Source organism: Pseudomonas sp. A-RE-22 (assembly GCF_019956035.1).
Lineage (GTDB): Bacteria > Pseudomonadota > Gammaproteobacteria > Pseudomonadales > Pseudomonadaceae > Aquipseudomonas > Aquipseudomonas brassicacearum.
Genome location: NZ_JAHBCZ010000040.1, coordinates 1 through 50,388 on the forward strand (window position 1 = coordinate 1; position 50,388 = coordinate 50,388).

General features: G+C 57.2%; 49 protein-coding genes and 5 pseudogenes. 25 read left to right on the forward strand and 29 right to left on the reverse strand.

The window, feature by feature from the left end; translation table 11 throughout:
* On the reverse strand, window positions 1–1,598 hold a 1,598-nt coding region (locus tag KGA89_RS19545; RefSeq protein ID WP_223472321.1), incomplete at its 3' end, for a retention module-containing protein.
* A gap of 455 nt (window positions 1,599–2,053) precedes the next feature.
* On the opposite strand from KGA89_RS19545, the gene KGA89_RS19550 reads away from it, so the two are divergent.
* The 3 genes from KGA89_RS19550 to KGA89_RS19560 all read left to right on the forward strand — a co-directional run bounded on the left by KGA89_RS19550 (window position 2,054) and on the right by KGA89_RS19560 (window position 7,216).
* Window positions 2,054–3,412 carry a TolC family outer membrane protein gene (locus KGA89_RS19550; RefSeq protein ID WP_223472322.1) on the forward strand — a complete coding sequence of 453 codons (1,359 nt, stop codon included), beginning with the start codon at window positions 2,054–2,056 and terminating at the stop codon, window positions 3,410–3,412.
* 29 nt (window positions 3,413–3,441) lie between these two features.
* Window positions 3,442–5,601: a type I secretion system permease/ATPase gene (locus tag KGA89_RS19555; RefSeq protein WP_028237341.1), complete on the forward strand. Its 2,160-nt coding sequence runs from the start codon at window positions 3,442–3,444 to the stop codon at window positions 5,599–5,601.
* Between the two features lie 250 nt (window positions 5,602–5,851).
* Window positions 5,852–7,216 carry an HlyD family type I secretion periplasmic adaptor subunit gene (locus KGA89_RS19560; protein ID WP_003198985.1) on the forward strand — a complete coding sequence of 455 codons (1,365 nt, stop codon included), beginning with the start codon at window positions 5,852–5,854 and terminating at the stop codon, window positions 7,214–7,216.
* A gap of 149 nt (window positions 7,217–7,365) precedes the next feature.
* Here KGA89_RS19560 and KGA89_RS19565 read toward each other — a convergent pair whose 3' ends face one another.
* The gene (locus KGA89_RS19565; protein ID WP_003198983.1) at window positions 7,366–7,962 is read right to left on the reverse strand and encodes a tRNA-uridine aminocarboxypropyltransferase; all 597 of its coding nucleotides are present in this window, start codon (window positions 7,960–7,962) and stop codon (window positions 7,366–7,368) included.
* 2 nt (window positions 7,963–7,964) lie between these two features.
* Complete coding sequence (locus KGA89_RS19570) at window positions 7,965–8,858, reverse strand: LysR family transcriptional regulator (RefSeq protein WP_003184133.1); 894 nt, start codon at window positions 8,856–8,858, stop codon at window positions 7,965–7,967.
* A 298-nt stretch (window positions 8,859–9,156) separates the two neighbouring features.
* Here KGA89_RS19570 and speB point away from each other — a divergent pair, with 298 nt between their 5' ends.
* The 4 genes from speB to KGA89_RS19590 all read left to right on the forward strand — a co-directional run bounded on the left by speB (window position 9,157) and on the right by KGA89_RS19590 (window position 13,663).
* On the forward strand, window positions 9,157–10,107 hold the full coding sequence (speB, locus tag KGA89_RS19575) for an agmatinase (RefSeq protein WP_003198979.1): 951 nt from the start codon (window positions 9,157–9,159) through the stop codon (window positions 10,105–10,107).
* 9 nt (window positions 10,108–10,116) lie between these two features.
* Entirely contained in the window at window positions 10,117–10,524 is a 408-nt protein-coding gene (locus KGA89_RS19580) for a YybH family protein (RefSeq protein WP_013692515.1), read from the forward strand.
* A gap of 49 nt (window positions 10,525–10,573) precedes the next feature.
* Window positions 10,574–12,088 (forward strand): purine-cytosine permease family protein, encoded by a 1,515-nt coding sequence (locus KGA89_RS19585; protein WP_223472349.1) that lies wholly within the window; start codon window positions 10,574–10,576, stop codon window positions 12,086–12,088.
* 186 nt (window positions 12,089–12,274) lie between these two features.
* The gene (locus KGA89_RS19590; RefSeq protein WP_027911617.1) at window positions 12,275–13,663 is read left to right on the forward strand and encodes a sodium:solute symporter; all 1,389 of its coding nucleotides are present in this window, start codon (window positions 12,275–12,277) and stop codon (window positions 13,661–13,663) included.
* Between the two features lie 207 nt (window positions 13,664–13,870).
* On the opposite strand, the gene KGA89_RS30525 is transcribed toward KGA89_RS19590, so the two are convergent.
* On the reverse strand, window positions 13,871–13,999 hold the full coding sequence (locus tag KGA89_RS30525) for a PA1414 family protein (RefSeq protein ID WP_003198971.1): 129 nt from the start codon (window positions 13,997–13,999) through the stop codon (window positions 13,871–13,873).
* Between the two features lie 139 nt (window positions 14,000–14,138).
* Entirely contained in the window at window positions 14,139–15,032 is an 894-nt protein-coding gene (gene ptrR, locus KGA89_RS19595; RefSeq protein ID WP_003198970.1) for a putrescine utilization regulator PtrR, read from the reverse strand.
* 103 nt (window positions 15,033–15,135) lie between these two features.
* Between ptrR and KGA89_RS19600 the strand changes: the two genes are divergently transcribed.
* Complete coding sequence (locus KGA89_RS19600; protein WP_223472323.1) at window positions 15,136–16,308, forward strand: MFS transporter; 1,173 nt, start codon at window positions 15,136–15,138, stop codon at window positions 16,306–16,308.
* Here the strand turns inward: KGA89_RS19600 and KGA89_RS19605 are convergent, their stop codons facing one another.
* Together KGA89_RS19605 and KGA89_RS19610 are read right to left on the reverse strand one after the other, a co-directional pair.
* Window positions 16,309–17,763 (reverse strand): NCS1 family nucleobase:cation symporter-1, encoded by a 1,455-nt coding sequence (locus KGA89_RS19605; RefSeq protein ID WP_013692513.1) that lies wholly within the window; start codon window positions 17,761–17,763, stop codon window positions 16,309–16,311. It abuts the gene before it with no gap.
* 397 nt (window positions 17,764–18,160) lie between these two features.
* Window positions 18,161–18,997, reverse strand: coding sequence for a S1 RNA-binding domain-containing protein (locus KGA89_RS19610; RefSeq protein ID WP_013692512.1), 837 nt, complete (start codon window positions 18,995–18,997; stop codon window positions 18,161–18,163).
* A 339-nt stretch (window positions 18,998–19,336) separates the two neighbouring features.
* On the opposite strand from KGA89_RS19610, the gene KGA89_RS19615 reads away from it, so the two are divergent.
* From KGA89_RS19615 to KGA89_RS19625, 3 genes are all read left to right on the forward strand, one after another.
* Window positions 19,337–19,525 (forward strand): hypothetical protein, encoded by a 189-nt coding sequence (locus KGA89_RS19615; RefSeq protein WP_172436054.1) that lies wholly within the window; start codon window positions 19,337–19,339, stop codon window positions 19,523–19,525.
* 195 nt (window positions 19,526–19,720) lie between these two features.
* Entirely contained in the window at window positions 19,721–20,437 is a 717-nt protein-coding gene (locus KGA89_RS19620; protein ID WP_223472324.1) for a TorF family putative porin, read from the forward strand.
* An 81-nt stretch (window positions 20,438–20,518) separates the two neighbouring features.
* Window positions 20,519–21,385 carry a DUF6279 family lipoprotein gene (locus KGA89_RS19625; protein ID WP_223472325.1) on the forward strand — a complete coding sequence of 289 codons (867 nt, stop codon included), beginning with the start codon at window positions 20,519–20,521 and terminating at the stop codon, window positions 21,383–21,385.
* A 140-nt stretch (window positions 21,386–21,525) separates the two neighbouring features.
* Here the strand turns inward: KGA89_RS19625 and KGA89_RS19630 are convergent, their stop codons facing one another.
* On the reverse strand, window positions 21,526–21,918 hold the full coding sequence (locus KGA89_RS19630) for a transcriptional regulator (protein WP_223472326.1): 393 nt from the start codon (window positions 21,916–21,918) through the stop codon (window positions 21,526–21,528).
* 312 nt (window positions 21,919–22,230) lie between these two features.
* Here KGA89_RS19630 and KGA89_RS19635 point away from each other — a divergent pair, with 312 nt between their 5' ends.
* Window positions 22,231–22,962 (forward strand): DUF899 domain-containing protein, encoded by a 732-nt coding sequence (locus KGA89_RS19635; protein WP_223472327.1) that lies wholly within the window; start codon window positions 22,231–22,233, stop codon window positions 22,960–22,962.
* A gap of 192 nt (window positions 22,963–23,154) precedes the next feature.
* Here KGA89_RS19635 and KGA89_RS19640 read toward each other — a convergent pair whose 3' ends face one another.
* Both KGA89_RS19640 and KGA89_RS19645 read right to left on the reverse strand, forming a co-directional pair.
* Window positions 23,155–23,412 (reverse strand): BrnA antitoxin family protein, encoded by a 258-nt coding sequence (locus tag KGA89_RS19640; RefSeq protein WP_053186480.1) that lies wholly within the window; start codon window positions 23,410–23,412, stop codon window positions 23,155–23,157.
* Window positions 23,390–23,667: pseudogene (locus tag KGA89_RS19645) on the reverse strand (BrnT family toxin). The gene KGA89_RS19640 and the pseudogene KGA89_RS19645 overlap by 23 nt, the downstream one beginning before the upstream one ends.
* A 589-nt stretch (window positions 23,668–24,256) precedes the next feature.
* Between KGA89_RS19645 and KGA89_RS19650 the strand changes: the two are divergent.
* Both KGA89_RS19650 and KGA89_RS19655 read left to right on the forward strand, forming a co-directional pair.
* Complete coding sequence (locus tag KGA89_RS19650) at window positions 24,257–24,529, forward strand: hypothetical protein (protein WP_223472328.1); 273 nt, start codon at window positions 24,257–24,259, stop codon at window positions 24,527–24,529.
* Between the two features lie 52 nt (window positions 24,530–24,581).
* Window positions 24,582–24,773 (forward strand): annotated as a pseudogene (locus tag KGA89_RS19655) (addiction module antidote protein); the annotation flags it as partial.
* A 21-nt stretch (window positions 24,774–24,794) separates the two neighbouring features.
* Here the strand turns inward: KGA89_RS19655 and KGA89_RS19660 are convergent.
* Window positions 24,795–25,202 carry a hypothetical protein gene (locus KGA89_RS19660; protein ID WP_223472329.1) on the reverse strand — a complete coding sequence of 136 codons (408 nt, stop codon included), beginning with the start codon at window positions 25,200–25,202 and terminating at the stop codon, window positions 24,795–24,797.
* Between the two features lie 258 nt (window positions 25,203–25,460).
* Here KGA89_RS19660 and KGA89_RS30855 point away from each other — a divergent pair.
* The 6 genes and pseudogenes from KGA89_RS30855 to KGA89_RS19680 all read left to right on the forward strand — a co-directional run.
* A pseudogene (locus KGA89_RS30855) lies at window positions 25,461–25,631 on the forward strand (DUF6862 domain-containing protein); the annotation flags it as partial.
* A gap of 12 nt (window positions 25,632–25,643) precedes the next feature.
* Window positions 25,644–25,769, forward strand: coding sequence for a hypothetical protein (locus KGA89_RS30530; protein WP_263292854.1), 126 nt, complete (start codon window positions 25,644–25,646; stop codon window positions 25,767–25,769).
* 445 nt (window positions 25,770–26,214) lie between these two features.
* Window positions 26,215–26,583 (forward strand): hypothetical protein, encoded by a 369-nt coding sequence (locus KGA89_RS19665; RefSeq protein WP_223472330.1) that lies wholly within the window; start codon window positions 26,215–26,217, stop codon window positions 26,581–26,583.
* Entirely contained in the window at window positions 26,529–26,882 is a 354-nt protein-coding gene (locus KGA89_RS30860; RefSeq protein WP_411740649.1) for a ribonuclease domain-containing protein, read from the forward strand. The genes KGA89_RS19665 and KGA89_RS30860 overlap by 55 nt, the downstream gene beginning before the upstream one ends.
* Before the next feature lie 2 nt (window positions 26,883–26,884).
* Entirely contained in the window at window positions 26,885–27,274 is a 390-nt protein-coding gene (locus KGA89_RS19675) for a barstar family protein (protein ID WP_223472331.1), read from the forward strand.
* A 249-nt stretch (window positions 27,275–27,523) separates the two neighbouring features.
* Entirely contained in the window at window positions 27,524–28,909 is a 1,386-nt protein-coding gene (locus KGA89_RS19680) for an IS4 family transposase (RefSeq protein ID WP_223472332.1), read from the forward strand.
* 93 nt (window positions 28,910–29,002) lie between these two features.
* Here KGA89_RS19680 and KGA89_RS19685 read toward each other — a convergent pair whose 3' ends face one another.
* The 7 genes and pseudogenes from KGA89_RS19685 to KGA89_RS19715 all read right to left on the reverse strand — a co-directional run bounded on the left by KGA89_RS19685 (window position 29,003) and on the right by KGA89_RS19715 (window position 33,071).
* Entirely contained in the window at window positions 29,003–29,557 is a 555-nt protein-coding gene (locus KGA89_RS19685; protein WP_223472333.1) for a hypothetical protein, read from the reverse strand.
* A gap of 106 nt (window positions 29,558–29,663) precedes the next feature.
* Window positions 29,664–30,113 (reverse strand): hypothetical protein, encoded by a 450-nt coding sequence (locus tag KGA89_RS19690; RefSeq protein WP_223472334.1) that lies wholly within the window; start codon window positions 30,111–30,113, stop codon window positions 29,664–29,666.
* 43 nt (window positions 30,114–30,156) lie between these two features.
* Window positions 30,157–30,406: pseudogene (locus KGA89_RS19695) on the reverse strand (transposase); the annotation flags it as partial.
* 105 nt (window positions 30,407–30,511) lie between these two features.
* The gene (locus KGA89_RS19700) at window positions 30,512–31,108 is read right to left on the reverse strand and encodes an imm11 family protein (RefSeq protein WP_223472335.1); all 597 of its coding nucleotides are present in this window, start codon (window positions 31,106–31,108) and stop codon (window positions 30,512–30,514) included.
* Window position 31,109: 1 nt separating this feature from the next.
* Window positions 31,110–31,595 (reverse strand): AHH domain-containing protein, encoded by a 486-nt coding sequence (locus KGA89_RS19705; RefSeq protein ID WP_317851100.1) that lies wholly within the window; start codon window positions 31,593–31,595, stop codon window positions 31,110–31,112.
* A 103-nt stretch (window positions 31,596–31,698) separates the two neighbouring features.
* Entirely contained in the window at window positions 31,699–32,373 is a 675-nt protein-coding gene (locus KGA89_RS19710; RefSeq protein ID WP_317846394.1) for a hypothetical protein, read from the reverse strand.
* 308 nt (window positions 32,374–32,681) lie between these two features.
* A complete protein-coding gene (locus KGA89_RS19715) occupies window positions 32,682–33,071 on the reverse strand; it encodes a hypothetical protein (protein ID WP_223472337.1) in 390 nt (129 codons plus the stop codon).
* 330 nt (window positions 33,072–33,401) lie between these two features.
* Between KGA89_RS19715 and KGA89_RS19720 the strand changes: the two genes are divergently transcribed.
* Entirely contained in the window at window positions 33,402–33,725 is a 324-nt protein-coding gene (locus tag KGA89_RS19720) for an addiction module antidote protein (protein ID WP_223472338.1), read from the forward strand.
* Window positions 33,726–33,947: 222 nt separating this feature from the next.
* Here KGA89_RS19720 and xerC (KGA89_RS19725) read toward each other — a convergent pair whose 3' ends face one another.
* From xerC (KGA89_RS19725) to KGA89_RS19735, 3 genes are all read right to left on the reverse strand, one after another.
* Window positions 33,948–35,045 carry a site-specific tyrosine recombinase XerC gene (xerC, locus tag KGA89_RS19725; RefSeq protein ID WP_223472339.1) on the reverse strand — a complete coding sequence of 366 codons (1,098 nt, stop codon included), beginning with the start codon at window positions 35,043–35,045 and terminating at the stop codon, window positions 33,948–33,950.
* A gap of 12 nt (window positions 35,046–35,057) precedes the next feature.
* Window positions 35,058–35,714 carry a hypothetical protein gene (locus KGA89_RS19730; protein WP_223472340.1) on the reverse strand — a complete coding sequence of 219 codons (657 nt, stop codon included), beginning with the start codon at window positions 35,712–35,714 and terminating at the stop codon, window positions 35,058–35,060.
* An 80-nt stretch (window positions 35,715–35,794) separates the two neighbouring features.
* The gene (locus KGA89_RS19735; protein ID WP_223472341.1) at window positions 35,795–38,086 is read right to left on the reverse strand and encodes a CHC2 zinc finger domain-containing protein; all 2,292 of its coding nucleotides are present in this window, start codon (window positions 38,084–38,086) and stop codon (window positions 35,795–35,797) included.
* A gap of 99 nt (window positions 38,087–38,185) precedes the next feature.
* Between KGA89_RS19735 and KGA89_RS19740 the strand changes: the two genes are divergently transcribed.
* A complete protein-coding gene (locus KGA89_RS19740; RefSeq protein WP_223472342.1) occupies window positions 38,186–38,578 on the forward strand; it encodes a helix-turn-helix domain-containing protein in 393 nt (130 codons plus the stop codon).
* 457 nt (window positions 38,579–39,035) lie between these two features.
* Here KGA89_RS19740 and KGA89_RS19745 read toward each other — a convergent pair whose 3' ends face one another.
* From KGA89_RS19745 to KGA89_RS19755, 3 genes are all read right to left on the reverse strand, one after another.
* Window positions 39,036–39,296, reverse strand: coding sequence for a hypothetical protein (locus tag KGA89_RS19745; protein ID WP_078731018.1), 261 nt, complete (start codon window positions 39,294–39,296; stop codon window positions 39,036–39,038).
* Window positions 39,277–39,633 (reverse strand): hypothetical protein, encoded by a 357-nt coding sequence (locus KGA89_RS19750; RefSeq protein ID WP_150761662.1) that lies wholly within the window; start codon window positions 39,631–39,633, stop codon window positions 39,277–39,279. Before KGA89_RS19750 ends, KGA89_RS19745 begins: the two co-directional genes overlap by 20 nt.
* An 83-nt stretch (window positions 39,634–39,716) precedes the next feature.
* Window positions 39,717–40,001, reverse strand: coding sequence for a hypothetical protein (locus KGA89_RS19755; protein WP_223472343.1), 285 nt, complete (start codon window positions 39,999–40,001; stop codon window positions 39,717–39,719).
* 602 nt (window positions 40,002–40,603) lie between these two features.
* On the opposite strand from KGA89_RS19755, the gene KGA89_RS19760 reads away from it, so the two are divergent.
* A complete protein-coding gene (locus KGA89_RS19760; RefSeq protein ID WP_223472338.1) occupies window positions 40,604–40,927 on the forward strand; it encodes an addiction module antidote protein in 324 nt (107 codons plus the stop codon).
* 222 nt (window positions 40,928–41,149) lie between these two features.
* Here the strand turns inward: KGA89_RS19760 and xerC (KGA89_RS19765) are convergent, their stop codons facing one another.
* The 3 genes from xerC (KGA89_RS19765) to KGA89_RS19775 all read right to left on the reverse strand — a co-directional run bounded on the left by xerC (KGA89_RS19765) (window position 41,150) and on the right by KGA89_RS19775 (window position 45,288).
* Entirely contained in the window at window positions 41,150–42,247 is a 1,098-nt protein-coding gene (gene xerC, locus KGA89_RS19765) for a site-specific tyrosine recombinase XerC (RefSeq protein WP_223472344.1), read from the reverse strand.
* Window positions 42,248–42,259: 12 nt separating this feature from the next.
* Window positions 42,260–42,916 (reverse strand): hypothetical protein, encoded by a 657-nt coding sequence (locus tag KGA89_RS19770; protein ID WP_223472340.1) that lies wholly within the window; start codon window positions 42,914–42,916, stop codon window positions 42,260–42,262.
* 80 nt (window positions 42,917–42,996) lie between these two features.
* Complete coding sequence (locus tag KGA89_RS19775; RefSeq protein WP_223472345.1) at window positions 42,997–45,288, reverse strand: CHC2 zinc finger domain-containing protein; 2,292 nt, start codon at window positions 45,286–45,288, stop codon at window positions 42,997–42,999.
* Window positions 45,289–45,387: 99 nt separating this feature from the next.
* On the opposite strand from KGA89_RS19775, the gene KGA89_RS19780 reads away from it, so the two are divergent.
* Window positions 45,388–45,777: a helix-turn-helix domain-containing protein gene (locus KGA89_RS19780; protein ID WP_223472346.1), complete on the forward strand. Its 390-nt coding sequence runs from the start codon at window positions 45,388–45,390 to the stop codon at window positions 45,775–45,777.
* Window positions 45,778–46,354: 577 nt separating this feature from the next.
* Here the strand turns inward: KGA89_RS19780 and KGA89_RS19785 are convergent.
* Both KGA89_RS19785 and KGA89_RS19790 read right to left on the reverse strand, forming a co-directional pair.
* Entirely contained in the window at window positions 46,355–46,786 is a 432-nt protein-coding gene (locus tag KGA89_RS19785; RefSeq protein ID WP_223472347.1) for a hypothetical protein, read from the reverse strand.
* Window positions 46,786–50,238 (reverse strand): DUF637 domain-containing protein, encoded by a 3,453-nt coding sequence (locus tag KGA89_RS19790; RefSeq protein ID WP_223472348.1) that lies wholly within the window; start codon window positions 50,236–50,238, stop codon window positions 46,786–46,788. Before KGA89_RS19790 ends, KGA89_RS19785 begins: the two co-directional genes overlap by 1 nt.
* Between KGA89_RS19790 and KGA89_RS19795 the strand changes: the two are divergent.
* Window positions 50,237–50,388: pseudogene (locus KGA89_RS19795) on the forward strand (IS4 family transposase); the annotation flags it as partial. The gene KGA89_RS19790 and the pseudogene KGA89_RS19795 overlap by 2 nt on opposite strands.

Sequence of the window (50,388 nt, forward strand, 5' to 3'; positions counted from 1 at the left end):
TTGTCCAGCAAGGAGTAGCTGTAGCTGACCACGCCCGTGGTGGCGTTGTAGCCAGTGATGGTCAGCGTATTGCCGAGTGCGGTGGTAATCGATTGTGGGAAACCGGCTGCCACGCCACCCGTCACCACATTGATGCCGCCAACACTCAAGGTTTGCACACCGTCCAACGCAGTCACGGTGAACGTGCCGCTTTGAGTCAGCGCCGGTGCATCCGGACTGCTGCCGTCGCTGAGGTTTTTCTCCTGCAATGACAGCTCGCCACCCTCAGCATTCAGGCCCACCAACACCACTGGATCGTCGTTGTTGTGCACCTGCAGCACCAAATTCGCGGTGCTGGTATCGCCGTCGGCATCGGTCAGCGTGTAGGTGAACGTCTCGGTGCCACTGCCCCCGCCATGCAACGCGACGAATTGCGGGTCGCTGGTGTTCAGGGTGTAGGTGTACGTGCCGTTGGGGTTGAGCACCAGGGTGCCGTAGGTGCCGGTGAACGTGCCGCCAATGATCGGCCCGCTATCGGGACCGATGGGAATCCGGTCGGCGCCCTGATGGTCGTTGGGCAATACGTTGCCGGTGAGGCTAACCAGGGTTTCCGACGCCGTGTTGGCGTGGCTGTCGTCGATCGCCTGGGGCACGTCATCGGTAATGTTGACGTCCAGGGTGCCAGTGGCCGTGTCACCATCGGTGTCGACGGCCACCACCGGGAACTGCTCGGTGATGCTGTTGGCACCGCCACCGGCAGGATGGGTTTCATTGTCCGTCAGGGTGTAGCTGTAGCTGACCACCCCCGTGGCCGGGTCATAGCCGGTGATGGTCAACGTGTTGCCCAGCGCCGAAGTGATGGTTTGGGGGAAGCCCGCGGGCACACCGCCGGTGATCACGTTGATGCCGCCGATGCTCAGGCTGCTCAGCCCGTCAGGCGCGGAAACCGTGAAGGTGCCATTTTGCACCAGCGCCCCCGGATTGCTGGCCGAACCATCGGCCAGATTGGCTTCGTTGATGGTCAGTTCGCCGCCCTCGACATCGACCCCGTCGAGGGTCACCGGGTTATCCGGTGTCACCGGCGGCACGGTTGCATTGTCGCCCGTGTTATCCGGATCACCGGCCAGGCGCAGCTGTGGAAACTCGGGAATCCCATTGAACCCGGCCGTCGGAAAACCGATCTGCGGATCGACCTCCCCACCGACTTCTTCCAGCAGCACAAAACTGTGCCCGCCGCCCACGCCCCCCGGGTTGCCACCCTCGGGGCCGGCGGCCGTGGCTTCACCGGTCTGGGTCGGGTCGGCACCGGCAGCGATGGCTTGCTGCAGCTTTTGCACATCGGTCAGTTGCGCATTACTCGGTGTCGCCGCGTCAGGCGTATCGACATGAGGCGCATGGTTGGCGAGCAACTGCGGGGTCAGGGTCAGGTCGCTTCCGCGGCCCAGGGTCAATGACTGGCCGTTCTGCAGATGAACCGCCACGGCCCCTTCGGCACCGGTGACCAGGTGTTCGCCGGCATAAAGCCGATCGCCTTCGACCAGAGGCCGCCGCAGGCCACCGGCCGCTTCTGCGAAAACTTGCCCGACCACTTTGCTGACGATACCGATGAGCGCTGCCATGTGCATTTCCTCCGTTGCCGACCGCAATCGGCACCTGTCTGAGTGAAGAATCCGTCCTCAGGTTTGGCGATCCCAAAAGCTGGAAAATCTGCCAGCTTTCGTGAAAGAAGAAGGTGCTAGCAATTTGCCAAAACGACAAAAAACCGTCACCAAAAACCACCTCACAGATCGCCCTTTCGACATTTCTTCACATTGCTTAAAAATCTGCATGGAACTTTTATTGACGCCTAAAAGCCGTCAGAACCCGCAGATTCAAAGGCTTTCGCTTTGAACAATGTGCCGGTTTTTTTCAAGTACATAAGTTTTTTTCGGCATAAGTCTTATGAGAAATTCTTCTTAGGTTTTGCTCAGGATGTTCTTAGCTGTGTTGTTACAAGGTTGAAACGGTTTTGATCTTAAACACGTCAATATTTTGGCGACAAGCGAAGCACTACGGACCTCAGGAGATGCACCCCATGCGCGTTCTAACCCCCCTCTGCAGCGCGGTTTTGCTGGCCATGGCCTGCTCCTCTCAGGCGCAGGCCATGTCCTTGACCGAAGCGATCCAGAGCACCATTGCCACTCACCCTGAGCTGGCACAACGGGTGGACAGCCGTCTGTCGGCCAATGAAGACGTCAAGGTCGCCCGAGGGGGCTTTTTCCCGTCGGTGGATTTGAATGCCGGTTACGGTCGTGGCTATAGCGACAACACCAACACCCGGGCCTTGGGCAATCACCACACCAATATCCTGACCTACACCCAGTCGGAGCTGCGCCTGCGACAGATGATCTTCGACGGGTTCAACACCGCCAATGAAGTGGAACGCACCCAGGGCGTGGTCAACTCCCGGGCCTATTACGCCCAGGGCACCGCCCAGGATCTGGCGCTGCGCACCATCGAGGTCTACCTGGAAGTGCTCAAGCGTCGCGAACTGGTGACCCTGGCCAAGAACAACCTGCAAGCGCACCTGCGGGTCAACGACCAGATCGGCCTGCGCACCCAGCGCGGGGTGGGCAGTACGGCCGACTCCGACCAGTCCAACGCCCGTCGGGCCCTGGCGGAAAACAACTACGACACCGCCCAGGTCGACCTGGCCGACGCCGAGACGAACTTCTACAGCGTGGTCGGGCGCATGCCCGATGAACTGGAAACGCCGCCCTCGACCAAAGGCGAACTGCCTGCCGACCTGCGCGACGCCCAGCAAAGCATGGTGGATAACAACCCGTACCTGAAATCGGCCCAGGCCGACATACAGTCCGCCGAGAGCCAGTACGAAGTGGCGAAGTCGCCGTTCTACCCGCGCTTCGACGCCGAGGCGGCGGTGGGCGCCAATAACAATATCGGTGGTGAAGAAGGCCACGACAACAACTGGCGGGTCGGCGTGGTGATGAACTACAACCTGTTCCGCGGTGGCAGCGACAAGGCGCGGCTGGCGTCCAATGCTCACCAGATCAACCAGGCCATGGACATCCGCAACAATGCCCTGCGCCAGCTCAACGAAGACACGCGCCTGGCTTGGAACGCGATGCTCAACGCCCGTAAACAGACCCCCACCGCCCGCGAATACGCCGAAACCACTTCCCGCGTGCGCGCCGCCTACCAGGATCAGTTCGGTCTCGGCCAGCGGACCTTGCTCGACGTGCTCGACAGCGAAAACGAGCTGTACAACGCCAACCGTCGCTACACCGAGGTGCGCTACACCGAGGAGTACTCGATGTACCGGGTACTGGCGAACATGGGCCTGCTGCTGCACAAACAACGGATCGTGCTGCCGGCCGATGCGGTCGCGCAGACCGAAGTCAAGAACCAGGCTCGGCTGCCGGAACTGAAGTAGCCCCCTCCAAAAAAATGGGAGCGAACAATGTGACCAGCATGGAACCCGCAACCCTTGGCGCCGATCCGCGCCTGAATTTCGATGATCCCTTGCTGGACGGTCTGTTGATCCTCTGCAAACTCCATGGTGCGACGGTCAGCCGCGCCAGCCTCAGCGCCGGGCTTCCTATGGCGCACCAACGCTTGAGCCTGGACCTGCTGCCACGCGCAGCGGCCCGGGCAAGCTTGCAGGCGCGACTGTTGCGTCGTGAGCTGGCGGATATCTCGCCCCTGAACCTGCCAGTGATGCTGATCCTGGCGGGGGGCCGCTGTGCGGTACTCAGGCGCTGGGGCGAGGATGGCAAGGCGCTGATCCTGCCCAGCGAAGCCGACGGCGGCGAGCAGTGGGTCAGCCGCGAGGAACTGAACCTCGACTACAGTGGCCAGGCCTTGTTCGCCCGGCCGCGCCATGAACTTGAAGACCTGCGCGCGCCCCTGGTGCCGCGGGTCGAGGCGTGGTTTCGCGACACCTTGAAACTGTCGCGCTGGCTGTACAGCGACGCGATCCTGGCGAGTTTCCTGATTAACCTGCTGGGCCTGATGGTGCCGCTGTTCGTCATGCAGACCTACGACCGCGTGGTGCCGAACCAGGCCACGTCGACCTTGTGGGTGCTGGCCGTGGGGTTGTTGATCGGCACCGGCTTCGAACTGGTGTTACGGGTAGTGCGCGCCCATCTGCTGGACACCGCCGGCAAGAAAACCGACGTGATTCTCTCCGCCACCCTGTTCGAGCGCATCACCGGCATGGCGATGAAGGCCAAGCCAGTGACCATCGGCGGCTTCGCCCAGAGCATCCACGACTTCCAGGGCCTGCGCGAATTCCTCACGGCAGTGACCCTCACCAGCCTGATCGACCTGCCCTTCGCCCTGCTGATGCTGGTGGTGATCGGCCTGCTGGGTGGCTGGCTGGTGGTGATTCCGGTGGTGGCGTTTCCAATCACCATTGTCTTCGCAATGATCATCCAGGCGCGCCTGCGCGACACCGTGGAAAAAAGCCTGGCGCTGGGCGCCCAGCGCCAGGCACTGCTGATCGAAACCCTCGGCGGCCTGGAAACCCTCAAGGCCTGCAGCGCCGAGAGCGAGCGCCAGCATCAGTGGGAAAGCACCCACGGCGCCCTCACCCGCCTGGACAGCCATGCGCGCAATCTGTCGGCACTGGCGACCAACGGCACGTTGTTCCTGCAACAACTGGCGGGCATGGCGACCATCGTCGCCGGGGTCTACAGCATCATCGCCGGCAACCTCAGCGTCGGCGCGCTGGTGGCGACCTACATGCTCGGCAGCCGAGTACTGGCGCCGCTGGGGCAGATCGCCGGGCTGATCACCCGTTACCAGCAAGCCCAGCTCACCATGCGCAGCACCGATGCCTTGATGGCGCTGCCCCAGGAACGCGATGCCAAACAACGGCCGTTGGATCGCACCCAGTTGCAGGGCGCGCTGGACGTCAGTGGCGTGACCTTCCACTACAACGGCCAGAGCACTCCGGCGCTGGCCAATATCAGCTTCAGCCTCAAGCCCGGCGAACGGGTCGGGATCATCGGCCGCAGTGGCTCGGGCAAGAGCACCCTGGCGCGCCTGGTGATGGGTTTCTACGCGCCGGAGGAAGGCCAGTTGCTGCTCGACGGCCTGGACCTGCGGCAACTGGACGTCGCCGACCTGCGCCAACAGATCGGCTACGTCGCCCATGACCTGCCGCTGCTGGCCGGTAGCCTGCGGGACAATCTCACCTTGGGCGCCCGCTACATCAGCGACGCGCGCATGCTGGAAGTGGCGGAACTGACCGGTGTCACCGAACTGGCGCGCCAACATCCCCAAGGTTTCGACCGCCCGGTGGGCGAGCGCGGGCAACTGCTCTCCGGCGGCCAACGCCAGGCCGTGCTACTGGCCCGGGCCTTGCTGCTCGACCCGCCGATCCTGCTGCTGGACGAACCCACCAGCGCCATGGACAACAGCAGCGAAGACGTCTTGCGGCAAAAGCTGCATACCCATGTGCAGGGCAAGACCGTGCTGCTGGTCACCCACCGCACCTCGATGCTGAGCCTGGTGGACCGCCTGGTGGTGCTGGATAACGGCCGGATCGTGGCCGATGGCCCGAAAGAGGCGGTGATCGATGCGCTGCGCAAGGGCCGGGTGGGCTCCGCGGCGGTATAGAAACAACACCGCAACCTGTGGGAGCAAGGTTTGTGTGGGAACAGGTTTGTGTGGGAACAGGTTTGTGTGGGAACAGGTTTGTGTGGGAGCAAGGCTTGCCCGCGATGAAGCCGATGCGGTCTCACTGGAACCGAGGCGCCTGTATCGCGGGCAAGCCTTGCTCCCACAAAAGCCTTGCTCCCACAGATAACCCTCTCAAGCCACAGGTATGTGTTTGGCTTTATTTTCTCTCACTGACGGGTACCGCCCCATGTCTGCTCAAACACCGGATTCAGCCGCCCGAAGCTACTTCGGCAGTTTCAGCAAAAGCGCCGAAAGCGAGTTCATGCCGGAAACCGCCGGCGCCACGCTGCAGGATTCGCCGCGCCGCTCGCGCGTTACCGTGTGGCTGGCCGCCGGGTTGATCATCACTGGGCTGGTGTGGGCGAAGTTCGCGGTGTTGCAGGAAGTCACCACCGGCGAAGGCAAGGCGATTCCGTCGAGCAAGATCCAGGTGATCCAGAACCTGGAGGGCGGCATCGTCACTGAGATTTTCGTCCGTGAAGGCCAGATGGTGAACAAGGGCGACACCCTGCTGCGCCTGGACGACACGCGTTTCCTGTCGAACAAGGGCGAGAGCGAGGCCGACCGCTATGCCTTGACCGCCCAGGTCGAGCGCCTGTCGGCCGAGGCCGAGGGCCGGCCGTTCAAGCTTTCAACCGAGGTGATCGCCAAGGCCCCGCAAGTGGCCGAGGACGAGCGTTCACTGTACGAACAACGGCAACGGCGCCTGGCCAGCGAACAACGCACCCTGACCGAACAGCTGCGGCAGAAGACTCAGGAACTGGCAGAGTTTCGCTCCAAGCAAGGCCAGTTCAGCTCCGCCCTGGCCTTGCTGCAAGAAGAAATGAACATGTCTGCCCCGCTGGTGCGCACCGGGGCGGTATCACCGGTGGAGATCCTGCGGCTCAAACGCAGCGCGGTGGAAATCCGCGGTTCGCTCAACGCCACCACCCTGGCCATTCCCCGGGCGGAATCGGCGATCAACGAGATCAAAAGCAAGATCGACGAATCGGAGCAGACCTTTCGCTCCGAGGCAGCCAAGGACCTCAACGAGAAGCGCACCGAACTGTCGAAAATCACCGCCTCGAGCATCGCCATCGACGACCGCGTGACCCGCACCACCGTAGTCTCGCCGGTGCATGGGGTGATCAAGCAACTGAAGGTCAACACCATCGGCGGTGTGGTGCAGCCAGGTAACGACATGGTGGAAATCGTGCCCCTGGAAGACAACCTGCTGATCGAAGCCAAGGTCCGCCCTCAGGACGTGGCGTTCCTGCACCCGGGCCAGAAAGCCATGGTCAAATTCAGCGCCTACGACTACACGATCTATGGCGGGCTGAGCGCCAAACTCGAACTGATCGGCGCCGACACCATTACCGACGACAAGGGCAACAGCTTCTACCTGATCCAGGTGCGCACCGACAAAAACCACTTGGGCGGGGATACCAAACCGTTGCTGATCATTCCGGGGATGGTGGCGACGGTGGACATCATTACCGGGGAGAAAAGTGTCCTGGATTACTTGCTAAAACCGGTGTTGAAGGCGCGGACCGAGGCAATGCGCGAGCGGTAGGTTCCAGCTGGGCTCTTCTCTGGTCATGAGGCCGCCATCGCGAGCAAGCTCGCTCCCACATTGGATCTGTGGCGACCACAAATCTTGTGTGCACTGAAGATCAACTGTGGGAGCGAGCTTGCTCGCGATGGCGTCAGCGAGGACAACCATTATTTCCCAGCATGGTTACGCCGAAAAACCTCCTCCCCCATCGCCGCTATCTGCCCCTCGATCAACGCCTCGAACGGCCTCAGCAACCCCTCGAAGCTCGCCGGCGCCTCAAGCACCTGCAACGCCTGGACAATCGCTTCCACCGTCGACAACGCTCCCGGCCCCGGTGCCTTGCGCAAACGATAACGAGACACCCCGCCCTCGGCCAACGTCACCCTCGGCAACGCCGCCAGCAGCGGGTTGAGGTGCAGCAGCTTGCGCGCCTTGCGCCAGGTGCCGTCGGGCACGACCAGCAGCAACGGCTCATCGCAGGGCGCATAGGCTTGCAGCGGTCGCGCATCGTCAGCCGGAAACAACAACTGCGCCTGATAACCCGGCTGATTGAGCAACCTGGGCAAATCCTCGAACACCTCGCCCACGATCAGTTCAGCGTTGTTAAGCCCCAACGCCGCCAAGCGGGCGGTGTTCAAGGCATGGTTCACTTCGCTGGGATGCTGCAACAGCAAGACGCGGGTGCGGCTGTCGAGGCTGGGGATCAACGGGCACAGACAGTGGCTTTGCGGTCGTTGACAGCGCGGGCATTGAGTTCTGGACATGATCAGGCCTGATTCAGTTGAGCTTTGAGCAAATCGCGGAAGGTCTGGATCAGCGGCTCGCGGCTGCGGCCACGGCGCACGATCATCGAAAACGGTGCCTGATAGCCGAAGGTCGCCGGCAGCAGCACGCGCAAGTCGCCCTTGTCGACCCAAGCCTGGGCGTAGTGTTCAGGCAGGTAACCGACGTAGGCCCCGGACAACACCAGGATCAACTGCGCCTCCATGCTCTCCACCGTCGCCGCGCTGTGCTTGAAGCCATGGCGAGCCAGTTCGGCCTGGCTCCAGTAACCGCGCCCGACCATGCGCTGCTGGGTGATGACCTGCTCGGGGATGCGCCGCTCGTTGAACAACGGGTGACGGTTGCTGCAATACAACCAGTGCTGCTCACGGTACAGCGGCATGTAGACCAGCCCGCTCATGCGCGTGGAAAACGCACCGATGGCCAGGTCCAGGCGGTTGTCCTGTACACCGAGTTGCAACTCGTAAGGGCTCATGACCGACAGGTGCAAATGCACCGCCGGATGCTCCTGGCTGTAGGCACCGATGGCTTCGGCGAATGGCAAGGCCTTATCGCTGACGGTGGAGTCGATCACCCCCAGGTTCAAGGTGCCGCGCAGCTCCCCCTTGAGCGCGGCGGCGTACTGCTCGAACCCTTCGAGCTCGCCCAACAGGCGCAAGGTTTCCTGATGGAACAACTCGCCCTTGCTGGTCAGGCTGAACCCGCCCCGGCCGCGATGACACAACACCAGGCCCAGGGCCGACTCAAGCTGGCTCATGTAGGTGCTGATGGCCGACGTGGACAGGTTGAGCTCGTGTTGAGCGTTGGCGAAACCCTGGTGCCGGACCACGCTGACGAAAATGCGCAGCAGTTTCAGGTCGGGTAGAGCGTTGGCCATTGGGGGTGTCTCCATACAGACGGGTCACTGCAAACTTTGTGGCGAGGGGATTTATCTGTGGGAGCAAAGCTTGCTCGCGATACAGGCGCCTCGGTTCTAGAGGAAACCGCATGAACTTCATCGCGGGCAAGCCTTGCTCCCACAGTGTTGCTTCAACAGATCAATCGCGAGTCTATCGCCCCACCCCGCATTAGTTTAGAAAAATCTGAACTAAGTATTTGCCCCCAGCGATTCTTCCCATCCCAGGCTTTTCGCAGAATCGGCCCCTGATAAATAAAACAACGATGAGGCCCTACCCGTGGACAAGATTCTTCACCAACCACTGGGCGGCAACGAAATGCCGCGCTTCGGCGGCATCGCCACCATGATGCGACTCCCCCATTTGCAAACCGCTGCCGGCCTGGACGCTGCGTTCGTTGGCGTGCCGCTGGACATCGGCACCTCCCTGCGCGCCGGCACCCGTTTCGGGCCGCGGGAGATCCGCGCCGAATCCGTGATGATCCGCCCCTACAACATGGCCACTGGCGCCGCGCCGTTCGACTCGCTGTCGGTGGCCGACATCGGCGACGTGCCGATCAACACCTTCAACCTGCTGGACGCGGTGCGGATCATCGAGGAGTCGTACCACAAGATCCTCGAACACAACGTCATCCCCCTGACCCTGGGTGGCGACCACACCATCACCCTGCCAATCCTGCGGGCCATCCACAAGAAACACGGCAAGGTCGGCCTGGTGCACATCGACGCCCACGCCGATGTGAACGACCACATGTTCGGCGAGAAGATCGCCCACGGCACCACCTTCCGCCGCGCCGTGGAAGAAGGCCTGCTCGATTGCGACCGCGTGGTGCAGATCGGCCTGCGGGCCCAGGGTTACACCGCCGATGATTTCAACTGGAGCCGCAACCAGGGTTTCCGCGTGGTCCAGGCCGAAGAGTGCTGGCACAAATCCCTCGCCCCGCTGATGGCCGAAGTGCGTGAAAAAGTCGGCGGCGGCCCGGTGTACTTGAGCTTTGATATCGACGGCATCGACCCGGCCTGGGCCCCTGGCACCGGCACCCCGGAAATCGGCGGCCTGACCACCATCCAGGCGATCGAAATCGTCCGTGGCTGCCAGGGCCTCGACCTGGTCGGTTGCGATCTGGTAGAAGTCTCGCCGCCGTACGACACCACCGGCAACACCTCGCTGCTGGGCGCCAACCTGCTGTACGAGATGCTCTGCGTACTGCCTGGCGTGGTTCATCGCTGAGGTGCGCCCATGAACGAACAGGACCAGGTGCTCCAGGCCGCCGCAAATTTGGTGTCGGCCTTCGCCCGCAATGACCGCGACGCCTACTTCGGCGCGTTCACCACCGATGCGAGTTTCGTGTTCTACACCCTCGAACAGCCCCTGCTATCGCGCGATGCCTACCAGGCGTTGTGGGATCGCTGGCGGTCCGAGGATGGCTTCGAGGTACTCAATTGCACCTCGAGCAACGCCTTTGTCAGCCTGCAAGGGGACGTGGCGATTTTCATCCATGACGTGGCCACCGAGTTGCGCATGCAAGGGGAGCTTCACTTTAGCCAGGAGCGCGAAACCATTGTGTTTCGCCAAGAACAACAAGGCCTATGGCTGGCCTGCCACGAACATTTGTCCGCAATGCCGGAAGGGCTGCCAATCCCTTAGCAACAGGTGACGCCCGCACACGACGGGCGCGCCTTTATGATCGGAGCAGATCATGCATAACAATAACGACAACAGCCTTACGCAAATTGAAACCTTCGGGGTCGAACAGATCCCGGACCACGAACGAACCGCCGGCCCAAGCGACCTGTTTCGCCTGATCTTCGGCGGCGCCAACACCTTCGCCACCGCCGTGCTCGGCAGTTTCCCAGTGCTGTTCGGCCTGTCATTCCAGGCCGGGGTCTGGGCCATTGTGCTGGGCGTCCTGGTGGGTTCGATCATCCTTGCGCCCATGGGCCTGTTCGGCCCGCTCAACGGTACCAACAACGCGGTGTCGTCCGGTGCGCACTTCGGCGTGCACGGGCGAATCGTCGGCTCGTTCCTCTCGTTGCTGACCGCCATCGCGTTCTTCTCGCTGTCGGTGTGGAGTTCGGGGGACGCGTTGATCGGCGGCGCCAAGCGGCTGATCGGCGTGCCAGAGACCGACCTGAGCCTGGGCCTGGCCTACGGCCTGTTCGCCCTGCTGGTCTTGACGGTGTGCATCTACGGCTTCCGCTTCATGCTGTGGGTCAATCGCATCGCCGTATGGGCCGCCAGCCTGCTGTTTTTGCTGGGCATCCTGGCTTTCGCACCGACCTTCGACAGCCAGTTCGCCGGCACCGTCAGCCTCGGCCAGCCGGGCTTCTGGGCGGCGTTCATCGGCGCGGCGCTGGTAGCCATGAGCAACCCGATTTCCTTCGGTGCGTTCCTGGGTGACTGGTCGCGCTACATCCCTCGCGACACGCCCAAGCGCCGCATCATGTTGGCCGTGATCGCTGCGCAGCTGGCGACGTTGATCCCGTTCCTGTTCGGCCTCGCCACCGCCACCATCGTGGCGATCAAGGCACCGGACTACATCGCGGCCAACAACTACGTGGGCGGCTTGCTGGCGGTTTCGCCGAGCTGGTTCTTCCTGCCGGTGTGCCTGATCGCGGTGATCGGCGGCATGTCCACCGGCACCACATCGCTGTATGGCACCGGCCTGGACATGTCCAGCGTGTTTCCACGGGTGCTGTCGCGGGTCAAGGCGACGCTGCTGATCGGCGTGCTGTCGATTGCGTTCATCTTCATCGGCCGCTTCGCGGCGAACCTGGTGCAGAGCGTCTCGACCTTCGCCGTGCTGATCATCACCTGCACCACGCCGTGGATGGTGATCATGATCATCGGCCTGCTGGTACGCCGCGGCTTCTACTGCCCGGATGACCTGCAAGTGTTCACTCGCGGCGAAACCGGCGGGCGCTACTGGTTCAGCCACGGCTGGAACTGGCGCGGCCTGGGGGCATGGATCCCCAGCGCGCTGGTTGGGTTGTGCTTCGTCAACCTGCCGGGGCAGTTCGTCGGGCCGCTGGGGGAACTGGCTGGCGGGATCGACATCAGCCTGCCGGTGACCCTGGGCCTGGCCTCGGTGGTGTACCTGGTACTGCTGAGCCTGTTTCCAGAGCCGGCGGCGGTGTATGGGCCAGGGGATCCGCGGAGCAAGGACGCTTCGGTGCCTATCGATAAACCCGCCCTCAGGCAAACCGCCTGATCCGAGCAAACGAAATCCCTGTGTTGCTCGTTCCCACGCACTGCGTAGGAATGCAGCCAGTGACGCTCTGCGTCATGCAGGGACGCGGAGCATCCCGGGCGGCATTTCCACGCAGAGCGTGGGAACGATCAGTGCACTGTTTCGCCCCGACTTCACTACAAAAAAGACAATCGGAGACACGCCACCATGGCTTTGGACTTAATCGTCGTTCTTCTCTACGCCACTGGCATGATCGCCCTCGGCTGGTACGGCATGCGCCGCGCCAAAACCCGTGACGACTACCTGGTCGCCGGGCGCAATCTCGGCCCGGGCTTTTACCTGGGCACCATGGCCGCCACCGTGCTGGGCGGTGCGTCCACCATTGGCACCGTGCGCCTGGGCTACGTCTACGGCATTTCCGGATTCTGGCTGTGCGGCGCCATCGGCCTGGGCATCGTCGGCCTGAGCCTGTTCCTCGCCAAGCCGTTGCTCAAGCTCAAGATCTACACCGTGACCCAGGTGCTGGAGCGCCGCTACAACCCGGCCGCGCGCCAGGCCAGTGCGTTGATCATGCTGGTTTATGCGCTGATGATCGGCGCCACCTCGACCATCGCCATCGGCACCGTGATGCAGGTGCTGTTCGGCTTGCCGTTCTGGGTGTCGATCCTGGTGGGCGGTGGCGTGGTGGTGCTGTATTCCACCATCGGCGGCATGTGGTCGCTGACCCTCACCGACATCGTGCAATTTCTGATCATGACCGTTGGCCTGGTGTTCCTGCTGATGCCGATGTCCATCGTCGATGCCGGCGGCTGGGACGCGATGGTGGCGGCATTGCCAGCCAGCTACTTCGACTTCACCGCGATTGGCTGGGACACCATCCTCACCTACTTCCTGATCTACTTCTTCGGCATCTTCATCGGCCAGGACATCTGGCAGCGGGTGTTCACCGCTCGCAGCGAAGGCGTGGCCAAAGTGGCTGGCACCGCCGCCGGCCTGTACTGCGTGCTGTACGGCCTGGCCGGTGCGTTGATCGGCATGGCGGCCAAGGTGTTGCTGCCGGACCTGGAAAACGTCAACAACGCCTTCGCCAGCATCGTCCAGACCAGCCTGCCCAACGGCATTCGTGGATTGGTGATCGCCGCGGCCCTGGCAGCCTTGATGTCCACCGCTGCGGCAGGCCTGCTCGCCGCGTCCACCACGGTGGTCCAGGACTTGCTGCCCCGTCTGCGCCAGGGCCGTGAAAGCGGCAGCGGCGACGTCCACGAAAACCGCATCGCGACCCTGCTGATGGGGGCGGTGGTCTTGGTGATCGCCCTGGTGGTCAGTGACGTCATCAGCGCCCTGACCCTGGCCTACAACCTGTTGGTGGGCGGCATGCTGATCCCGCTGATCGGTGCCATCTACTGGAAACGCGCCACCACCGCCGGCGCGATCAGCAGCATGTCGCTGGGCTTCCTGACCGCGCTGTTCTTCATGCTCAAGGACGGCCTGGACGCCAACACGCCGATCTACTACAGCCTGAGCGTGGCGCTGGTGAGTTTTGTGCTGGTGAGCTTGTTGTCGCCACGGCCGAGCGTGGTGGCCAAGGTGGTTTGACCGACAACCCTGGGCAATGAGATCCCTGTGGGAGCGAGCTTGCTCGCGATGACGGCGGTACATTCAACATGAATGCATGCCGGTCCACCGCTATCGCGAGCAAGCTCGCTCCCACATTGGTTGTCTTCAGGCATAAAAAAGATCGCAGTTGCGGGCCATCTCGACTGAAATGGTCCGCAACTGCGATCTCTCCAAATCCTGGTGGGTTTACCGGCGGCGCGGTTGGCGGCGGCGTTGCTCGTCATCGGTGCGGATCGGTACCGGTTGCATCGGTGGCTCGATCAGGCCAAGCGCGACACCCAGGTCGTGAAGCCAATTCTGGATTTTCTCTTTCATCGTGGTGCCCCCTCAGGGTGGTACGAGCGGCAAATTACTGTGGCCCCTTCGCACTGATAATAGTCCGATGTTCTACGCAATGCTCGTCTCAGTTTGCAATGATCTGTTACTGAATTGATCCAAATCTACCTCCCGGAGTTCAAGCCGATTGCGCCGTCGTCATGGACGCTCGCGGCCAAGCCTGTTGTTGCAATTCAATCCAAGCATTGAGGTTGGCCCCGACCATGCCTTTGCGCCACATTAGCCAGGTCGTGGCACTGGCAAACGGCTCGACCAACGGGTGCACCGCCACCCGCTCGCGGCCCGGCAGGCTGGCGAGCATCGACTCCGACATCAACGCCACCCCGGACCCGGCGATCACACACGCCAGCATCCCTTGGTAAGACTCGATTTCCATCGCCCGGCCCATGGTCGCGTGGTCATGGGCAAACCAGGCCTCCAACCGCATCCGGTAGGAGCAACCTCGCCGGAACGTGAACACAGCGCGGCCCTGCACATCCAGCGCGCTGCGTACCGGCGCATGATCGGCCTCGGTAATCAGCACCAACCGCTCGTCGCACAACGGCACACCATCCAGCCCCGCCAGCTCCAGCGGGCCGTCCACCAACGCCGCGTCGAGCCGATTGGTGAGCAAGCCCTCGAGCAATTCGCCACTCGGCCCGGACTGCACTTGCAGGTTCACCGCCGGATACGCCCGGTGATAAGTCGCCAGCAAGTCCGGCAGATGCGTCGCCGCCGTGCTGTACATCGTGCCCAGCAGGAAGTCCCCGGCCGGTTGCCCGCCCTGCACCGCCGCATGGGCTTCGTCGTGCAAGGCGAACAGCTTGGCCGCATAGTCCAAGAGGACTTTTCCTGCCGGTGACAACTGCAAACGCTGACGCTCACGCAGGAAAAGGTCCACGCCCAGTTGCTCTTCAAGCTGCTTGAGCCGGGTCGAAAGATTCGACGGCACCCGGTGCAGACGCTCGGCGGCCCGGGTGATGGAACCTTCCTCGGCCACGGCCTGGAAAATCCGTAGTTGGCTGAACTCCACAACCTTCTCCAAAAAAGAACAAGTTACTCACTATTATTCATTTTTAATGAAAATCAATCGGTCCTAGCCTGACGGTCATTCGCCTCGACGCTGGAGAACGACCATGTCACCTCTTATTCGCCTGCTCGGCAGTTTCATCGCGCTGATGATGGCCATGGGCATTGGCCGCTTCGCCCTTACGCCCCAGTTACCTCATTTGATCGGCGAAGGTCAGCTCGACTTGACCGCCGCCGGTCTGATTGCCGCCGCCAACTACCTGGGTTATTTCCTCGGTGCGCTGGACGCCATGTTCGCCCGCCGTCCGGAACAGGTACGGCGGCGGTTGCTCGGCGGCCTGTGGCTGTGTGTATTGCTGACCTTGGCCTCGTTCTGGGCCTGGGGTTTCTGGCCACACCTGGCATTGCGCTTTGGCACCGGCATGGCGAGTGCCTGGGTGCTGGTGATGATCACCGCCCTGAGCCAGCCCTTGGCAGCGGCAGCGGGACGGCCACGGCTCGGCGCCCTGGTATTTGCTGGACCTGGATTGGGGATTTTTCTGACAGGCTTATTGGCGCTGGGCTCAAACCTGCTGGGCCAGACCTCCGCGACCCTGTGGCTGGTGTATGCCGGCGTGGCGCTGGCGATGCTATTGGTGATTTTGCCGATCCTGCCGCAACCCGCCGCGACCGCGACCGTTGCCGCGCCGGTTCCCGCCTCGCCGAACCGTGGCATCGCTCGACTGGGCGTGGTGTACGCCCTGTATGGCGTGGGCTACATCATTCCGGCCACGTTCCTGTCGCAAATGGCCTCGGCGCAGTTCCACGGGCAATGGCTGGCGGACCTGTTCTGGCCCTGCTTCGGCCTGGCCGCCGCCACCGGTGTGTTGCTGGTCAGCCTGCGTCGCCCCAACCCGAACACCACCGGTCGCTGGCTGATCGGTACGCTCTGGCTGCAAGCCGCTGGGGTATTTGCCTGCCTGCTGGGCAGCGGCCCGGGCCTGGCGTTGGGCGTGATCCTGTGTGGCACGCCGTTCCTGGCCTGCATGCAACTGGTGATGCTGCGCTCCCGGGAACTGGCGCCCCACGCCACCCAGCGCAACGCTGGCCTGTTGACCGCCTGTTTTGCCGTGGGCCAACTCAGCGGGCCACTGCTGGCGGCGCTGAGCAGCCATTTCAGCGGCGGCCTGCAACCGGCGCTGATCATCGCCGGCAGCGGTCTGCTGCTGGCCGGCGGCCTGTTGCTGCGGCCCGCCAGCCAGGGCGCGGCGAGGCCTTGCGCCCAGACTGCCCTGCGTTGATCAGGCCTGGCCGGCCGGGCTGAGGGATTTGTTCAGCTGCGCGGCCGGCTCGCGGCGCGCCAGAGCGAAATACAACACCCCACCAAGGAAGCAACCGGTGAACCAGGCAAAGTTGGCCATCGGTTGCAGCAGCGGCGTGAAGGTGATCGCCACGCCCATCAACGTGGCCGGAATCAACGCCTTCACCGCGGTCCAGTTGATGCCGCCACTGTAGTAATAACGCCCGCTCGGCCCGTCATTGAACAACGCATCCACGTCGATCTGCTGCTTTTTGATCAGGTAGTAATCCACCAGCAAGATCCCGAACAGCGGACCGATGAACGCCGCCAGCACGTCAAGGGTGTAGTGGATCACTTCAGGGTTATTGAACAGGTTCCACGGCGTGATGAAAATCGAGGCCACCGCCGCGATCATGCCGCCAGCGCGCCAACTGATCTTGCTGGGCGCGACGTTGGCGAAGTCGAACGCCGGGGAGACGAAGTTGGCGACAATGTTGATGCCGATGGTGGCGGTCACAAAGGCAAAGGCGCCCAGCAAGACGGCCACACTGTTGTCGATGCGCGCCACAGTGGCGATCGGGTCATGAAGCATTTCGCCGAACACCGGCAAGGTCCCGGAAACAATCACCACGGTGACCAGGGAGAACGCCAGGAAATTCACCGGCAGCCCCCAGAAATTGCCCCGGCGTACGTCAGACATGCTCCGGCAGTAACGGCTGAAATCGCCGAAGTTCAGGGTCGGACCGGAAAAGTACGACACCACCAACGCCGTCGCCACGATCACCTGGCCAAACGCCTGCCAACCAGACAGGGACTTTTCCGCCAGGGTGAAGCTGATATTGCTCCAACCGGCCTTCCACACGATCCAACCGGCCAACAGGAACATCACGGCATAGACCACCGGTCCGGCCCAGTCGATGAAACGACGGATCGATTCCATACCGGTCCAGAACACCAGCGCCTGGACAAACCACAAGCTGAGGAAACCGAACCAGCCCAGGTAGGACAAACCGGCAAAATGCGGCGTCGCGTAGGCTTCCATCGAAGGAAAAAACCGTAGCACCACAATGATCAGAGCACTGGAAGCCAGGTACGTCTGAATGCCGTACCAGGCCACGGCGATCAAGCCGCGAATGACCGCCGGAATATTCGCCCCGAACACCCCGAACGCCAGCCGACAGATCACCGGATACGGCACCGCCGCCTGCTGGCTCGGCCTGGCGACCAGGTTGGCGATCAACTGCACGATGCAGATCCCGCCGAGCAAGGCAATCAACACCTGCCAGCTCGCCAACCCCAACGCAAACAGACTGGCGGCAAACACATAGCCGCCCACACTGTGCACATCGCTCATCCAGAAGGCGAAGATGTTGTACCAATTCCATTTCTGCGGCAGCGGGCCCAGGTCCTCGTTATAGAGGCGGGGGCTGTAGCCGTTGGGCAATTGCTCGGACATTGCGGGGCTCCTTTGAGTACCGCCGTGCCCCCGTATCGATCTGCTCACCATACTGCGCACGGGAGCCGGCATGGTTTGTATACGCGTTGCTACGCAGAATGCGTGCCATAGGCGCGAAATATGAGACAAACCGGGGTGTGCAGCGGGGGTTTAAGCCGGGCAAGCGCAGGCATGCGCCCACGAACAGGGCGCGGGTGCATGCTAAAGGTGCAGGGTTTTGTATACAGAGGAAAGTCGCAGCGCACCGCTATGTGGGAGCAAAGCTTGCTCGCGAAACAGGCGCCTCGGTTTCAGAAAGACCGCATCGCCTTCATCGCGGGCAAGCCTTGCTCCCACAGCTGGCCTCGCTGGCCACATAAAACCCTTACTTGCCACAGATGAGTGGCTCGACTGAAGATCAGCTCAGCTCGATGCGATCGGCATGAATGACAATCTGCCCATTCTTGTACAGCGCACCAATGGCTTTCTTGAAGTTGCCCTTGCTCACGCCAAACAGGCTGCTGATCAGCACCGGGTCGCTCTTGTCACTGACCGGCAGGGTGCCGTTGTTTTCACGCAACTTGGCGAGGATCTTCGCGTTAAGGCTGGTGGCGGCTTCCTGGCCCACGGGCTGCAGGCTCAGGCTGATCTTGCCGTCCGGGCGGATTTCCTTGATGAAGCCTTTTTCCTGCTTGCCGGCGCGCATGAACTTGAAGATTTCGTTCTTGTGGATCAGGCCCCAGTGCTTGTTATTGATGATCGCCTTGAACCCCATGTCGGTGGCTTCGGCGACCAGCAAATCCACTTCCTGGCCAGGCGTGTAGTTGGCCGGCGTCTTGTCCAGGTAACGATCCAGGCGCGCTGTGGCGGTGATGCGGCGAGTGTGCTTGTCGAGGTAGACGTGTACCACGCAGTACTCGCCAGCGGTCATCTGGCGCTTTTCTTCGGAGTACGGCAGCAGCAGATCCTTGGGCAGGCCCCAGTCCAGGAACACGCCGATGCTGTTGACTTCAGCCACTTTCAGGCTGGCGAACTCACCGACCTGAACTTTGGGTTTTTCCGTGGTAGCGATCAGTTTGTCGTCGCTGTCCAGATAAATGAAAACATTGAGCCAGTCTTCATCTTCGCTGGGAATATCCTTGGGAATATAACGGTTGGGCAGCAGGATTTCGCCGTCCGCACCGCCGTCCAGATATAAACCGAAGTTAGTGTGTTTAACCACTTGCAAACTGTTGTAGCGCCCGACTAAAGCCATTTCCAATACCCTCATTGCGTGGGCGGCATTCTACCCGGTTTTGCAGCGCGATTCGTGGCTGCAGGCAAGGTTTGCCAGCAAGGCCCTGCACAACCATTGATTTTCCTGGGCTTTCGCCCCAGCCACGGCCATTCGTCAGGCGAGCGGCGCTGCGTATCGCTCGCCATCGGCGCCCTATTTCTCCCCCGGTTGTTATTTAAAACAGAGGCTTAGGGCAATAATTGCAGGAGAGTCGTCTATTATTCCCGTCACGACAGCGATAATTCAGAAGGATATTTACCAAGCAATTGTCAAGTATTTCCTGTACGATGCCTGGCCCAATTAATTATCTACAGGTTAATGGTCGTCATGCGCGTAAAAGCATCCAACAGCAAATCAAAGCCAGCTCCAGCCGTTGAAACCAGCGAGTCGATCAACGACCAGATCGCTGCGTTCCTCAAGTCCGGCGGCGAGATCCAGCAAATTGCCAAAGGCGTCAGCGGCCAGACATTCGGCCCGTCCAAGCAGATCAGCCTGGGCAAGAAGTAACCTGCGCGTCACCTGGTCCCAAAGCGCTTTGAGCTTCGAAGCGCTTGGACTGGAACCCTCCCCCGCCCCACCCATTTCCCATCAATCGACGAACGGCCTTCACAGCCGAGCATTCGCCGGTATGCTTTCACCTCTCTAGCTCAAGCGTTTCAGCTTTTTGACCGATCCTGCTTCTCGCTATTCATGGAGTGAAGCATGCGTATCCCTATTGTTCTGCTGATGATCAGCCTAATGACCTGTTCCCTCGCTCAGGGGCAGGTGTTCCAGCGCGAGCTCGGCGACTTCGACCTCAAGCTTGGTACCACGCCCAGCCGTAGCATGGCCGAGGGCCTGGTCACGCCGTCGAGCAGCGGTTCGTTCCACGGTGGCCTGGATCTGAGCCACGACAGCGGCTGGTACGTCGGCCAGTGGTCACCCAGCGCCGGCCTGACACCTTCCGCCGACCTTGAAGTCGATTCCTACATGGGCTTTAAACAACCCTTCGACCAGACCCTGGGCTACGAAGTCGGCCTGATCCACTACAGCTACCCCACCGTCGATACCCTCGACAGCCAAGAGTTCTACGGCGGCCTGACCGTGCTTGGCAGCCGTTTCGGCGCGGCCCTGAGCAACGACCCGGACAAACAGAACAGCACGCTGTTTGCCGACCTGGGCGGCAACATACCGTTCGGAATTGGCATCAGCGCCAAATACACCACCCACCAGCTCAACACACCGGTCTCGGTCGAGAACGGTTATGTCGGCAGTTTCAGCGACTGGTCATTGAAAATTTCCCGCCCGTGGAAGGGCCTCGACCTGGACCTGATCTACAGCGACTCAAGCCTCAGCGGCAGCAGTTGCTCGGCATACTCCGGCCACAACAGCGAATGCGACAGCCTGCTGACCCTCAAGATGGCCCACCCTTTTTACTAAGCGTTACGCATTTAATCGGCTGAACTGCCGCGCGTCTGCGATGCTCAAACAAAGCACCTCCGCCTTCGCAAGGACTCGCTCATGCCGCGCTGGTTGACCCGCTCTGCCATGTTCATCACCCTGTTGCTGACGCTCACCGCCTGCAGCCGCATAGGCCTGGCCTACCGCAACCTCGACCTGATCATTCCCTGGACCCTCAACGATTACCTGGACATCAGAGGCGCGCAAAAAGACTGGTTCAACGAACGCCTCAAGGACCATCTGACCTGGCATTGCACCACCCAATTGCCCGGTTACCTCGACTGGCTGGATCGCCTCAAGACCATGGTACAAACCGACCAGGTAACCGACGAAGCCTTGCAACAACGCACCCGGGAAGCCGAGGCCGCCATCGCCGAAACCGCCCGGGAAATCACCCCCTCGGCCATCGAACTGCTGCAAGGCCTGAACGACGACCAAGTCGATGACATGGACGCCGCCTTCGTCAAGGACCAGCGCAAACGCCAGCAGCAGTACCTCAAGCCGACGTTGCAGGAACAGATCCAGGAACGCAGCGACCGCATGGTCAAACGCCTGGACGACTGGCTCGGCCCGCTCACCGACGCCCAGCGCCAACGGGTGATGGCCTGGTCCACCGCCCTGGGGGACCAGAACCAGCAATGGATCGCCAACCGCGCCCACTGGCAAAACCAGTTCAGCGAAGCCGTGGCCCAACGCCACAGCCCCGACTTCCCCAAGCGCATCGAACAATTGCTGGTCAACCGCGAAAGCCTCTGGACCCCCGCCTACCGCGAAGCCTTCAGCAAAACCGAAGCCCAGGCCCGCAGCCTGCTGGTGGACCTGATGGCCGAAAGCACCCCGCCCCAGCGCGAACGGCTTCTGAAGAAGATCGACGGTGTGAAGAAGGATTTCACTGACTTGAAGTGCCTGAAAGCAGCACGAACCTGAGTAAGTACTGACTTAAAACCAGTGAGATCCAATGTGGGAGCGAGCTTGCTCGCGATAGCGGTTGAACAGGCAACACACCTGTTGAATGTCAGACCGCTATCGCGAGCAAGCTCGCTCCCACAGGGTTCAGTGCAGGCCTGTCAGGCAATCTGCGCCTTAGAAGCCAACTCATCAAACGTAAACTCATCCAGCGCATCCTCCTGCTCATCCAGCACCTGGCGCGGATGATCATTGCCCGGGATGCTGCTGTCGATCAGGCTCAACAACCGCGAGCCACGCGGCGTCAGCACAAAATTCTCGCCATTGCCGCCCTCTTCCTCCGGCCGCGGCTCGATATAGCCACGCTCCAGCAGCAACTTCTCGTACTCCCCGGCAACCGCTTTCAGATGATCGAGGTTATCGATCGCCTCGCCTTCAGCCCCTTTCGCCGCCGCGTATTCCTCCGCGTAAGCCCGAGGAGCAAAGCTGTGACCGGCGCCGTTCTGCACTTCGTGCAACAACCGTTCGATCAAGTCCCAGTTATAAGTCGTCATCCTGGTCCATCCTCCAAAGAGTGAGATGCCTACCTAGGTTGTGACCGAGGCGTCGCGCCGCCGTTCAGCCGGGTTTACCGGCGCAACGCTGCTCACCTAAGGCTTGCCCGATTCATTGTGGCGAGGGGATTTATCCCCGTTGGGCTGCGAAGCAGCCCTGAACCCAGCCGCGCGGTGTGCCGGGGAATCGCGTTCAAGCTTCTTGTGGGCCATTTCACAAACCGACCGGCGGCCTGTCGAATTCATCCAGCGCCAGACGACCACTTACAGAAAGTGCCGACTCAGCGGCTCTGCCACGCAGGAGAAATCACCATGAACGTAGAGAATCATCCAGTCGTCTCGCGGGAAGAATGGCTCGCCGCCCGCCGCCAACACCTGGCCCACGAAAAAGCCTTCACCCGCGAACGAGACAAACTCAGCGCCGAACGCCGCGCCCTGCCCTGGGTAAAAATCGAAAAACCCTACCGCTTCCAAGGCCCCCACGGCGAACTGAGCCTGGCCGACCTGTTCGGCGGCCGCAGCCAACTGATCATCTACCACTTCATGTTCGCCGAAGGCTGGAAAGAAGGCTGCCCAGGGTGCTCATTCCTGTCCGACCACATCGACGGCGCCAACCAACACCTGGCCCACCACGACGTCGCCATCGTGGCCGCCTCCCACGCGCCCTTCGCCGAATTCCAACCCTTCAAGCGCCGCATGGGCTGGGCCTTCGATTGGGTCTCATCCGAAGGCTGCGACTTCAACTACGACTTCGGCGTCAGCTTCAAAGCCGAAGACACCGCCACCGGAAAAGCCACCTACAACTACGAAACAACCGACACCACCGAAGGCGAACTCCCCGGCCTGAGCGTCTTCTATCGCGACGAAGCCGGCGACATCTTCCACACCTACTCCACCTACGCCCGCGGCCTCGACATCCTGATCGGCACCTACAACTACCTCGACCTGACGCCCAAGGGCCGCAACGAAGACGAAATCATGGACTGGGTGCGGCACCACGATAAATACGAAGAGGCCAAGCCCCATAGTTGCTGCCACAGCTGATACGTCAGGCCGTCCAGTCGAGCGACGTGGCGAGGAGCTTGCTCCCGCTCGACTGCGTAGCGGTCGCCTGTTTTGCCTTAACCACAGCGCTACGCGATAGCGTTTGATGTAATCGGAGAGCTGCGGGCACACGTAACAGAATTAATGACAACGGGCGGCTTCTCAGCCGCCCGCTTCATAGTATTAATTTGCTCATCGCCGATGGCCCTGCTGGGCCTGCATGTATTGGCGAAGAAGCTGATTGATGCGTGTCTGATAGCCCGCGCCCTGCCCCTTGAACCACTCAACCACATCGGCATCAAGGCGAATAGTCACCGCCTGCTTTACCGGCACACGCAGCTCGGCGCGACGGAAGAAGTCCTCATCCAATTCGGGGATATCGCTGGTATCAATGTCCGCATCATCCAACTTGGCCAAGCGCTCCCAGTCAGTTTTCGATGTTTTCGACATAACGTATGGCCTCCTGCTTAGTGGCTTTTCGGGCGGAGATGATGCGAATCACATCGTCCCGCCGTTCGGTATACACGACCACGCCAATCAACGTTTTGATCAATCCGATAGTGATCCAACGCTCTCCCCGTAAGCCATTCGGTCATCGTGGAAGACCAGCATCGGATGCTGGAAAATGCCCGGCACGTCGTTGAAGTCGATGCCGTGCTTAAGAATGTTGGCCCGGTTCTTGGCTTCGTCCCATTCAAATAGCATGGGACCTTCTGTACTTACTTACGTACATACACACTACTTTCCTCTGCAGAAATACACAGCCCCGGTAGCTCGCTGAGATGCCCATCGGATCACTAGCGACGTTGGAAACAGCTCAGAAGGCGCAACCGTGTTCGACGCATGACGCCTCTTTCCCGATGATTACTGTCGTAACCGTCCATCTGAAATCAGACGCATCCTGTAAAAAAGTACGAAAGGTCCTGCACAGAGGTGGAAACCTCCTGCGAAATGGACAGATATGATGGCAAACAGGTCGTAGTAGGAAACGAGGGACTGACTTCGCATCACGGTGAATACGAAGGAGGAAAGCCCCACGGTTGCTGATACGACTAAGCACAATCCTCAAATCGAGCACCGCCCCGTGGCGAGGGAGCTTGCTCCCGCTCGACTGCGCAGCAGTCGCTTGCTTTAAGCCGACAAATACCAGGCCAAACGTCCTACATGAAGCTCGGAAAGCGGTGTCTTGTGGCATTGGAGCAGGCCTACCTATAGTCCCTCGTCGCCCAAAAAAGGCGACCGGGTTTGGCGACCCGATCTACAGAGAGACTCATCAACTTTCGAGGCTCTGCTTATGACCAGATACATGCCCATCACCGGAATCGACTGCACCCCGGCCACCCTGCACATCGACACCGAAGCTCCGCTCGATGTCCTCTTCGAAACCGCCGATTACCGCATCCGCGCTGTGACCCAACTGCTGGAAAATATCGCGTTCCGCTCGGATATCAGCTCCGATACGCTGGTGCTTTCGGACTTTTGCAAGATGCTGACGATAGCGTTGCGCGACGGGTGTGACGTAATGGATGTGATTGGAAGGCGGTTGCGGGCGCAGGCAGCGGAGTAATGAAAACGGGCGACCTTTGGGTCGCCGTTCTCACATGCGTGGAGAGCAAAAAATGATTGAGACCTTCACAGAATTTGATCCCGCAGAATACCTCAGCACTCCAGAGGCCATTTCGGAGTTCATGAGTGATGCCCTGGAAACCGGCGATGCAAGTTATATCGCCAAAGCGATGGGAACAGTCGAACGTGCCAAGGGGATGATCGAACCGAGGTGGGACACCTGCGTGTCCCGCGAACAGCGGTACTAATCCTTCAGGAAGGAACGTTTACGGCACCGCATAGCTCTCGTAATCCAAGGCGATCCTGTCGTCTTTCGAATAGCTGACATACACCACCACCGCATCGCTGCTAGCCACCAAGGCGTAGGGCCATTTACCGTTAGCCCTCCTCATCTGCTCGTACAATTCCAAAAAGTAATTTTTGGTCTGGCCCCGTGGGTCATAGGGCAATTGCACCTGGAAAATCGGATAGTGCCCGCCATTGCACAGCTGCACCCGTTCCAGCTTGATGTCATTTTTCTCCAAGACTGTGCGAGTTGGATGTTGCCAGGTAGAAAGGTCGACATCGCGACAGTCGCTGGCCGTGCCGCTGTAAAGCTCGGTGTTCTCCAGGGCGGGAAGTGCCGAAGCCAGGCAAGGGAAAAGCAACAACATCAGGGGAAGAAAACGCGGCACGGCAGCGCTCCGAAAGGGACGGGAGCGCGATTTTAAAGCCTTTTTCCAAGCAAATGAGCAAAAGGGTAACCGGGAGAGTTTTACGCCTACGACTCATTGGGGCTGTGTCCTTGATTCGTTGGAGTCTGTTCGCAGTTATCACCGTAGACCAGGACCAGCCATTTTCAGTTTTTCTCTTTCAGGTCAATTGGTTAGCGGCTAAGTAAGTGCCATTCAAATCTGTCCCCTTTTTTACAGAACGCGACCACCTTCAACTACCTGTTTCATGCGGACCTAGTCGAAAAAGAACAGAAACTGAGCACTTGCACATCAGAAACCGAGTGCCAGGCCGTCAGGGATTATTACAACAAACTTGACACTGTTCGGAACCAAGAGTTTGCACAGGTCTGCCGAGAGGACCCAACGAGGTGCGCGAGCGTTACGCAGCGGTTGGTGGATGAAATGCCCGCCAATCAGAAATTGCTGGATGAGGTCAGACTCTCCGGCAATATGGGGCGTTCGTTAGCCCTGTTGTTCTTTACGCAGAATAACCAACAAGCCATTAACATCAGCATTGTAGATAAGTGACGGTCTGAAAATGGCGAGGTGATGGGGCTGCTGGCGGACGCTGCTTTGGATGCGCTGTTTCCGGGGGCGGATCTGTTCTCGTCGACTGCTGGGGGGAAGGGTGGTAAACCGGGGTTAAGGTTGGGGTTGTAGGGGATGGTGCAAAAGGCATTAATAAGATTTTTGAACCCGGTCGAACGCCAAAAGCTAGCGAGTTGAAGCTATATGCGGAAGCTCAAGGTTGGAAGCCTGTTCAGACTGATGGTGGCCCTCTCAAATATCTTGACGCGAATGGCATTCCTCGTGTGACAATCAAACAAGGCAGTTCGCGGGCGCCAGGAAGTGCTGATCCACATGTTGAGTTTAAAAGCGCGACAGGTCAAAGAACAGACGCCTTTGGTAATCCGGTAACAAGAAAAAGTCCGGATAATCACACGTCAATTGACTTTGATTTGTGAGGATAAATATGAATTATTATGAAATCCCCTCGCTTTCAAATATCTATCTCGAAGATAGCTATGTTTTATCTGTTTGTGAGAGGGAGGGCTCTCTAGTCTTTGAGTTAGAAGCAGTTCTTACTGAAAATCATCCAAAATATAAAAAGCCACAAGAAGGAGAGAAACATTGCTATAGAAAGATTTTTTTGCGCTTTCTAAATGTAGATTCTTTCGAATGGCTTGATAGGAGGTTTATGGCATATGCAGATGCTTCGGGCGAGTTCGATTATGGGAATATAGACAGTTTTGTTGGTTGTGATGGTGGCTATGAACTGACCGGAGACTGGGGTCGAGTAGCTATCAAGGGGAAAGCTGTAGATATAATTGTCGAAGATTAGTTGGTCCAAAAGGGGCTAGGAATCTTCCCCTCAAGGATGCTGATCGTATAGCTGAGGTAAATAAGACCCTTGATCGTATCGAAACTGGCGGTCCTTTTCCCTATAAGCAAGATGGAACCATTTTCAGGAACAAAGAAGGTAAGCTTCCAGAGGGAGATTACCGTGAGTATACCGTTGATACACCAGGCGCTAATAATCGCGCCAAACGTCGTGTAGTTCAAGATGCGAACTCCGGCAGGACGTACTACGCAGAAGATCATTACGAAAATTTCATCCAGGTTGATCCGATCAGGAGGTAGTCATGACGAGTATGAGCTACTTGAAAAAAGTCTCGGCAGTTTCGATCCACTTTGTCCGCGCTGAGGAATTTAAGAATGCGTTAGACACTCTAGGGGGCCTGGTAGCTACAGGCTCAATAGCGAATGTAAGGTCAGATAAGGATTTGTTTGCAGTTGTCGCGTCGGCAATGCAATTTCCGGATTATTTTGGTAATAACTGGGACGCTCTTGACGAGTGTCTGGTTGATATGGATTGGTTCCCTGCTGACAGTTATTGTCTCGTTCTGCGCGAAGCAGTTAAAGGATGGTCTCAGGCCCCATATGCGTTGGGGTGTTTTGCAACAGCCTGGCTGGAAGCTGCTGAATACTGGGCGAAAAGCGGAACGCCATTCCATTTGGTGTTTGTTATGTAAGAGGTGCAGGAGGGAACTGGGGACAGACCCTGAGGAATTCCCGAATTTTCTTACAGGAAATCAAGAAGTTGGAATATTGAAGAGACCTGTGGGAAGTACCTACACAGGCTCAGGGAAAAGGGGACAGATTTGAATGGCACTTACTTAACGGCTAACTAGCTGATACGGCTGCAAGAAATGAAAAAAGGCTGGCCTTGGTCTACGGTGATAGTTGCGAACACACACCGATCAAGCAAGGACACAGCCCGAGTGAATCGTAGACGCCAAATCGTCCGACATCAACAGCACCGTATGCGCCAGCACGCCACGAACAGCAATGCCCATGCTTTCTTCAAGCTGCTCACCGATCCAGAGCTATTGCGGGGTATCGAGTCGTCGATACCCAAGCATCGCCAGCGATTATTCCCCCCGACCGAAACACTGTCCCTGTTTTTGTCCCAGGCGATGAGCGCCGATCGCTCCTGTCAGAATGCCGTGAATGATTTTTCTATCAAACGCTCCTGCGAGGGTTTGAAACCCAACAGTATTCATACCGGTGCTTACTGCAAAGCCAGAGCGCGGTTGCCGGTGGAGATGGTTTCAACCTTGTTGCGCTCCACGGGGTCATCGATGAGCAACCGGGCTCCGTCATCATGGCGTTGGAGGGGGCGACCTGTGCGTCTCGTGGATGGCACTACGATCACCCTGCCGGATACGCCGGCCAACCAAGAGGCCTATCCGCAATCTCGTGGGCAGAAAGCCGGACTGGGCTTTCCCATCTGCCGGTTGGTGGGAATTGTTTGCCTCGCCAGCGGTGCTGTTTTGGATGCCTCGTTGGGACGTTTTCGCGGTAAAGGAGGTGATGAGCAGACGCTGCTCAGGACCATGCTCGATACCTTGGAACGAGGTGACATTGTGCTGGGCGATGCCTACTACGCAACCTACTTTTTGTTGTGTGAATTGCAACATCGAGGCGTGGACGGGGTGTTCGAACAATACGGCGCTCGACGGCGTAGCACGGACTTTCAATTGGGAAAGTCCTTGGGGTCGGAAGATCATTTGGTTGAGTTGAAAAAGCCCAAGGCAAAGCCGTCCTGGATGAGCCAGGCCTATTACGACGAGGCACCTGAAACGCTGACAGTACGTGAGTTGAAGGCCGGAGGGAAAATCCTGGTCACTACTTTGAATTGTCCACAGCAGGTGCCCAAAGCTGCCCTCAAATCACTGTTCAAAGACCGATGGCATGTGGAGCTGGATCTGCGCAACCTCAAGACTACGCTGGGGCTTGAAGCACTGAGCTGCAAGACGCCGGGTATGGCCGTCAAGGAGTTGTGGATCTACTTGCTGGCGCACAACCTGATACGGATGCTCATGGCGCAATCAGCTCTGTTGGTCGACTGCCTGCCTCGTGAACTGAGCTTCAAACATAGCCTTCGGCTGTGCCTTGCGTTGAGGCAGTACGGGGTTCAAGGGCAAGAAGATCAGATGCTGAATCTGCTTGAGCTGATTAGCCAGAAACGTGTCGGAAAGCGTCCCGGCAGGATTGAGCCGCGCGCCATAAAGCGAAGGCCCAAGCCTTACCCCATGCTGATGAAAACACGTCGATCAGCAAGGGCAGAGGTCAAGAAGAATGGACACCCGAAGAAGGTTAAGTAAGTGCCATTCAAATCTGTCCCCTTTTCCGTCCCCCTTTTCCTGTCCCCTTTTCCCTGAGAGCTTGTCCTCGTTATCACTGCATCCTCGTTCTGTTCACTTTGGAATAACCACTGGGATGATTATCGGCGAGGGCCCTGTGGGTGGGCTGATCATGCCATCGCTTTTTACCACGGGCACGCCTTTTCGCTTGATCGCATCAAACAGCTCCTTGGTGGCTGCCGAGTCGATGTAGCCGCCCTCATCAATAGATGCACTCAGCGCTAATTGACGCCGTTCTTCCGTCATCTGGAGCTGACTGGTCCGAAAAATCGTATACAGGGAAATGTTTTTAAGCGCCGAAATATCCACATGAGCGATCTCCACATATTTCAACGCTTTGGCGTCCCAACCCTGAACGTACAGATCATTACCGGTCAACGCGTAGGTGCAGAAATAGTAGGTGCCAGTGTTCGAGCCGGGGGTGGAAACGATCAGAGAGCAACGACCATGTTGCAGGATAGGGCCGGTCAGTTCTGGATAATCCTTGACGAGCTGCGAGGGGAATTGTGGCCGGTCATAGTAGATGGTGGCCTTGTCGTAGGGGGTTGTGTTGCAGGCTGACAAGAGTAACGTCGTGGACAGAAGGAGAGACAGGTTGAAACAGCGCATTGATTAACCCCTGTAAATAAATAAAAATCTGCTCAGACGTAAAGCAATTGAAATCATTAAATGACACATTGAGTCATGAACCCATCAACACCACACTTTTGATTACTCATACAAATACCATCACCCGATCGTCCTCAAAACTGTACAAGCCTTGCAAAACCCCAGACACACTGATTAATTCAAAAATACTTTCCGATGAGAATGAGATAGGAAAATCTGAACGAAGTGATTGCAACTGGAGGGAATAACTCTCCCAAACCGGCTCACATATTCCACTCCAGAAATTAATGCATTGGTCCACGCCAACAAACATAACAGGTTGAAGATGACCAATATCCGAACTATTACCCCAGTATATATACCCTACATATCGATCACCGCGATGAGTTTCAAACCAAGCTCTGACAATGATTTGAAATCCAACATCAACAATCTCCCTAGAGCATACAGGACGCACTGTTAGCTCGTCCTCGACAGTTTCATCCATAGGAAAATACCAAACACCATATCCTTCGATATCCCGCGCTGTCAAATCGTATATCTGCTTATCAAGCATAAACAACCTACCTAATTAAGTCCTTAATAGGTTCAAACAGCACACGTGGTGCCAGAGCCTTCATCAACTGCCCCAGCCCAGCGACCGATATCCCACCACCAGCGCCAAATGAATATGAGTGGCATCAGACAATAGGCATAGACCCTTACGCCAAATGCATCCTTAAGTTCACGCAGGTCCGTGAGGTAGCGTTGATAATCCTCGGCGACGGCAAACACCACCTGACGGTTATGACCGCGTTGTACGATATGGTGTGGGTAATTCGGTAAAACAATACGTCCCATCCTGGGCATGTTTGATTCCTCCTCCGTGGAAGCTTTCAACGTAGCAAAGAATCAAAAAATAAACCCGTCCACTTTTCCTATTTTTGTACCATTGTGACCTACACTTTACTTCCTTTATGCAACAGTAACCTTATCGCCACTCACCGACTCAAATACCGCCCCCACCACTCCTACAGCCTCAAATCGACGTTTCACTTCTTCGCTCACTACAACTGCACCCAAATATTTTTTAATCCTAAAAATATGGAAAGCCCCCACTTTTGACTCATCTATCGCCAAATTATAAAACGCGCGGTATTGACCTGCCATGTCCGGCCGTACAGGATCATCAACTGAAAATTTTGTAAAACTTGAAGACTCTTCATCTACACAATCTATTTGTGTCTCTATGATCATTAGAAAATAATTTTGGGAAACCTGTTTCCCCTCAATATCAACAGGCTCAAAGACTACATTTTGATAAGGTTGATCGACTTCAGACAAACCTATGAGTGAATTTCGAGCTCTCTCACTCAGGACTGGAACACTCGCGTAGCCCGCTAGAGAATAGTCAATTTCAACGCCGTCGAATCTGACATCAAGCGTATATCTGCCAGGCTCCATGAAGTTAACTGGGGGATCACTAAAATTCCAATTATCCACATGCCTCACATCGCCGAGAACCCACTTTTCGGAGACAGAAAGATCCTGACGCAGTAAATAATATTTCATATCAATTCCTAGTAAGCCACTTATTAATTTCACTGCCCACGATCACTGCTTCCTTCTTAATTCCATCCAACGTCTTTGTAACAGCCGCTTTATAGGCTGGTGTTCCAGGTGCTAAGCCTTTAGTAGCCTGTTCCAGGCTCCCATATACATACTGGTGATACTCTATGGGATGCGGCCCTCTATGCCCTGGCACCGCGACTAAATTTTCAGTTGCGCGATTGATGTTAAGATCCGCCCCATCAAAGAAGCGCTGATACTCTTTTGTCCAGGCTATCTGCCCATTCGCACCAGAAGTACATTTTATCAGTACAGATATGATGTATCGGAATTGACTCGTAGTTAACCGGCGCACTAACGTTAATCCTTCCCCCGTCCAACGTGACGTACCCCCCACTGTTATCTCGGTACACGGGCTTACCATCGGCAGTATAACGCCCAGTTGAGTTGTACAAACCACCTCGGGGTCCCTCGACGGTGGCAGTGCCATCTGCGTTTCGAGTCAGGCGATATTCACTCGGTACATTAAACTCAGGTGAAGGTAAAGCCAGCGGCCTCGTGGGCGATATTTCTCCTGTAGCTTTTGTACCTATTCAACTCTTCAATGCTGGCAAAGACAGCACTTCATCGTACTGTGGCCAGTCTTCCCTTGCGCGCTTTAGCACACCTTGCATCAACTCGTCCAACTCAGGCACTGGTTGCTCGGACGGCAATTGGTCAAAGGGCGCGGCCAGCAGCGGATGATCAATCTTCTGCGGATTGGCTAAACCTTCCCACTGGCGCAGGCGCAGGATATAGAGAATTTCCACCGGCACGCGCTCCAAGTGCCAGTCCTGATTGAAGTCGTAGGAATTCTTCTGGCTCTCTTTGCCGGTTTGCCAAGTGTGGCGGTCACACGCGACCAACAGGCAGGGCATCAGGTCGTCGGGGCTGGGAGTGCGCCACTTGGCCAACAAGGCTTCGTAGATGGGTTCGTCGTAAGCATAAGCAGGCCATTGATGCGAGACATCGCCCACCCAATCGGCAAACACACGCAGCATAAAGGCTTGGACGCGGCGGTGTTGCTCTTCGTACTCAATCACTAATTGATGCCCACGGTTGAGAGCCGCATGGGTGAGATAGCCCTGATGGATGACAGCATCCTTCCAGCCTAGGATCGCCATGGCGGCCATCATATTGGTGGCGGTTTGGATGCTGTAGTTTTGGCGGCGTCGATCATTGCCTGCCGCTTTGGCAATAATGTCGAACTGGCCCGCCCAGAAGAACAACTGCCAAATTCCTACTTGGTAGTAGCGCAGCCAATGGGCCAATTCCAGAAGCCATTGCGGGTTATCTGGTGCGGTTGCCATTACCTTGTGGGCTCGTGTGACGGCCATCCATTCGGAGCTACTACGCGTAACGTTGTCACTATTCGGTACAGGCATTGATGGCTTCGCAAATGCATCGCCGCGCTCAACATATTCACGGATGCCATTAAACTCGTAGTCATCTGAGACGTATGGCCCCTTGGCTATGCGCCCCAGTACACTTTTGTAGGAGGGCCATTTCGGGTTTACGCCCGAGCGCTCGCACTGAATTACTTCTTGGTCCATGGTTCCACCTTAAATTCTGCTACACCTGTTTTACTGGGGGCGGGAACACCGACTTTGACTGTTACACCTTGAACCTTGGCTTTTCCTGAATCCAACGCCGCTTGCAAAGCATCGCGTAAAGCAGGATCAGAGTCGGCAATTGATCTATTACCCAGCCACCCCTCCAACCGCGTCCTCGGGTCGCCATGCGGCGTACCGGCCTTACTCACACCATTCACCGAAGACTTCGCATCCATCACCACCACGGTAATCGTATCGCCATTGATCGCCACCGCGCAGCCATCGCAGCCGTGGTTGCTACTGTTTTGCAGAGGTTTGAAATTGAGGCCGGTTTTCTCGTTAAGGGTTTGCAGGGCCAGTTGCTCGCCCAACACCCCATCATTTACAAGCGAACCGGTCTTCCAATTGGGAAGGTGCGACAGCGGGATACTTTCAAATGTCTGCCCAAACAGGTCTTCAACCGAACTGAGCTTGGGGGGGCTTATTGCATCAGGGATAACCTGGCCCGTCCCTTTTGTACCAACAGTATCACCCGACGCGATTTTCGTTGTCTACACGTGCAACGCCAGACGTGGCGCGGCCTGCGCGCCGGTCGGCCCAGCTGATTCACGCTCACTGAATAAAACCACCCCGACGCGGGTTTTGAATCCGTTTCAACACACTCAATGCGCTATTTTAAATTTCTGTCACACGAGCCATTTCCCATGCCCGAGCTACTTATGCCATACGATCCAGCGCACGCCATGACCGACCCGCAAGCGGTGGCCATCTTTCTCACGGATGCGCTTCAGACGGGTGATGCAGGTTATGTCGGCAAGGTATTAGGCATGGCGGCACACGCCAAGGGCATGGGTGTAATCGCCGAAGCGACGGGGTTTACACACGATCAGTTGGAAGGGTTTTTCAGCGCCGGTGACACCCTGCGCTTGGACGCGCTGCTGGTGATCGTGCATGCGCTGGGCGTGAAGTTGACCGTTTGCCCTATCGATTCTGATGAGCCTGCACGCAGTGGCGAAGCACCTGGTTGATGCCCCTGACGATGCGGTGGCTTAGCCGCCGTGTCGGCAGGGGCCAACAAGCGCAGCGCGTTAGGCTTTGCATCTAAAGGGGTATCGGGGCGTAGCCCTGATCAGGGTTTTGGGGAGACCGACTGCGTGCAGGCGGTGGCCACAAAACATTTCCTGTCCGAAAGAAGACTCAGGTTTATCACTCGATCCACAGGATGTTCGTCAGGGGTTTCCTGGTATTTGTCAGGCCTGATCGCTCTCTTCATCCGCTTCGGCGTCCAGGGCCGTTAGCAGAGCCGTGACGGGGTCGTCTGGCAGAGTTTCAGCCATGGTTTCGCTGGCCGAGTGTGGCCGGTGCAGCCGCGCCGGATGGGTGGCCGTGTGAATCTCCTTGAGCGCACGAATACTCACCTGGGTGTAAATCTGCGTGGTGTTCAGGCTGACATGCCCGAGCATGGCCTGGATGAAACGAATATCGGCGCCGTTCTCCAGCATCAACGTGGCCATGGTGTGGCGGAACAAATGGCAACTACCACGCTTACCAATGTTGGCTTTTTCGATGTGTTCGCGCACCAATTGCGTCAGGCGATTGGGGCTAAATCCTTCGCCCTGCTGGGTCAAAAACAACGTGCCATCGTCCTGGCCCAAAACAAAATGGGGCCGGACGTCATCGCGGTATTTGGTGATCCAGGCCAGTGCCCGTTCGCCGATGGGAATCATGCGATCTTTTTTGCCCTTGCCCTGGCGAATCATCACCGTGCCGCGCTCGTAGTCGATGGCGCTCCAGCTCAGGCCGATCAACTCCATGCGGCGCATGCCAGTGCTGTAAAGGGTTTCCAGCATCGCCCGGTCGCGGATGCCGGTCGAGGTTTGGGTGTCTGGCACATTGAGGATGCGTTCGGCTTCGTCGCTGCTGAGGATGTGCTTTGGTAAGCGCTGTTCCATCCTCGGTAGATCGAGGTCGGAAGCCGGGTTGTACAAGATGCGATTGGTTTTGGTCAGCCACTTGAACCACACCCGAATCGGCGTGATACGCACCGTTTGGCTGCGCGCTGACAACGCTTCGCCGTCGGCTTTTCGATACAAAAAAAGATGACGCTGGTAGCGCTCTAAAATCGGTCGGGTGATTTCCTGGGGCCGGGTCAAACCTCGTTCATCACACCAGCGAATAAACGCAATCAGCAGGCTTTCGCGATTGCCGACGGTGCGTTCGGAATAACCACGTTCACGCTGGTATTGCAGGAACTGTTTCATCTGAAAATACAGGCTGCCGGGATCGCCCAGCGGGCCGATAATTTGTTCCGAAACTCGCTGCTTTTTGCTCTCGCCTTTTTTCGGCATAACCACCTCGACTTAGACGGCGCTGGACAACGCGGAGTGGTTTTTTTGTGGCGACAGGGTCAGTGGTTTTTCGTTCAGGCCGACCGCTTTCGGCTCAAGGCCAGAAACGGCGTGGCTTTGCGCGTGGTTCAGGGTGTCCGACTGACTACCGACCATGGCCCGACCTGAGCCCGACCGTTTTTCTGAACCCCCCGACCGAGCGGATGTGTTGTCGAGTTGGTCGGCATCGATCAAGCCCATCAGGTGCGGTTGGTTGCCACTTTTGCCGTCATACGTGAGGGTGTATTCATGGGCTAACCCCTTGCGGTGCAGCAGCAGGTATTCCAGTTCGGTCAGTCGGCCCAAGTGGATTTTCAACTGGGTATCCCCCCAGCCAGTGGCCTCGCGCACGTCCTTGCGACCGAACCGAAACTCTTTTTCTTTTAGTCCCTGCGCCTGACTTCGGGCCTCGACCCAGCCTTGCAAAAGCTCCAGCAACCGCCGCGTTTGCGGCGGTAGTTCGTCCAGGGTGCGCCCAAGAATGTCGTGGGCCAGCCGGTTGGCCAGCACGATGTCGCCCTTCGTGACCTCGATGTAAGCCAAGGATTTGCCGCGATGCTCGACGTGTTTGATCGGGCGTTGATGCTGATGCAGCAAGGCAATGCAGCGAATCAGCGTCAGGTACTTCATGTGGTCGCGCCGAGTGCGGGTTTTGTCCGAAAGAAACGTCAGTTGATCAGCAAACGGATTGACCACCGCCACGGTTTTGATCAGGCGCTGGGCGTTTTGATGCAGGCGAGTAATGGCCTGCTTTTCGGCGTCGGCCAGCAGGCCGTCGAGGGTTTGTTTTTGCGTTGGGCGGCATGAATCGCTTCGGTTTGCTCGCGGCTTTCGTTGATAGTCAGCACCAAGCAACGGTTGAGCAGTTCCTCGTCCACGTCGATGGCCGTGGTGGTGAGCATCAGCATCACCGGGCCTTTGACCGTGTATTGTTTGGTGATCAAGTTGCCGGTGGCTTCGTCCTTACCGGTGCTGGCAATGGTCAATTCGCCGTCCGATTGCAGCAGTTTCAGGGCATAGGCCGCTTGGCGAACGCCCTCTTCTTCGGCGATGGCCAGGATCTTGTGTTGTAGATCCGTTTCGCCGAGGTAAAACAAACTCTGGCCGGTCATGGCGCTGTACTGGATGCGTTCTTCTTCCGGCATCAGGTTTAAAACCGCGTCCATCAACGAGCTTTTGCCCGCTGCGCTCGATGACTGGATTAACACAGCCAAAGGCTGATCCAGTTTTCTGGAAACGGCCGCCAAGTACCCGGCCAGCAGGTTGTAGGATTCACCGACCACTCCGCAGCGGGTCAAATCGGCTTCGATACGCTCGATCAGATTCGGCGCACGCAGCAGGTTCAACGCGGCCAGTTCATCCTCGGCGCTCAGTGTCGGGGTGGGATTTTTCGGGGCCAGTGCTGCCTGGATTGAGGCTTCCTGTAAACCTTCCAGCTTGAGCAAAAGCTTGCCCAGGTCGCGCTTGATGATTTCTTCCGGCACGCCCAGCTCGATGCTGGCCTGTTTCAAATAGCTGTACCGTGCCTTGGCCGCGTACAGGTCGAAGCTGTCCACGTAATAGGCCGCTTCGCGGCCCGTTACGGGCTCTTCGGCGACCTCGCGGCGCACCTGTACATTGACCCGCATTTGCTCCGGGCCGAGGTTCTTTTTCCAGCCGCGCACCCGCCATCGACGGTCGGCCACGGCCAACAACAGATCACCCTGGGCGTTTTCGCTAAAAGTTTCCGATTCGGAAACTGGCCCCGCTACCGTCAAAGTTTCCGAATCGGAAACACCCGGCATCGGTGGCAACTCGGCGGTTGCCTGCGGCGCAGCAGCTAAAGAAAAAGAGGTGTCTGGCTCGACCGAAACCGGTGTGCCTTTGCCCTGCCACAACGCCTGTTGCAACAACTCGCCCAGTGCATGAGCCGGGTTTTCCACCTGCAAGGCGAAAGCGTTAGCGTCCATACCTTGCGGAAATAACAAACGAAACACTTCGATGCCGGCAGAGCGTAATTCTTCGGCCAGTTTTTCGGCTGCTGCGTCTCCTGCCGGGTCGCGGTCAAAAGCAATGATGACCCGCTGGGTGCCGTGGTGTTTCAGGGCCTGCCAGTGATCTTGAGAAAAACCGTTCACGCCATAAGCGCTGATGACGTTACGAAAACCCGCACACCAAAAGGTCATGGCGTCGATCAGCGACTCACAGAGAATAATTTCCAGATTGGCCAACAACGCCGCTTCGTTCCAGACTCCGCGCAACGGCGTGGCCAAGTACAAATGCCGAGATTGGTTAGCCGGAATTTTGTTGTTCGGCTGCATTCGCCGTCCGTAAAGCTGCATCACTCGCCCGGATTGCTCCGGCTGCGCGCCGTCTTCCAGACCCAACACCGGCACGACCAGACAACCGTTTAAATGTTCGTGTCCGGTAGAACGCAAAACACCCAAGGCCTGCAACTGCTCACGCATCTGGCGGCCTGCCTGGGTATATCCGGCAGGCAAACGATAGGTCAGGGTTTTATTGGCATAGCCGAGCTGAAAATGCTCGATCAGCTCGGGATGGTTCAGGCCGCGAGACGCCAGATAGGCCAATGCTTCGGGGGACTGTTTGAAATTGGCGTGATAGAACTCAGCCACCGAACGCAGCAGCGCCGCGGCTTCAAGATCAGAAGAGCCCGCAGCTAAAGAAGGGAGGTGTCGGGTTTGGCTGCGCGACACACCGACTTTTTCCGCGCTCTCCAGTGGTGCGTCGTTGCGCAGCAGTTGAACCGCGTGCGGCAACGACACGCCTTGAGTTTTCATCACCCAATCGATCACCGAACCTGCGGCCCCGCAGCCAAAGCAGTGATAGAGATTTTTCTCCTCGGAGACCGACAGGCTGGGTGTGCTTTCGTCATGAAACACGCAGCACATCACCCAGTCCTTGCCGCGCTTTTTCAGCTCATGGCCCTGCGACTGGATCAGCCGAACCAGTGACACCTCGCGCTTGAGGCGTTCCAGTTCGGCTTCAGGGATGCGGGCCATCGGGTTTTCTCCAAAATACGTCAACGCTCGTTTGAGGTTTTATTTTAATACCTTATACTGTGTCAAAGTCAAACCTTATCAGAGACAGGGCATACAGTTATGGAATCCGAAACGATCTGGTTCCTACCCATGCATTTCCCCACACGCCTGATCCAGCTGCGCAAAGCCGCAGATCTAACCCAGCAAACTCTGGCTGATACTGCGTCAGTGCACGTTAATCAGATTCGGCGTTATGAGGCAGGGACGGCGCAACCAACCTTAGAAGCCCTAATTCGGCTTGCTCAGGCTCTGCACGTCAGTTTGGATGATTTGGTATTCGCTGAAGGAGAACGCGGGCCGTCCGACGATTTGCGCCTCCGCTTTGAGGCCGTCAGCCATATGCCCGAAGCCGAGAAATCGGTTATCAAAGCACTGCTGGATGGGATGATTCTCAAGTACCAGGCATCAAAAATCATGGGGGCGGATAACAGCAGCCGACCACCCAGTGCGTAACCAGAAAAAAGGGCCGATCTGAAAGAGTAAACCGGCCCCCATACTTCGCTGCTGCGTATAGCAAAAGCCATACGCCATACGTCAGTGTTTATTGGGTGAAACCTGCATTTCGTATTACAAGTGTATAGCAGCACCTAGAAGACAGAAACCGGATAACTAATTGATACATATAGAAAATACCCACCTCGCGAGAGGTGCGTGTTGTGTATTGAGATTTTGCTCCTGTTAAGGAGCGAAAAATCATGCTCAAAAAGGGCGTATTGAGCAGCTAGACCGTAGGTCGTCAGGGTGGGTGCAAAAGGGATGCAACTTGACTGCAGAAAGGATGCAAATAGGATGCAAGAAGGCGGCAAAAAGGGTGCAGATAGGGTGCAAAAACACCGGCGCGAGGCCGGTGTCAGTGTGATACAAAGTCATTGCATGTCAGTAAAATCTGGGGCTTTTACTGATGAGCAAACTACTCCTCGATCAACCCCAGCGCTTCGCCCAAGCTTTCCACAAACTCTGCCTGCTCATCTGAATACTCTATTGCGATGCTTTTAAACTGTGAGCACAAAGATGATTTAGATTCCAAGTCCATCATTTGCAATGTCGAAGCTAATTGTTCAAGCCCCTGCATTGCAGCATCTGGATTTAATGCATCATCCCCCGAAAACTCAAGGAATATAGCAAGCTCAACAATGGCTCGCGCAACGTGCTTATTGATTTCCTGGCTCACGAATCACCTTCACTGAAATATTTTTAATGCCCAGCTCATCAAACATTTTCTGAGCTCTATTTGCTTGAGCCTGTGTAGGTACTTCCCAGCGCGCAGTTAAACCATTCTGACTTAACACGTCAGACTGCCTAAGCGCCTGGTCCTTCGATTTGCTTGTCGTTACAACCGAAATCTTGCGATCAACTAAAACTTCACCATCCACACCATCGAATTTAACCAACCTTGTTGATCCATCCGGCATTGTTCTTTCTAGCGCAGGAGCTTGGCCAGATTGGGTTGCAGGATTGGAGCGAGCACCGGTTGCTGAGTCATTGTAATCCCGGGCACGCGAACTCATACCTGCATTCTCATCAACCCACTTGACCTTAGTTGACGCAAGATCATCTATCTTACCGGCAGCGTCACCAGTTGCTTTTGTACCTAATCAGAATTTATGGCTACTTTAAATTTACACCACAATGGAAACTCGCCAGAAAACACAAAAAAATCATCAACATATTGCAAGCCCAGTGCCTCTAAGCGTCGAGTAAGCTCATCCGTCGCCTCTCCTCCAAAACAGGGTCCAAAGGAAACCAAATCAGCACTTATATCAAGTGGCGCATCAAACTCAAGCACCGCTGACAACCTATCAACATCTATAAATTTAGATGCCAACTCTTGCCGGCGAATAACGATCCCATACTCAACAACACTAATAAAACTCACGGTGTTACTCCTGGAATTTTTATACCATCAGGCATATTAATCTTAACGTTGTAAATAGGTGAACTCTGATTGGGTTGAAAAATTTGCCCCCACTCCGGCTTCCCACCCTGACTGATAGCCTTCTCTGGAACGGCAAAGTCTATACGAATAGGACCAGTCCCGCCTGGCTTAGCCGCACCCGGAGCCGTCACGTAAACACGTCCACCAGCTCCAACGCCATTGGGAATAGCCGTCCCTCCATTTTGCATCCACTGAGAAACCTCTTCAGGGGAAACCCAGCGGGATACTGGTGTATATCCAGGGGGCAATGGGCCTTCTGCTGCACCTGGACCACGGGGCGTGATAACTCTGTAATTTGATCCGAGATCACTAATTAGTGGCGCTGGCTGAGGTGAACTAGGAAGCGCTGCTTTTGTACCAACAGTATCACCCGACGCGATTTTCGTTGTCTACACGTGCAACGCCAGACGTGGCGCGGCCTGCGCGCCGGTCGGCCCAGCTGATTCACGCTCACTGAATAAAACCACCCCGACGCGGGTTTTGAATCCGTTTCAACACACTCAATGCGCTATTTTAAATTTCTGTCACACGAGCCATTTCCCATGCCCGAGCTACTTATGCCATACGATCCAGCGCACGCCATGACCGACCCGCAAGCGGTGGCCATCTTTCTCACGGATGCGCTTCAGACGGGTGATGCAGGTTATGTCGGCAAGGTATTAGGCATGGCGGCACACGCCAAGGGCATGGGTGTAATCGCCGAAGCGACGGGGTTTACACACGATCAGTTGGAAGGGTTTTTCAGCGCCGGTGACACCCTGCGCTTGGACGCGCTGCTGGTGATCGTGCATGCGCTGGGCGTGAAGTTGACCGTTTGCCCTATCGATTCTGATGAGCCTGCACGCAGTGGCGAAGCACCTGGTTGATGCCCCTGACGATGCGGTGGCTTAGCCGCCGTGTCGGCAGGGGCCAACAAGCGCAGCGCGTTAGGCTTTGCATCTAAAGGGGTATCGGGGCGTAGCCCTGATCAGGGTTTTGGGGAGACCGACTGCGTGCAGGCGGTGGCCACAAAACATTTCCTGTCCGAAAGAAGACTCAGGTTTATCACTCGATCCACAGGATGTTTGTCAGGGGTTGCCTGGCATTTGTCAGGCCTGATCGCTCTCTTCATCCGCTTCGGCGTCCAGGGCCGTTAGCAGAGCCGTGACGGGGTCGTCTGGCAGAGTTTCAGCCATGGTTTCGCTGGCCGAGTGTTGCCGGTGCAGCCGCGCCGGATGGGTGGCCGTGTGAATCTCCTTGAGCGCACGAATACTCACCTGGGTGTAAATCTGCGTGGTGTTCAGGCTGACATGCCCGAGCATGGCCTGGATGAAACGAATATCGGCGCCGTTCTCCAGCATCAACGTGGCCATGGTGTGGCGGAACAAATGGCAACTACCACGCTTACCAATGTTGGCTTTTTCGATGTGTTCGCGCACCAATTGCGTCAGGCGATTGGGGCTAAATCCTTCGCCCTGCTGGGTCAAAAACAACGTGCCATCGTCCTGGCCCAAAACAAAATGGGGCCGGACGTCATCGCGGTATTTGGTGATCCAGGCCAGTGCCCGTTCGCCGATGGGAATCATGCGATCTTTTTTGCCCTTGCCCTGGCGAATCATCACCGTGCCGCGCTCGTAGTCGATGGCGCTCCAGCTCAGGCCGATCAACTCCATGCGGCGCATGCCAGTGCTGTAAAGGGTTTCCAGCATCGCCCGGTCGCGGATGCCGGTCGAGGTTTGGGTGTCTGGCACATTGAGGATGCGTTCGGCTTCGTCGCTGCTGAGGATGTGCTTTGGTAAGCGCTGTTCCATCCTCGGTAGATCGAGGTCGGAAGCCGGGTTGTACAAGATGCGATTGGTTTTGGTCAGCCACTTGAACCACACCCGAATCGGCGTGATACGCACCGTTTGGCTGCGCGCTGACAACGCTTCGCCGTCGGCTTTTCGATACAAAAAAAGATGACGCTGGTAGCGCTCTAAAATCGGTCGGGTGATTTCCTGGGGCCGGGTCAAACCTCGTTCATCACACCAGCGAATAAACGCAATCAGCAGGCTTTCGCGATTGCCGACGGTGCGTTCGGAATAACCACGTTCACGCTGGTATTGCAGGAACTGTTTCATCTGAAAATACAGGCTGCCGGGATCGCCCAGCGGGCCGATAATTTGTTCCGAAACTCGCTGCTTTTTGCTCTCGCCTTTTTTCGGCATAACCACCTCGACTTAGACGGCGCTGGACAACGCGGAGTGGTTTTTTTGTGGCGACAGGGTCAGTGGTTTTTCGTTCAGGCCGACCGCTTTCGGCTCAAGGCCAGAAACGGCGTGGCTTTGCGCGTGGTTCAGGGTGTCCGACTGACTACCGACCATGGCCCGACCTGAGCCCGACCGTTTTTCTGAACCCCCCGACCGAGCGGATGTGTTGTCGAGTTGGTCGGCATCGATCAAGCCCATCAGGTGCGGTTGGTTGCCACTTTTGCCGTCATACGTGAGGGTGTATTCATGGGCTAACCCCTTGCGGTGCAGCAGCAGGTATTCCAGTTCGGTCAGTCGGCCCAAGTGGATTTTCAACTGGGTATCCCCCCAGCCAGTGGCCTCGCGCACGTCCTTGCGACCGAACCGAAACTCTTTTTCTTTTAGTCCCTGCGCCTGACTTCGGGCCTCGACCCAGCCTTGCAAAAGCTCCAGCAACCGCCGCGTTTGCGGCGGTAGTTCGTCCAGGGTGCGCCCAAGAATGTCGTGGGCCAGCCGGTTGGCCAGCACGATGTCGCCCTTCGTGACCTCGATGTAAGCCAAGGATTTGCCGCGATGCTCGACGTGTTTGATCGGGCGTTGATGCTGATGCAGCAAGGCAATGCAGCGAATCAGCGTCAGGTACTTCATGTGGTCGCGCCGAGTGCGGGTTTTGTCCGAAAGAAACGTCAGTTGATCAGCAAACGGATTGACCACCGCCACGGTTTTGATCAGGCGCTGGGCGTTTTGATGCAGGCGAGTAATGGCCTGCTTTTCGGCGTCGGCCAGCAGGCCGTCGAGGGTTTGTTTTTGCGTTGGGCGGCATGAATCGCTTCGGTTTGCTCGCGGCTTTCGTTGATAGTCAGCACCAAGCAACGGTTGAGCAGTTCCTCGTCCACGTCGATGGCCGTGGTGGTGAGCATCAGCATCACCGGGCCTTTGACCGTGTATTGTTTGGTGATCAAGTTGCCGGTGGCTTCGTCCTTACCGGTGCTGGCAATGGTCAATTCGCCGTCCGATTGCAGCAGTTTCAGGGCATAGGCCGCTTGGCGAACGCCCTCTTCTTCGGCGATGGCCAGGATCTTGTGTTGTAGATCCGTTTCGCCGAGGTAAAACAAACTCTGGCCGGTCATGGCGCTGTACTGGATGCGTTCTTCTTCCGGCATCAGGTTTAAAACCGCGTCCATCAACGAGCTTTTGCCCGCTGCGCTCGATGACTGGATTAACACAGCCAAAGGCTGATCCAGTTTTCTGGAAACGGCCGCCAAGTACCCGGCCAGCAGGTTGTAGGATTCACCGACCACTCCGCAGCGGGTCAAATCGGCTTCGATACGCTCGATCAGATTCGGCGCACGCAGCAGGTTCAACGCGGCCAGTTCATCCTCGGCGCTCAGTGTCGGGGTGGGATTTTTCGGGGCCAGTGCTGCCTGGATTGAGGCTTCCTGTAAACCTTCCAGCTTGAGCAAAAGCTTGCCCAGGTCGCGCTTGATGATTTCTTCCGGCACGCCCAGCTCGATGCTGGCCTGTTTCAAATAGCTGTACCGTGCCTTGGCCGCGTACAGGTCGAAGCTGTCCACGTAATAGGCCGCTTCGCGGCCCGTTACGGGCTCTTCGGCGACCTCGCGGCGCACCTGTACATTGACCCGCATTTGCTCCGGGCCGAGGTTCTTTTTCCAGCCGCGCACCCGCCATCGACGGTCGGCCACGGCCAACAACAGATCACCCTGGGCGTTTTCGCTAAAAGTTTCCGATTCGGAAACTGGCCCCGCTACCGTCAAAGTTTCCGAATCGGAAACACCCGGCATCGGTGGCAACTCGGCGGTTGCCTGCGGCGCAGCAGCTAAAGAAAAAGAGGTGTCTGGCTCGACCGAAACCGGTGTGCCTTTGCCCTGCCACAACGCCTGTTGCAACAACTCGCCCAGTGCATGAGCCGGGTTTTCCACCTGCAAGGCGAAAGCGTTAGCGTCCATACCTTGCGGAAATAACAAACGAAACACTTCGATGCCGGCAGAGCGTAATTCTTCGGCCAGTTTTTCGGCTGCTGCGTCTCCTGCCGGGTCGCGGTCAAAAGCAATGATGACCCGCTGGGTGCCGTGGTGTTTCAGGGCCTGCCAGTGATCTTGAGAAAAACCGTTCACGCCATAAGCGCTGATGACGTTACGAAAACCCGCACACCAAAAGGTCATGGCGTCGATCAGCGACTCACAGAGAATAATTTCCAGATTGGCCAACAACGCCGCTTCGTTCCAGACTCCGCGCAACGGCGTAGCCAAGTACAAATGCCGAGATTGGTTAGCCGGAATTTTGTTGTTCGGCTGCATTCGCCGTCCGTAAAGCTGCATCACCCGCCCAGCCTGTTCCGGCTGCGCGCCGCCTTCCAGACCCAACACCGGCACGACCAGACAACCGTTTAAATGTTCGTGCCCGGTAGAGCGCAAAACACCTAAATCTTGCAGGTGCTGCCGCACCTGCCGACCGGCCTGGGTATGCCCTGCGGGCAAGCGGTACGTCAGGGTTTTATTGGCATAACCAAGCTGAAAATGCTCGATCAACTCGGGGTGGTTCAGGCCGCGAGATTCCAGATAGGCCAGTGCTTCGGGGGATTGTTTGAAATTGGCGTGATAGAACTCGGCCACCGAACGCAGCAGCGCCGCGGCTTCAAGATCAGAAGAGCCCGCAGCTAAAGAAGGGAGGTGTCGAGCGTGGCTGCGTGTCACACCGACTTTTTCCGTGCTCTCCAGCGGCGCGTCGTTGCGCAGCAGTTGGACCGCGTGCGGCAACGAAACGCCTTGGGTTTTCATCACCCAATCGATCACCGAACCAGCAGCCCCGCAGCCAAAGCAGTGATAGAGATTTTTCTCTTCGGAGACCGACAAGCTGGGCGTGCTTTCGTCATGAAATACGCAGCACATCACCCAATCCTTGCCGCGCTTTTTCAGCTCATGGCCCTGCGACTGGATCAGTCGAACCAGCGACACCTCTCGCTTGAGACGTTCCAGTTCGGCTTCGGGAATGCGGGCCATCGGGTTTTCTCCAAAATGCGTCAACGCTCGTTTGAGGTTTTATTTTAATACCTTATACTGTGTCCAAGTCAAACCTTATCAGAGACAGGGCATACAGTTATGGAATCCGAAACGATCTGGTTCCTACCCATGCATTTCCCCACACGCCTGATCCAGCTGCGCAAAGCCGCCGATCTCACCCAGCAAACTCTGGCTGACACCGCGTCAGTGCACGTTAATCAGATTCGGCGTTATGAGGCAGGGACGGCGCAACCAACCTTAGAAGCCCTAATTCGGCTTGCTCAGGCTCTGCACGTCAGTTTGGATGATTTGGTGTTCGCTGAAGGAGAACGCGGGCCGTCCGACGATTTGCGCCTCCGCTTTGAGGCCGTCAGCCATATGCCCGAAGCTGAGAAGTCGGTTATCAAGGCGCTGCTCGATGGGATGATTCTCAAGTACCAGGCATCGAAAATCATGGGGACGGACACCGACCACAGAGCTGGCAGCTAAAGAAAAACGCAGCTATAGCGGCCGTATACAGCTTGTAGTCGCCCAATCTCAGAAATTGCGCGGCCTACAGCCAAGGGTGTAGTCGAGCAGCAATACAGGACCAAATTCAAAATCGAATAAAATCTATATAAATCAGAAACCTAGAGGCACCCGCAGGGTGCGTATGGTGTATCGCAAAAATTCTGGGGTTTAAGGGCGGAATACAACCGTGAAAACACCGCAAATTTAAGGACAGGCACCGGCCAGAGGGTCAAAACCTTTTCCAGCGGCCTGACCGCTGGCAGCGGTAGCCGGGAAATAGCAGAAAGAAAGCAGCTCGATAGCAGAGAGATAGCAACAGATAGCAGCCAGATAGCTAGAAATAAACAGTTCAGACGGCGTGACATACATTCGCCATCAAGCAACTCGAAAGAAACACATAAGCAACTGAGAAAGAACAGAAAAACAACACGAGACAACAGAAAGAGAACACCTGACAACCGAAAAGCAACAGGCAGTTACGCCTGGTGCTGACCGCAGGTAAAACAACACCGGCGCGAGACCGGTGCCAGGTGAATACTGTATTTGTACTCTTGATTCAACTTTTCCCGCTGAGATTTTCTCTCCATGGCGCAAGCAAGCCTTCCTGAAGAACTCGATCAACGACGCCATCATCAATACTACCAACATAGGTAGTATCCAATTGAAACTCAAAGGAAAGGCTGGCTTTTTCAGATAAGTACCTAACAGCACCAATCAGCTCTTCTACTTCCTCTAGATTCTTCGAGTCCACATCAAGAGGGAGTATGCTCGGCGGTAAAGCTGAATAAATTTCCAGCATCCCACCTACGACCTCCAAGCCATTCTCGTCTATCTCATCAATCAAGCTTGGTGGCGCAATGCTCCATACCCTTGACGCAGCAAGATCTTTCACAAGCTGCTGCACATCAGACTTAGTTGACTGATCCAAATCCTGAGCCACATAGAAGATTAACTTCTGCTTCGCATGATCTAGCGGCATGACATGCATTACTCAGTTCCTTTCTTCGGCGGGTATGCTGGAAGTGCTGACCCAGGACCGCCAGGATTATATCTAAAGCCTCCCGGCATATGCGCGTCTAAATGACGTGTATCAGGCAGCGGCACGGTAAGTGGCGAACCCTGAATATGATGCATAGGAATTCGCTCACCCTTTAGCCCGGCATCTTCTGGGAAAACCTTAATCCATGCATCGTCAACTTTCGGGGTGCGCCCTTTAGCAATAGCAGTCCGATTTTCAGCGCTTAATATTTGGCCATACCCAAGATCGTCCCAGTTATCGCGCAACGCTCTCCAGTCAGCAGCATTTGTACGAACAACGCCCGTCCGAGTCGTACCAGAAGACACAACAGAAGCGGCAGGTACGACTTCGCCTACGCCTTTTGCACCTGAAGCGCGATTTGCGAGGCTTTCAAGTAACTCACTGGCTTCCTGCGCCTTGCCATCTTTGAGCAGTTGCTTGCTCTTACGCAACCCCAGCGCGAAGGCATCACCAACGCCAGGAACCACGCCTATCGACGCAAAAATATAGTCCCATGCGTCCTCGGCTTCTGCAAAGGCCTTTACATCGCCCACGCCCGGCGCCAGGTCAGTTCCTATCGAAAATAGGCTCTTGCTGATGCTAGTCGAAATTTGCCGAATGACTGCATCGTCGAGCATTTTGATGCTGCGCAACTCACCCTGAATCGTGAAGTTCATCAAGTCTGGGTCTTTCAAAGCTTGCTGCATCTGTTCTTGCGCTTGCGAGGTATTCTGATGCCTCAACAAGTCAAATCGAGCTATCTGGGCCTCTGTCCGTGCGGTGGTACAGGCAGAGCTTGTTGCTGCTCCGTCACATGCAGCCCAAACAGCCATGTCACGATTCACGTCCAGCTGATTGAGTTCATCCCTGCGAGCACAAGCTTTCTGATCTCCTGCCTTACAGCCTTTAATGGCCTCGAAACGCTCAGAGTTCTCCGTATGATTTAAAAAGTTGTTCTGGGTAGCATTAGCCGCAACCGTAGCGGCGATGGATGGATCACCTCCAGTTGCTACCGTGGTCAGCACGCCTACAAGCTCTGACGCGGCCAACAGTTTGCTGACGCCTTCCTGGTACTCCAGGCTATTTTTACTTACACCTTTCGGTAATAACTTGTCCGCGAGGAAATCTACCAGTACCTCATTCGCGCCCGCCGCAATTGCCCCCGAACGGAAGTCCCCTCCCATCGCCTCGGCCATCAACCCACCCAAAGCCGCATGCATTACGACTTTGGAAAGTTTTCCGTCGCTGAAGGCGGTGATATCACCAATTTTATTGGCCGAAACAGCCCCACCAATGCTGATGGCCGAACCCAACGCAGAAGCCACCAGGTTGTCCTTGAGGCTCCCCCCCATAATTGCTGTCTTGGCCGCAGCGTCAGCTGCCACTTTGAGAGCCACGCTCTGTGCGCTGGCGAGATCAAACTTCAGTGTCGTAGGGTTAAATCCGAACTGCGATGCGATCCCCGCTGACGCGCCCGCCAGCACATATCCCTTCAGGCTGTCGGAAGAAAAGACGTCTTTGGCTATAGCCCCCAAATTACCTTGGTTGTTGATAGCGCTGACTGCCGCACCGCTGGCCATAGAGGTCAGCGCAGCGGAGGCCATTATGTTCCCCAGCCCTGCCCCAACAGTGGAACCAACGGCAGCTCCCCCCGTCAGCGCTGCACCGGATGCGACCCCACTTGCCGCCATCGCCGTGCCTGAACCCGCCGTCGCACCGGCCGCTGTTCCCACCGCCGCGCTTGCCGTGCCGGCCGTCAGAACAGTGACGATAATAATCACCGCCAGCATCGCCGCCGGCCCCATGCCCGAGCTGCTGTATTTGAACGATTCGTGGGTTTCCTTGATCAGTTGCCAATCCACATCGCCACGCGCCTCGGCCTCCTTGAGCCAGGCTAGACCCGGGTCGGCCTTGACCATGGCGTCGATGGTCTGGCTGACGGTGTTCTTGTTGATGTCCTTGATGTCGATGTTCAAGCCGTTGACGGCGTTGATAACCAAGTCGCCCTGGGCAATCAGTTGGCTTTGACGCAAGGTCTCATCGGTGTTGCCGCGACCCTTGGCAGAGTTCCAGGTCATGCTGTTGCGGCTTTTCTGATGGCTTTCTTGGTGAAGGTCCTTTACGCCTTCAAAAGTAATGGCGCCGCCGCTACTCAGCTTGATGTCCTGAGCGCTTTCAAGCTTGGCAACTTGATAGCGTTGGTCGCCACCGCTGAGGACCGTCAGATCACCACCGGTGCTGATCTCAGTACCAACGTTGGTTACATGAGTAACTTCATCGCGCTGGGTTTTCTTGCTGCCCCAGCCGCCTTTTTTCTTCATGTCATACAACGAGTAATCGCTGTTCTGGGCGGCAAGCAATTCCACTTTCCCTACCGCCATCAGATACGCTTCGTCCCCCGCTGTTATCCGGCTGGACACCAACGTCATGTCACCGCCAGCCTTAAGCGAAACGTCGCCTCCTGCGTCCACGGTGGCGGCAACCTGATCGACGTTGTCCGTCTGACGGGTTGTCTTGCGAACCTTGGAATAGCTATGGCTCTCATCCGCATCGGAAGACAGCTGCAGATCTTCGACTGCGGTCATTGACACATCGCGCTTGGCAGAGATGTCACTGGCAACCACGGCGATGTCACGCCCACTCTTCAGCGTCAGGTCTCGCCCAGCCTCAATGCTGGCGCTATGCTGCGTGATCGTTTCGCTGTTAAAGCGTGGTTTTTGTCCAGAGTTGCGCTCTTCCACGGCAAGGACGTTGATGTCACGCGTGGCATCGATGTAAGTATCGCCACCGCTTTTCATTACCCCGGTATTGATGGCATCACGGCCGGCTGAGATCGTCAGTTCGTTGGCGGCTTCAATGCGCGCGGCGCTGTCAATGTAATCGCGGTGGAGCGTTGTGTTGGTATATCGTGAGTCCTGAGCCGTCACGGTGCGCTCGTTAATCACGTCGCCACTGACCGCAACCAGATTCACATCACGCCCGGCGACAATCCCCCCAGCCTTGTTTACCAGGTTATTGCCGGCCAGCAGGTCCAATCGATTCCCCGCTTCCACCAGTCCGCTATTGACCAGATCGTTGCCGGCAGTAGCAGAGAGGTTGTTACTGGCTCGCAGCGTCCCGGCGTTGATCAGGTCCTTACCTGCGATCAACGTTACATCCGAGCCTTGGATCAATGCCCCGTTAGCGGCCAATCGGTTATCGGCGTTGGCCATGTATAGCACCGGTACCAACACCTTTTCGCCATTCACTTCATGTTCTTCGAGCCAGACGATGTCGTGGGTCAGAGCGGCGACTTGTTGCGCCGTAAGGGTCAGCCCTTTCAAGGTCTTTGATAAAATCCCACAAAACTCAGTCAGGGTGACAGAAGCGATGTGGGCAGAAGTTCTAGCGCGGTTTGAGAAAAAAGCACCGGCCAGTGTCATGGCCAGAGTGATTCTGGAGCAGTCTGTTCCTGCCGAATGGATCGATCAGATGTTCGAAGAACATCGTCAACGCCAGTATCCGCGTGAGCTGTTGTTCTCAACCATCGTTGAGCTGATGTCCCTTGTTTCATTGGGCTTGCGGCCTTCATT

Excerpts from the sequence above, each read along its gene's own strand:
- KGA89_RS19675 (WP_223472331.1), top strand. The coding sequence starts at position 26,885 with ATGACGAGTATGAGCTACTTGAAAAAAGTCTCGGCAGTTTCGATCCAC.
- KGA89_RS19775 (WP_223472345.1), bottom strand. The coding sequence starts at position 45,288 with ATGGCCCGCATTCCCGAAGCCGAACTGGAACGTCTCAAGCGAGAGGTG.
- KGA89_RS19690 (WP_223472334.1), bottom strand. The coding sequence starts at position 30,113 with ATGCTTGATAAGCAGATATACGATTTGACAGCGCGGGATATCGAAGGA.
- KGA89_RS19730 (WP_223472340.1), bottom strand. The coding sequence starts at position 35,714 with ATGAAGTACCTGACGCTGATTCGCTGCATTGCCTTGCTGCATCAGCAT.
- KGA89_RS19635 (WP_223472327.1), top strand. The coding sequence starts at position 22,231 with ATGAACGTAGAGAATCATCCAGTCGTCTCGCGGGAAGAATGGCTCGCC.
- KGA89_RS19735 (WP_223472341.1), bottom strand. The coding sequence starts at position 38,086 with ATGGCCCGCATCCCTGAAGCCGAACTGGAACGCCTCAAGCGCGAGGTG.
- KGA89_RS19665 (WP_223472330.1), top strand. The coding sequence starts at position 26,215 with ATGAATTATTATGAAATCCCCTCGCTTTCAAATATCTATCTCGAAGAT.
- KGA89_RS19720 (WP_223472338.1), top strand. The coding sequence starts at position 33,402 with ATGCCCGAGCTACTTATGCCATACGATCCAGCGCACGCCATGACCGAC.
- xerC (WP_223472344.1), bottom strand. The coding sequence starts at position 42,247 with ATGCCGAAAAAAGGCGAGAGCAAAAAGCAGCGAGTTTCGGAACAAATT.
- KGA89_RS30525 (WP_003198971.1), bottom strand. The coding sequence starts at position 13,999 with ATGAAAGAGAAAATCCAGAATTGGCTTCACGACCTGGGTGTCGCGCTT.
- xerC (WP_223472339.1), bottom strand. The coding sequence starts at position 35,045 with ATGCCGAAAAAAGGCGAGAGCAAAAAGCAGCGAGTTTCGGAACAAATT.
- KGA89_RS19705 (WP_317851100.1), bottom strand. The coding sequence starts at position 31,595 with ATGGCACTGCCACCGTCGAGGGACCCCGAGGTGGTTTGTACAACTCAA.
- KGA89_RS19590 (WP_027911617.1), top strand. The coding sequence starts at position 12,275 with ATGGCTTTGGACTTAATCGTCGTTCTTCTCTACGCCACTGGCATGATC.
- KGA89_RS19760 (WP_223472338.1), top strand. The coding sequence starts at position 40,604 with ATGCCCGAGCTACTTATGCCATACGATCCAGCGCACGCCATGACCGAC.
- KGA89_RS19770 (WP_223472340.1), bottom strand. The coding sequence starts at position 42,916 with ATGAAGTACCTGACGCTGATTCGCTGCATTGCCTTGCTGCATCAGCAT.
- KGA89_RS19650 (WP_223472328.1), top strand. The coding sequence starts at position 24,257 with ATGACCAGATACATGCCCATCACCGGAATCGACTGCACCCCGGCCACC.
- KGA89_RS19605 (WP_013692513.1), bottom strand. The coding sequence starts at position 17,763 with ATGTCCGAGCAATTGCCCAACGGCTACAGCCCCCGCCTCTATAACGAG.
- KGA89_RS19560 (WP_003198985.1), top strand. The coding sequence starts at position 5,852 with ATGTCTGCTCAAACACCGGATTCAGCCGCCCGAAGCTACTTCGGCAGT.
- KGA89_RS19550 (WP_223472322.1), top strand. The coding sequence starts at position 2,054 with ATGCGCGTTCTAACCCCCCTCTGCAGCGCGGTTTTGCTGGCCATGGCC.
- KGA89_RS19780 (WP_223472346.1), top strand. The coding sequence starts at position 45,388 with ATGGAATCCGAAACGATCTGGTTCCTACCCATGCATTTCCCCACACGC.
- KGA89_RS19615 (WP_172436054.1), top strand. The coding sequence starts at position 19,337 with ATGGTCGTCATGCGCGTAAAAGCATCCAACAGCAAATCAAAGCCAGCT.
- KGA89_RS19570 (WP_003184133.1), bottom strand. The coding sequence starts at position 8,858 with ATGGCCAACGCTCTACCCGACCTGAAACTGCTGCGCATTTTCGTCAGC.
- KGA89_RS30530 (WP_263292854.1), top strand. The coding sequence starts at position 25,644 with ATGCCCGCCAATCAGAAATTGCTGGATGAGGTCAGACTCTCCGGCAAT.
- KGA89_RS19600 (WP_223472323.1), top strand. The coding sequence starts at position 15,136 with ATGTCACCTCTTATTCGCCTGCTCGGCAGTTTCATCGCGCTGATGATG.
- KGA89_RS19640 (WP_053186480.1), bottom strand. The coding sequence starts at position 23,412 with ATGTCGAAAACATCGAAAACTGACTGGGAGCGCTTGGCCAAGTTGGAT.
- KGA89_RS19580 (WP_013692515.1), top strand. The coding sequence starts at position 10,117 with ATGAACGAACAGGACCAGGTGCTCCAGGCCGCCGCAAATTTGGTGTCG.
- KGA89_RS19620 (WP_223472324.1), top strand. The coding sequence starts at position 19,721 with ATGCGTATCCCTATTGTTCTGCTGATGATCAGCCTAATGACCTGTTCC.
- KGA89_RS19785 (WP_223472347.1), bottom strand. The coding sequence starts at position 46,786 with ATGCATGTCATGCCGCTAGATCATGCGAAGCAGAAGTTAATCTTCTAT.
- KGA89_RS19610 (WP_013692512.1), bottom strand. The coding sequence starts at position 18,997 with ATGGCTTTAGTCGGGCGCTACAACAGTTTGCAAGTGGTTAAACACACT.
- KGA89_RS19750 (WP_150761662.1), bottom strand. The coding sequence starts at position 39,633 with ATGAGTTCGCGTGCCCGGGATTACAATGACTCAGCAACCGGTGCTCGC.
- KGA89_RS19625 (WP_223472325.1), top strand. The coding sequence starts at position 20,519 with ATGCCGCGCTGGTTGACCCGCTCTGCCATGTTCATCACCCTGTTGCTG.
- KGA89_RS19630 (WP_223472326.1), bottom strand. The coding sequence starts at position 21,918 with ATGACGACTTATAACTGGGACTTGATCGAACGGTTGTTGCACGAAGTG.
- KGA89_RS19565 (WP_003198983.1), bottom strand. The coding sequence starts at position 7,962 with ATGTCCAGAACTCAATGCCCGCGCTGTCAACGACCGCAAAGCCACTGT.
- KGA89_RS19790 (WP_223472348.1), bottom strand. The coding sequence starts at position 50,238 with ATGACACTGGCCGGTGCTTTTTTCTCAAACCGCGCTAGAACTTCTGCC.
- KGA89_RS19740 (WP_223472342.1), top strand. The coding sequence starts at position 38,186 with ATGGAATCCGAAACGATCTGGTTCCTACCCATGCATTTCCCCACACGC.
- KGA89_RS19685 (WP_223472333.1), bottom strand. The coding sequence starts at position 29,557 with ATGCGCTGTTTCAACCTGTCTCTCCTTCTGTCCACGACGTTACTCTTG.
- KGA89_RS19700 (WP_223472335.1), bottom strand. The coding sequence starts at position 31,108 with ATGAAATATTATTTACTGCGTCAGGATCTTTCTGTCTCCGAAAAGTGG.